We start from the raw sequence: 41,793 nt of genomic DNA on the forward strand, positions 1-41,793 counted from the left end.
TAGCGCGCTGCCCGACGCCGATACACCACGTCCCCGCCTCAGCGGTGCGTTCCGCCATGTGAGCCTCTGGTTTTTCCTGTTGGCGGGTTTGCTGGAACAGGCCAGTCATGGCGCTTATTACGCGTTTTATTCTATCTATGCGGAACAGCACGGTCTGGGGAGCGCCGCTGTCGGCATGCTGTGGGGATTTGCAGTGCTCTGCGAAGTCGCCTTTTTCTGGTGGGGTGATCGTTTTATCCGGCGCCGGGGCGTGCCGCTGGTATTCACCGGCGCCTTTATTCTGACCGCCATGCGCTGGGGGGTAATCGCCTGGTGGCCGGGGCTGATATGGATCATTCTGGTGCAAACCCTGCACGCGGCGAGCTATGGCGCCTTTCACCTGGCGGCCGTACATTGGTTGTCGGAGCGCTTTCCCGGTGTTCTGCGCGGACGCGGTATGGCTCTGTACGCGAGCATCGTTTATGGTTTGGGAGGAGGTCTGGGAGCGCTCGGAGCTGGCTGGACCTGGGCGCATTGGGGTGGACGAGGCACTTTTTCCGCAGCGGCGCTGCTGGCACTTTTAGGTGCATTTTTCCTGATATGGGCACTACAACCCGCACCGGCTCTTGAAAAAGAGGCCGAATGATCCCATTTTCTGAGCAGTGCCAATCTATGGGAGTCACTTCATGCGTACCGATAAACTGACCACCAAATTTCAACAGGCGTTCCAGGATGCCCAGAGTCTCGCTCTAGGCCAGGATCATCAGCAAATGGACCCCATCCATCTACTGATTGCTTTTCTTGACCAAGAAGGTGGCATCGCCCGGCCACTCCTGTCGAAAGCCGGCGTACGGGTCGATGCCCTGCGCAATCAGTTGAACCGCGTGCTGGAGTCCATGCCGAAGGTACAAGGGCATCCGGGAGAGGTGCAAGTAGGCCGCGATCTCACCAATATGCTCAACCTGGCCGACAAGATAGGGCAAAAACGCGGCGACACGTACATCTCCACCGAACACTTCCTACTGGCCTTGATGGATGACAAGGGTGAAGCTGGGCGCCTTCTGAAAGAGGCGGGCGCCACCATCAAAGATCTGGAACAGGCCGTCCACGACCTGCACGGCGGTGAAAAAATCAATGACGTTAATGCCGAAGAGCAACGTCAGGCGCTGGAGAAGTACACCATTGACTACACGGAGCGGGCCAGTCAGGGCAAACTGGATCCGGTCATTGGCCGTGACGACGAAATTCGCCGGACCATTCAGGTCTTGCTGCGCCGCAGCAAGAATAATCCGGTCTTGATCGGCGAGCCAGGAGTGGGCAAGACGGCTATCGTCGAAGGACTGGCCCTGCGCTTGATCAATGGCGAAGTGCCAGAATCCTTGCGTGATAAACGCCTATTGGGTTTGGATTTAGGGGCACTGATCGCGGGTGCCAAGTTCCGCGGCGAATTCGAGGAACGCCTGAAGTCCTTGCTCAACGACCTGGAGAAGAGTGAAGGCAAAATCATTCTCTTCATTGATGAGATTCATATGCTGGTTGGGGCAGGAAAAGCTGAGGGCTCCATGGATGCTGGCAACATGCTCAAGCCAGCGCTGGCGCGCGGTGAATTGCATTGCATCGGTGCCACCACCTTGGATGAGTACCGCAAATACATCGAAAAGGATGCGGCTCTGGAGCGCCGTTTTCAACGCGTGCTGGTGGACGAACCCAGCGTGGAAGACACCATCGCTATTTTGCGCGGCCTGAAAGAACGCTATGAAGCCCATCATGGCGTACGCATTACCGATCCGGCACTGGTCGCCGCAGCGCAACTTTCACATCGCTATATCACCGACCGTAACCTGCCCGACAAGGCCATAGATCTGATGGATGAAGCCGCCTCCCGCATTAAGATGGAGATCGATTCCAAACCTCAGGAACTGGATGAACTGGAGCGCCGCATCATTCAGTTGAATATTGAGCGGGTAGCGCTGGAGAAGGAAAAGGATGAAGCCAGCCGTAAGCGTCTTGGCATTCTACAAAATCAACTCAGTGAGTTAGAGCGCAAATATCAGGATCTGGAAGAAGTCTGGAAGGGCGAAAAGCTGGCGATCGAGGGTACTTCACAAATCCAAAAAGAACTGGATCGTAAGCGCGTCGAACTGGATACGGCACGCCGTGCCAACGACTTAGAACGTATGGCGGAACTGCAATACAGTTCCATTCCGGCATTAGAAGCGCAACTGCGCCATGCCGAAATCCATGCGGAATCTACTGGTTCAGGTGCTAAACCCACCCTGCTGCGCACGGAGGTCGGCGAAGAAGAAATCGCCGAAGTGGTTGCCCGCTGGACAGGTATCCCTGTCTCTAAAATGCTGGAAGGCGAGAAGGAAAAACTCTTGAAAATGGAGGAGCGTTTACAGACGCGAGTGGTGGGCCAGAGCGAAGCCGTCGCTGCGGTATCCAACGCCATTCGCCGCTCCCGGGCAGGACTGTCAGATCCCAGGCGTCCCAATGGTTCTTTCCTTTTCCTTGGCCCCACGGGTGTCGGTAAAACGGAGTTGAGCAAGGCCTTAGCCGAGTTCCTTTTCGACAGTGAAGACCATCTGGTGCGTGTCGACATGAGTGAGTTCATGGAGAAACATTCGGTGGCGCGCCTCATTGGGGCGCCTCCCGGATATGTGGGCTACGAAGAAGGCGGGTACCTTACCGAAGCGGTGCGGCGCAAACCGTATTCCGTCATCTTGCTGGATGAGGTGGAGAAGGCCCACCCGGACGTCTTCAATATCCTTCTGCAGGTGCTCGATGATGGCCGCCTTACCGATGGCCAGGGACGCACCGTGGATTTCCGCAACACGGTGATTGTCATGACCTCCAACCTGGGTTCCGACCGGATTCAGGAATTCGGTCGGAAGGGGGATTATGACGGCATGCGCGTTGCGGTAATGGATGTGGTGCAGGATCATTTCCGCCCGGAGTTTCTCAATCGCATTGATGAGTTGGTCATCTTCCATCCACTCACCGCAGTGCAGCTCCGCGAGATTACTGAGATTCAGATGGGTTTCCTGCGGGCACGACTGCGCGAACGGGATATGGGTCTGGTACTGAGTGATGGCGCACTGGATCGTTTGGCCGAAGTCGGCTATGACCCCGCCTATGGCGCGCGTCCCCTGAAAAGGGTGATTCAGCGGGAAATCGAAAATCCCCTCGCGCAGCAACTGCTGCGGGGTGATTTCGGACCCGGTGAGATTATTGAAGTGCTTCTTGAAGGAGACAGCTTTATCTTTGCCGGACGACGCCCACACTGAGTCTGGGTTACGAAACAAGGGCAGCCCGAGCGGTGATCTCGGCGTAGAACTGTGACAAGTTCTGGGCCATCCGGCCTTCCGACCATTCTGCGGCGAGTTGGCGGGCTTCTGCTGCTAATTGTGCTCGCTGGCCATTATCTCGCAGCAAGGTAATACAATGACCAGCAAAATCCATGGGGTCATTGCGGGCACTGCGAGTGCCCTTACCTAAGCCAAGCAGATCCACGCTGCCCAGCGCGGGTACACCCACCACCGGCAATCCCGCCGCCAACGCCTCAATCAAAACCATTCCCTGCGTTTCCGTCCGAGAAGGAAACACGAAAAGGTCAGCAGCTGCATAAGCGTCTTTCAAGGCCTCTTTTCGCTCCAGATAACCGAGAAAGCATATCGAACCCGCTAGACCTCGTGACTGTGCGAGGGTTTCCAACACTGACCGCGCCGGGCCATCACCGACCAGCATCAATAATACATCCGGTATTTGCTCCAGAATATGCGGCAGTGCATTGAACAGCAATGGAATATTTTTTTCTGGTGCAATTCGGCCGGCATAAAGCAGGATGGGACGTTGCTCGCTAATACTGTGCCGCTTGCGAAATTCCGCGCCTTTGCCCTCCGAAAAATGCTCGGGCCTCACCCCCGTCGGAATGACCCGCACGGGCTGATTGATACCGTAACTCCAGAGAATTTCCGCCATGGCGCGCGACGGCACGACAACGCCATCGACTCCATGGCATTGCTGCCACGATAAACGCCGGACTGAGTCGCGGCGCAGGCTGCGGGGAATTTTTGGATAATAATAATCCACATAGCCCTCAAAGTAAGTGTGATAAGAGAGCACAGCAGGTATGCGCCAGCGGCGCGCCAGACGCACCCCGTGATAATGGGCAACAAATGGGGTTTGAATATGGATCAGGTCGTAAGCGGTCTGGCTCAGGTTGCGGTGCACGGAGCGCAAGGCACGAAACTTCATGAAACGCTCTTCGGGATACAGGGGAATTCGCCAGGAAGGTATACGCCATAACGCCCGCTCATCGTTATCTGATGTATATTTTTTGCGACCGTCATAGGCAGGGAGCAGGATATCCACTTCATGCCCCTGATCAATCAATCCTGCACGAAAGCTTTCGATAGAACTGGCCACCCCGCTGATTCGGGGAAAATAGGTATCCGTAATCATCAGAATGCGCAAGATACGACTCCGGCAATGTAAAGGAGGTTCCCAGCCCGCATGCCGGAATCTCCCTTAGTCTGCCAGAGCAAGATGACAGTTTGATGACGCCGCCGTGATATGCGGTGCGGCGTAGGAGCCCTTATTTTTTAACGGTGGTCAGGTGCTGCAAGGTGCCCTCATCTTCCAATGTGCTGGTATCCTGGGTGATATCTTCGCCGCGAGCAAGAGAACGTAGCAGACGGCGCATAATTTTACCGGAACGGGTTTTCGGCAAGGCGTCAGTGAAGCGAATGTCGTCAGGACGGGCTATCGCCCCGATCAGTTCGGTCACCTGCGCCCGTAGTGCCGCACCCAGTTCATCACGATCAACGCCCTGATATTGATGTTTCACTATAACAAAAGCACAAATGGCCTCACCCTTGATTTCATGAGGAATGCCAACCACTGCCGCTTCCGCGACCGCAGGATGTGCCACCAGCGCCGATTCCACCTCCGCTGTGCCCAAACGATGCCCGGAGACATTGAGCACGTCATCAATGCGTCCCATCACCCAGAAATAACCGTCGGCATCGCAGCGCGCGCTGTCCCCGGCAATATAGTAGCGATTACCAAACTTGGCCCAGTAGCTCTCTACATAGCGCTCCGGATTACCCCAGACGCCCCGCAACATGCCTGGCCAGGGTCGATCGATGATCAGGTAGCCACCGGCATCAGGAGCGGTGATGGGGTCGCCATGATCGTTGACAATGCGCGCGCTGATACCGGGGAGGGGAAGGGCGCAAGAGCCCGGCTTGTTGACCGCCACACCGGGCAATGGCGCGATCATGTGCCCCCCGGTTTCTGTCTGCCACCAGGTATCGGCTATCGGGCAGCGCCCGCCACCGATCTGTTCGTGGTACCACATCCAGGCCTCCGGATTCATGGGTTCGCCCACCGAACCCAAGAGTCGCAGGCTGGAAAGATCATGGCGCTGCGGCCATTCGTCGCCCATTTTCATGAAGGCGCGCACTGCTGTCGGTGCCGTGTAGAAAATGCTGATGCCATGCCGCGCAATCATTTCCCAGAACCGGTCCGGCTGCGGATACATGGGTGCCCCTTCATAAAGGAAGATGGTGGCGCCATTCGCCAGCGGACCATAGACCACGTAGCTATGGCCGGTGATCCAGCCGATATCGGCGGTACACCAGTAGACATCAGCGGGTTTGACATCAAAAACCCAGCGAGTGGTGAGCATGGCCCAAAGCAAATAGCCTGCGCTACTGTGGAAAACCCCTTTAGGTCTACCGGTACTGCCCGAAGTATACAGAATGAAAAGCGGGTCCTCCGCTTGCATAGGTAAGGCAGGGCAATCGGCACTCATACCGCTGATGACATCCTCCCACCAGACATCGCGACCTTCCTGCATATCGATTTCGGCACCGGTACGACGTAGGACAATAACCCGCTGCACGGAATGTTCACGCTCCCGCAGCAGAGCCTGATCCGCATGGCGTTTGAGTGGCACAAGCTTGCCCGCACGCCAGGCGCCGTCGGCGGTGATCAGTATCTTGGCATCCGTATCCTCCAGACGGTCCTTGAGGGCTTCCGCAGAGAATCCGCTAAACACCACCGTGTGGATCGCCCCGATCCGCGCACAGGCGAGCATGGCGATGACCGCCTCTGGCACCATGGGCATGTAGATCGCGACCCGATCCCCCTTTTGTACCCCCTGATGTTTGAGAGCATTGGCAAAAAGGCACATTTCGCGGTGTAACTGCGCGTAGGTCAGGGTTTTGACGCTGCCATCCTCGCCTTCCCAAATCAAGGCCGCCTTGTGCCGGGTTGCTCCTTGCAGGTGGCGATCCACGCAGTTGTGCGCCACATTGAGCTGACCATCGCTGAACCAGCGATAGAAAGGGGCATGATCGGCCTCCAGCACCTGTTGAAACGGAAGATCCCAGTCTAGATATTCGCGCGCCAAATCTCCCCAGAAGCGATGGGGATCTTCGGTCGCCTGACGATTCAAACGAGCAAAGGTTTCCGCATTCATATTGGCCTGCCGGGCAAAATCAGCAGAGACGGCAAAGGAGCGGGTTTCGGCTAAGGTAGAGTCAATGGATGGTGGCATGGATTACTCGGCGAAGGTGTCATCATGAATGAACAGGCAGTTCCCAAACATAGCACTGCACAAACTTTGTGGCCACCCGTATGGTGACCGGTGGGCTCACGCTGTTGCCGCTTCCTGTATCATATTGCCTTCCAACACATAGGTCTCAGCTTTGGTGAGCGCCGCTGGTGTCCCGAACAACACCAGCACATCCCCGGGCTTGAGTACCGTATCAGGAGAAGGTTCGCGCCCGCGAATCCCATGACGGCGCACCGCTACGACCGCCACCCCGAAACTGGTCAGATTCAGTTCGCGCAGACTGAGGTGGATGGCAAAAGCCGTTTCGCCCAGAGCGATAGACGCCAGTCGCGCCGAATCCTGATCTTCGCCCGGCTCCGAACTCCCCCAGAAGGCCCCTCGAAAAAACTGGTAACGCTCCTGCCGGAAGCGCCGCACCCGACGTAGTACCGTACTGATCGGGAAGCCCATCAGCAACAAGGCCTGCGAGGCCAGCATCAGTGCACCCTCGGTCACTTCCGGCACCACTTCATCGGCTCCGGCGGCCTCCAACTTCTCCAGTTGACTGTCGTCATGGGCACGGACGACTACCGGCAGATCGGGTCGCAACTCCTTAATAATGGATAAAACGCGCTGGCTCGACGTGACATTCGCATAGGTGATCACTACAGCCCGAGCCGAAAAAATCCCTGCCGCTTGCAACACATCGCGGCGACTGGCATCCCCATAAAAGATCGACTCACCCGCAGACTGCGCCTGGCGTACGCGTACCGGGTCCAGGTCAAGGGCCACAAAGGGAATACCTTCCTCTTCCAAGACCCGCCCCACACTTTGTCCCACCCGGCCGTAGCCACAGAGCACGACATGGGCCTGCAAATTTGCCGAGCGGATGTCAGCCAGTTGCTGATCGCGGTGGCCGCGATAGCTGCCCACCAATTGGCGCGCCAACCAGCCATTGCGCTCCACCAGGATGGGCGCCAGCATCATCGACACGAGCATACCGCCGAGGACCGGTTGCAGCACGTGGGCGGGCAACAGTTGGTACTGATTGGCTAACGCCAGTAGCACAAAGCCAAACTCCCCTGCCTGCGCCAGCACGATGGCCGAGCGCAATGCCACGCCCGGCTCGTAGCCGAAAAGACGGGCCAGCCCCCAGACCAGCGCACCCTTCAACAGCAGAAGCATGGCCAGCACGGTTAAAACCCAGGCCAGATTCGCCCACCACGCGGGGAGATCCACGAGCATACCGATGGTGACGAAAAAGAGCCCCAACAAAATGTCGCGGAAAGGCGCGATGTCCGCTTCCACCTGATAACGGTAGGCCGTCTCGGAAATCAGCATCCCCGCCACAAAGGCCCCCAAAGCCAGCGACAATCCCGCCTGTTCGGTGATCCATGCCAAACCCAAGGTCACCAATAACACATTGAGCATAAACAGCTCTGTGGACTTACGGTTGGCCACAAACTGAAACCAGGGCCGCATCACCGGTCGCCCGATCACCAGCAAAACCAACAGCACCAGCACCGCCTTGAGTCCGGCCATAGCCAAATCATGGGGCAGATTAGTGGTCGAACCAGCAAGGGCAGGGATCAGGATCAGTAGCGGCACTACAGCCAGGTCCTGAAAAAGCAGCACGCTCACCGCGATACGTCCGTGCCGGGTCTGGATTTCCATTTTTTCGGCCAGCGCGCGCACGACCATGGCGGTGGACGACATGGCCAGAATTCCCCCGAGGATTACGCCGGTCTTCCAGGAAAGTGGGATGAGCAAAGCGATGCCGACGAAAATCAGACTGGTCAAGACCACCTGCGCCAGCCCCATTCCGAAGACCAGGCGACGCATGCTCAAAAACTGCGCCAGGCTGAACTCCAGCCCGATGCTAAACATCAGGAAAACCACACCGAAAGCGGCGAGTTGTCGGGTACTGGCAAGATCCGGCACTACAGCCAGGGCATGTGGACCGAGAATGATGCCGGTCAGCAGATAAGCAAACACCGCCGGTAGACGCAGGTAGCGCAGAAAACCGACCAGCAGCACCCCGGTAGCCAGGAGCAGGATAATCGTCAACAGACCGTGGTCTTGCATGTTCCTCCTCGGATATGGCGACACCCTCTCCGGAGCGCCATTTATTGTTTGCGGCAGGAAATAGAAAGGTCTGAGCCCGGACAAAGGGCAGAGCTATGGCGCCTTATAGGAAGACGTCGGCTTTCTGCTATGATAGCGGGAAAAGGAGGATCACGCATGTACATCGTTACTGGCGGTGCCGGTTTTATTGGTGCCAATCTCGTGCAAGCCCTCAATCAGCGGGGCATTACGGATATCCTCGTCGTGGACCACCTGACCCGCGCCGACAAGTTTCTCAATCTCACCGATCTGGAACTTACCGATTACATGGAGGCGGAAACTTTTCTCCGCCTGGTAGAAAATGGACACCTGAAGGGCATCGAGGCTATTTTTCACGAAGGGGCCTGCTCCGACACCATGGCCAGCGATGGCCGTTACGTCATGGAAAACAACTTCGCCTTCAGCAAAATTTTGCTACATTGGTGTCAGCGTCATAATGTTCCCTTTCTCTACGCCTCCAGCGCCTCTGTCTATGGTATGACCGGCGCCTTCGTCGAGGAGCGTGCCGCGGAATCCCCGCTCAACATCTACGGATTCAGCAAATTCCAGTTCGACCAGTATCTCCGACGGATGTGGGCAGACTTGCGGGCCCCGGTGCATGGCTTTCGCTATTTCAACGTCTACGGCCCACGCGAATTCCACAAAAATCGCATGGCCTCGGTAGCGTTGCATTTTTTCAACCAATATCGGCTGGATAATCATGTTCGCTTGTTTGCGGGTACGGATGGCTATGCCGATGGCGAGCAACGGCGTGATTTCATTCACATAGACGATGTGGTTGCCGTCAATATGCACTTTTTGGACCACCCGCACAGCGGAATCTACAATGTGGGTACCGGGCAGGCGCAGAGTTTCAACGAAGTGGCGGTCGCCGTGATCAATAGTCTGGAACGCCGCGCAGACCACCCGGCACAAAGCCTGTCTGCACTGCAGAAAGCGCAGACTATTCGCTACGTCAACATGCCCGAGGCACTGAACGGTAAATATCAGAGTTTCACCCAAGCGGAGGTGGGTAAGTTGCGTAGCGCGGGATATGCCAAACCTTTCCTGACGGTGGAGCAGGGGGTGGATCGCTACGTACGATGGCTGGCGGAGCGGCTGGCTTGATGGACGGGCGGGTGCTCGTTACCGGTGCTGCGGGATTCATCGGTTTTCATATGGCTCGTCGCTTACTCGCGGATGGCTGGATTGTCAGCGGCATAGACAATCTCAACGACTACTATGATCCCAGTTTGAAAAGGGATCGCCTGGCGCAACTGGAGGGGCATCCCGCTTTTCAGTTTCAGCCTCTGGATCTGGCCAATCGCGAGGCTATGCAGACGCTCTTTGCGGGCCCACACTTTGACGTCGTCATCAATCTGGCTGCCCAGGCGGGGGTACGGCATTCCCTGAAAGCGCCGCATAGCTATGTGGATAGCAATGTCGTGGGCTTTTTGAACGTGCTGGAGGGCTGCCGTGCGCAGGGAGTAAGTCACCTGCTCTTCGCTTCCTCTAGTTCTGTATACGGTGCCAACAATCGTCTGCCCTACAGCGTCCATGATCCGGTGGATCATCCGCTCAGCCTTTATGCGGCCACCAAGCGGGCCGGCGAGCTCGTGGCACACAGCTACGCCCACCTGTATGGCATCCCCAGTACGGGATTGCGCTTTTTTACCGTCTACGGGCCTTGGGGGCGTCCCGATATGGCGTATTTCAGCTTCACACAGAAGATTCTGGCCGGCCAACCCATCCCTGTATTCAACCACGGCCAAATGCGGCGCGACTTCACCTATATTGATGACATCATCGAAGGGGTGACGCGCCTCATTCCGCATGCACCGGAAGCGCAAAATATCTGGCCGGAAGACCCGGCAAGCAGTGCGGCACCATTCTGCATCCACAACATTGGCAACCACACGCCCATTGCACTCACGGACTTCATCCATACTCTGGAGGGATGCCTCGGTAAATCCGCACAGATTGAATGGCTCCCCATGCAGGATGGCGATGTGGTGGCTACCTATGCCGACGTTTCACCATTACAGCAAAGCATAGATTTTGCCCCAGACACCTCCTTGCACAAGGGACTGCAACACTTCGTGACTTGGTACCGCCAGTATTACGGCTGAGGGAAACTTTCTGAATTATGATGCGTACTCATCAACCGTTAACCCTTCGCAGCCGCACGGAATTCCTATGGCGCCAGTTGCGTTACACGGGGGCAGGCCTGGGTTTCATGCTGCTTTCCCTCGGCATGGGCGTGTTGGGTTATCATTTTCTGGCGCATATCGGCTGGATCGACAGCCTGCTGAATGCCAGCATGATTCTTAGTGGCATGGGGCCGGTTTCCGGCTTGCACGGCACAGTCGCCAAATTGTTTGCCAGTGTTTATGCACTTTACTCTGGTATTGTCTATCTGGCTGTTTCCGCCGTTCTTTTGTATCCACTGGTCGAGCGACTTCTGAAGATTTTGCATCTTCGGGCGCTCAACACGCCCCCTCCCGCACAGAGAAACCGGCACCCGGATCTCTCAGAAGACTGACACATTACTTACTCAGTGCGCCGTTTTGCCTGGATACACGGACGAGGCGGCGGATGCGGCGATGTCAGCGGCCTTTTCCTCAATCCAACTACGGCCGGAGCGGAAGCTCATCCAGCATTTCCCCTCATAATCATATAGTTTACACTCTTTGAATATACGTCGAACCTCAAAAAAGCTGAAGCGCGTTTCATGAATATACTGGCCGTATTCCGCGCGCAAATCTTCGTAGGCCCCCTTCAGATGGTAGAAAGGGATCCGGGGGTCCACGTGGTGCGGCGTGTGGAGCAAAATATTGTGGATCAGGTACTCGCTGATCTTTGAGCAACGCACAATAGTGCTGCAATACAGTTGGCCAATGCTCTGGCTCCACTCCTCTTTCTCTGCGAAGAAGGGTACTTTAGGATGCGTGTGATGGAGAAAGACAAATAAGGCGATGTAGTAGTTGAATAACAGAAAGGGCAGGATTACCGCCGCAATGACGCCCATCATGCCTGCCGCCCAATACGCCAGCGCGGAAAAGCTGAGAAAAAACACCAACGTCACTATTTTGCTATAGAAAAATACCTGCCGATCCTTGCTTTTGGCATCCGCTTTGAAACGCACCATGCCCGGCCACCAGATCCGCAACAAATAGTGCAGGGCGCAGGTGTAAGGACTGCGTTCCAAGCGGTAGATCATTTTCTGCCAAACCGGCTTGCTTCGATATTCTTGGGGTGTCCATGGACGCCATACCCAGTCGACAGTGGTCAGGCTGGTAAAGCCATGATGGACGCGGTTGTGCCCAAAGGCCCAGAGGCGATACATGTTCAACGAGGGCAGCATGAAAATTGTGCCCATGATTTCGGCAGTGCGTTTGCTCTGGAAAAGGGCGCCGTGCGCCGCATCGTGCGCCCAGACGAACATAAAAGCGACTGCCGACCCGGCAAGAAGCCCGAACAACAACTTAAGCCACCAGGCTTCGACGAGCAACGCACCGGCAATAGCCGACAGATAAAGAAGCGCATCGAAACCATACCAAGCTACGGCAATAGCCGCTGAACGCCGATAACGCTCCGGTCGGATAGCCTCGCGGATGGTTTGCAGCTTGATGGGGTGCAATGCCTTATAGTCAGCACCGGAGGAAGTAAGTGGCATGGCAAAACGTGCTCCCTAGCAAGTCCATTTCATGCCGTACAATATACCAACGTGTCCTATTATGCAATTGAAAAGCAAGGCAGGCACGAGGTAAAAGCGTTCCAAACAGATTGTCAGGCTCGTTAGATTACTGCATGTCCAAGCAGGTAGCCGATCAGCGTGGTGCTGACCATTGAGAGGGCTCCCCAGAAGAGAACGCGGAGAGCGCCCTTTATCATGGATGCACCCCCAGCCTTGGCAGCAACCGCGCCAAGGATCACCAGCAACAGAATGGTGGTCGTATACAGGGCTGGTAGCACCTCGCTGTGAAGCACGAAAGCGGCGATCAGCACCGGGAATAAAGCGCCACATACAAAAGATGCGGCTGAGGCTAAAGCAGCTTCGCCAGGCCGAGCCGTGGCCATTTCCGTCAGGCCTAGTTCATCGCGCGCATGCGCGGCGAGGGCGTCACGTTGCATAAGCTGCGCAGCGACTTGCTGGGCCAGCGCTTCGTCAAGGCCACGCGCCATATAAATATCGCGGAGCTCAAGAAGTTCTTTATCGGGACTCTTCTTCAGTTCCCGTCTTTCAATCTCAAGATCGGCCCGCTGGGTATCGGCCTGTGAACTCACGGATACATATTCACCAGCCGCCATAGCAAAGGCCCCAGCGACCAGCGCTGCGGCACCAGCAAGTAAAATTTGTTCATGGCTCGCTCGCCCGGCCGCCACACCAGTAAGCAGGCTCGCTGTCGAAAGCAGGCCATCGTTAGCACCGAGCACACTGGCCCGTAACCAGCCGATGTTCTTATGGCGATGGTCTTCTTGGTGGTGCCTGGAAAGAGATACGATTCGTGCCATTTTTTGCATCCTCCTTCCTGTCTAGTCTTCCGCAGCCGAATCTTTTTTGTCAGGGCTATTGTACCAGAGGCCCTTACAGATTTGGGCATTCATCCGAGTCCATGTTACGTCAACCCAATCAGGGGGCGAGCTTCGGTAAAAGCCGTTTGAGTTGAGCTTCGGAAATAGCCCCTGGGATACGGCCCAACTGACCAGATTTCGCGCGGAAAATGATTGCCGGCGTCCCCTGAAAGCCGAGCGAGCCCAGCAGTTTCATGTTCTCTCGCAGATCGGCCCGAGTATCTTCGGTCGGCGAGGCTTTCGGCAGGTCTTTCGTGCCGCCATTCCGGAAACTCGGCCCAATGATGTTCTCGAAATGCTGCAAAGCCTGTGTTGGTTGCGGCGCCTGCAGCCAAGCAGCGGCTTCCGGCAGGCTGTTGGGCGAGATAAAGGCCACCGGCACGTAGCGCACAGTCAACAGACCGGCGCGAATCAACGGTGCCTCCGCTTTATAGAGGACGTGGCAATAGGGACAGTTGGGATCCTGGAAATCGTAAATGATTGGCCCCTTGTCCCCATCCTGGATATAGGTGGCCTGCCGTGCAAGGACCTGATTCCAGACGAACTGCGCGGTCATTTTCTTGGGATAGGTGAGATGCACGGGAGGGGCGACGACGGCACCCGCCCAGGTCAAACCGGACGCCATTGTGGAAGCCAGTGTCAGCGTGTTAATCAAAACCGACTTGAATGAAATTTGCATGTAACAGATTCCTTGGAGGGAGAGCAAGACCGTATTCCGAGGTTGGGCAGTATAGCATTAGGCTGAGGGAGCTTCTCCATGTTTTTAATGAACAACGGTAAAATTGCCCTATGCGCTTATTCATATAAAAACATGTTATTGGATTTAAATTATAAACTGTCATATATATATGACCTTTAAAATTATGCTATTAGCATGGATTCGCATGTCATTCAATTTGCCATGCCAGATATATGACTTTACTATATTGCATTCCTCATTTATGGTAACCCGAACTGCCAGTAGGCGATGTTAATAATGCATCGGCAACGCAGTCCATTATTCCTGAACCACAAACCCTATAAGGAGTTAGTCATGAAGCAGAATTTTGTTTGGTCTGTCACGCTCGGTTCCGCATTCGCCGTCACTCTCGGTGCCTTACCTTTAACCGCTATAGCAGCGGATGCGGCAGCGCCGCAGATATTGATGACTGCGCAACCGGCGGCCATGCCTGTCTCTGCCAAAAGTGAAGGGCATTGCGTGAGTGCCGCAATGATCAAGGCCCATGATGGCAAATGCGGCAAGGCATATATGATGAACCATAAGAAGATGCCCATGTAACTGGCTTCCCGTTGTTTCTACCGACGAGTCCCCCAGCAGTCCAAAGAGGCCTGAACTGCTGGAGACCCTGATTCAAAATCGCCGGGGGCAGGTGCTCACTTACCAGCAGTACCTTGGTGAAGGAACAACGCGGTGATTACTGAAACCTTCACGCTGCAAGTCAGTGATCTGTCCGTGCAGGTGGTCAAGAAGCCGATCAAGAACCTGCACCTGGGGGTGTATCCGCCCACTGGTTGGGTGCGTGTGGCGGCCCCATTAAGGCTCAGCGAAGAGGCCATACGGGCAGCGGTACTCAGCCGCCTCAACTGGATTAGAAAGCAGCAGCAAAAGTTTCTCGGGCAGGAAAGAATCTCTCCCCGTGCGTATGTATCCGGGGAGAGTCACTATTACCTGGGCAAACGATATCGGCTGAGAATCCACTCCACCACCCAAGCCGGACACGTTGAACTCAGCCACGCTCGTTTTATTGACCTATATTGTCGGCAAGGCGCCAACAAAGACCATAAGGAAAGACTGCTTCAAACCTGGCACCGACAGAATCTACAGGAACGCATTCCTGAACTCATTGCCCGATACGAGCCCATTCTCAGGGTAAAAGTCGCGGAATGGGGCATCAAACGCATGAAAACCCGCTGGGGGACCTGCAATATTCAGGCACGAAGAATCTGGCTGAACCTGGATCTGGCACAATACCCCGAGCCCTGCCTGGAATATGTGGTGGTGCATGAAATGACGCACTTGCTGGAACGGCTACATAATGACCGCTTCAAAGGCATTCTGGACCGGGTGATGCCGCACTGGCGGCAAGTGAAGAGTAAGCTGAAGGAGGGGTTACCACTGGTATTGCCTGAATGCGAAAACAAAACCCCATGAACGGCACCGGCACCCCGTTTTTCCTCATGATGAAAAACAAAAGGCACCTAGAAAAACCATTTAAGTGCCTGCTCTATATGGTGGGTTGTGAGGGGATCGAACCCACGACCCGCTGATTAAGAGTCTCAGATTCTGGCATTTATTGCGTTTTATCTACCCCCATGCATCTTGACGCATCAATCACTTAGCCAGATACTTTCCCTGCCAACATTGATCATTTTACCGCTAACAGGTTGGATGGTCCAACCTGAATCAGTGGGTCTGATTGCGTCGCCCGTCCAACCTGTAAACTGTTGTTTTACAGTATGATAGACTGAATATGCGACCGAATGACTAAAAATCACTGGTCCCAAGCACTAAGATGAACCGGGAGGAAAGCCGGGATCGTCGCTTGCATCCCGACGAGATGCCGCGATTCTTTGAAGCGCTGGCCGCCGAGGAAAACCCGGACATGCGCGATTACGTCATGTTGTCCCTGCTGACTGGGGCGCGTCGCTCCAATGTGCTGGCGATGACCTGGGCAGAGGTAAATATGGAGCGTAGAACGTGGATCATCCCCGGATCCAAGGCGAAGGCGAAAGAGAATATTACCGTTGAAGAAATTGGTCGCGGATAGTGGAGCTGATTGAGCAGGTGGGTCTGGAACAGGTCCATGAGCCACATATCAAGCACCTGGAGGACAAGCTATGGGAAATACGCGCCAAGGCACCGGACGGGATTGCCAGAGCAATATACGTTACTGCAACAGGGAAACGGTTAATAATCCTTCATGTTTTCGTCAAGAAAGCGTAAGCGTTCAGCGCACCCACCCTTGCGGGTTGGCGCCAATCAGGGTAATGCGGTTTTTTTCCAGTTCCACGGCAGGAGTTCGTGGAGTTTTTTATTGGGCCATGTGGGGAGCTTTTCGAGCACATCGCAGAGGTAAGCGAAGGGCTCAATGCCGTTGAGCTTGCAGGTTTCGATAATGCTGTAGAAGGACGCGGCACGCTCGCCACCAGTATCATTGCCGACGAATAAAAAATTCTTGCGTCCAATGGCCACGCCCCGCAGCGCCCGTTCCACCGGGTTATTGTCGATGCTGAGCTGACCTTCTTCGAGGTAGAGGGTGAGTGCCTTCCAGCGGTTCAGGGTGTAACCGATGGCTTTGGCGATACCACTTTTAGGCGCCACTTGCATCTGGGTTTCGCTGAGCCAGGCGCGGAAGGATTCCAGCAGCGGGCCAGCTCGCTGCTGGCGGGCTTCGGCTTTCTGATCCGACGGGGAGGCTTTGATGTCGGCCTCGATGGCATAGAGTTTGGCGATCCAGGCCAATGCCTTCTGCGCCACCGGACTCGGACCCCGCTGCTCCACGTCATAGAAGTGTCGCCGCACATGCGCCCAGCATCCGGCTTCGATAACTTGTTCCTTGCGGTAGAGGGCATCATAGCCCCCATAGTCATCGGTCTGGAGTATCCCTTTCCAGTCGCCCAGGAAGTGTTGCGCGTGGATCCCCTTACGGTCCGGGGCATAATCAAAAACCACGACGGGATGCGGGGCATCCGCCTGACTGCGATACACCCAGAGGTAGGCCTTGTCCGTCTTGCCGCTACCGGGATGGAGCACCGGTAAGGGGGTTTCGTCGGCGTGCAGGATAGTGCCCTCCAGCAAAGCCATTTTGCAGGCTTCAGCGAGCATGCTGATCCAGTACTCCCCCTGGCCCAGCCAGCTGCAGAGGGTGGCGCTGGAGATCGGGACACCCGCCCGCAAGTACTGGGTTTCCTGCCGATATAAAGGCAGGTGATCCACATGTTTCGCCGTCATCACGTGGGCCACCAGACGCGCCGTGGGTAAGCCCTTGTCGATCACCTGTGCCGGTAATGCCGGACTTGCAATCGTGCCACAGGGACGGCAGGCCAGCTTGGGGCGGATATGGCGAATCACCTGGAAGCGTCCAGGGATATAATCCAGTTTTTCGCTAATCTCTTCCCCGACGGTTTCCAGGAGGCCGCCGCACTGCCCGCAGGTGCAGGTCAGAGGATCGTGATGCACTTCCACTCGGGGCAAGGTGTCGGGCAGCTGCATGCGGCCGGGGTGGCGGCGGGACGGGCGGCCGTGGACCCCGTTGCCGGCCCTGGAAAAATGCCTGCCTACCTTGCTATAAGTGACGGAAATTGCTTGTATAAATACCCATTTTTGGGTACTATTCTTCCATGAATCCAAGGACTTCCACCCCCATTCCTACAGAGCCAGAAGCGCTGCGCGATCTGGTGCTGAGCCTGCTGCAGACGCAACAGGAAAAGGAAGCGGAATGGGCAGAACGCGCCCGGTATATCGCCCAACAGGAACAGGCTATCGCCCTGCGTGATGAAACCATCGCCCGCCTGGAAAGCACCATCGCCAAACTGCAGCGCTGGCGATTCAGTCGCCGTTCGGAAAAACTCTCTCCCGACCAGATCAGCCTCTGGGAAGAAGCGTTGGATACCGAAATCGCCGCGATGGAAAGTATCCTCGAAAGCGTTCTGGAAGACAGTGCGGCGGTGACGGCTTCCCGCCCAGGAACCGAAGCACCAGTAGCGCCTGCACGCCCCTCCACCAACATCGCCCACTGTGCTGTGGAGAGTTCCACGGCGCCGGTATCGGCTCTGGGCCAGTGCAGTCGCCCCTGATCCAGACGGCGGTAGATGAGCCAGAAACCCAGACCGTCCCAGAGCAAGAGCTTCAGACGGTCGCCGCGGCGGTTGCGGAAGACGAAGGCGTGGCCGCAAAAGGGATCGGCAGCCAGCACCCCTTGAACCTTGGCCGCCAGACCATCAAAGCCCAGCCGCATATCCACGGGTGCTGCCGCTAGCCAGATGCGGCTGCCCGGACTCAACCACATGGGCTTTCGAGGACACGCACCAAGGTTTGCAACCAGCCGGTATCCATCGGTGCCGTCAGTTTCAGACTGCGGCCCGACAACAGCATAATCTCTACCAGCGAAACAGACGGCCGGACCGGTGCCAGAGTGACCGGCAAAAACCCTTCGGTCCTATGGACCATCGGCCGCGGTTCTACCGCATCGGCAAATCGCTTGCGCCAGTAATGCAGGGTGGCTACGGCGATCCCTTCCTGCGCACAGTAATTCTTGGCGGAAAGGCCGCTCGCCTGAAACCCGTCTACTTGTTGCCGCCAATAAGCGGTCTTCTCGTCTTTCGTCATAGCCATCCCTCCTCGCTGAACGCGGATCAGGATCGGTCAGGCCAGAAAATTTGGGAAGGTGGGGGTTGCTTAAGCGCTTACGATGTACGGGCGGGTAGCAGCGCAAGCGGACCTTCCTGTGTAGCTTAGGAACGAGTAGTATCGATCAACAGTTGTCGGTCGAGGTTGCCCGTTGAAGGGCCGGAACGGACGTATGCGTCCAACCGACCCAATGCATATTCTAGATAATCGTGGGCCCTTGCGGGTTGGCGCCAACCCGCAAGGGTGAGTCGGTTACAGCTGGATGCCGACAAACTTTCACCTCTGCTACGGTTACGCTATCACGCACTGGCTGATACATTTGAGGATCTGGGTGCGTCGGGAAAGATGCGAGAAGTGTTTAGTGGGTTTCAGCAGTATTTATATGATAGATAGCCTACTTTCAGGCATAGCATAACGGGATCATACAATGTACCTACAGAGCCTATATGTAGAAAATGTCGGGCCACTAGAGAAGCTTTCCTTGAATACCCAGTTTACCTCCGAAGGAAAACCAGCACCATTGATTTTTGTAGGGAAGAATGGTAGCGGTAAAACCAATTTGCTGTCTATGGTAGCTGATGCTTTTTTTGAGGCTGCGTCTGCACATTATAGAGACGTGGTTCCCAATATGGTTATGCAGCAGCGTGATTGGTTCAGGATTGTAGGTGGAGTAACTGTTATGTCTGGTAGGCAGTTTAACTGCACGCTCATGCGTTTTTCTGAGGGTGAAGATGACTACTTTTATATAGACAAGGCAGGCACTCTTAATATTGGTGATATATCTGAAAGAGTCCCAGCGGACCTAAGAAAATGTTTATCATGGAATCCTGATCAGATTGTTAAAAAATTCGACTTAAAATCTGAAATTAGTAAAAAGATATTCGAATCTGGGGTGTACGTATTTTTTCCATCAAACCGATCAGATCCACCCAGCTGGCTTAATAAAAATAGCCTGCCAAGTGACCTGTTCGACATTGGAGTCACTTATCAAGGAAGGCTAGATAAACCTATATATGCTCAGACTGGTCTAGATAAGATTAAACAATGGATTTTGTCTGTTATGCTTGACAGCAGGGCTGACTATGACATACACGAAGTAAAGCTGAACGAAGAAATGTCACATTTATCCTTCACAATTACTGGTGGACTTGACCATAGACAAAAGAAAGTCATGGACTCAATAAATCTCATATTGCAATTAATTCTTAATGATTTATCCGCCAAATTTGTATGGCAAAATAGGATATTACAACAAGGACTTGCCATATCAAAAGATCACCTTCGAACTCTCATACCTGTTGAATCGTTGTCGTCTGGTCAATCAACCCTACTTGTTATTTTTGCTACACTTTTAAAATATGCTGATAAAGCAACGGGGGGATTCCCTATGCCTGATACAATTAAAGGAATCTGCATTATAGATGAGATTGACGCTCACATTCACACCGATTTGCAATATGAAATTTTACCAAAATTATTTAAATTTTTTCCGAATGTACAATTTATTCTCTCTTCTCATTCACCATTATTTATTCTTGGCATGACTCATCTGTACGGTGAAAACGATATTGAGATAATTGAGTTACCAACTGGTGTGCCGATTGTTGCTGAGTCATATTCCGAGTTTTTACAGGCTTTTGAGGTTATGCAATTAACAAAGAAATATGAAAATTGTTTTATTGAGCATGTAAAACTTGGATCAAATCCTATTGTATTTACTGAAGGTGAAACTGATGTTATGTACCTAAAAACAGCTATCGAGCTACTAGGCGCTTCTGACCTGGTTGGAAAGGTTGAAATTCAATCTATAGGTGCGAGAGACGAAGTAAGCGGTCAGATTGTTAACTCTGGAAAGAATCCCTTGTCTGCGGTACAGAATCTCCTAATTGCAAAACCACAGATCACAAACAGGAAGGTAATATTATTTTATGATAATGATGTAAGAAACTGTTCTCATGGAGATTACGGAAATATCCATGTCAGAATAATGCCCAGCAACAATGCAAATACTGAAATACAGTATGGCATTGAAAATATTTTACCCGCTCATGTTTTTGAAGATAGATTTTATCAGGTAAAAGAATACAATAAAGGAAACGGTGACAAAGGCACAAGTAAGCATCTAAAAAAAATGGAATTATGTAAATTCTTATGCGAGCAAAAGAAGGACAAGGCAGATTTTATTGGATTTGAGCATGTCCTTTCTATTATAAGAGAAGTAATTGGCATAACTAGCTAACCTTGATTGGTATTTCATATAGGATTTTCTATAGGTTAAATTAAAAAGTTCACCTGCCAAGCCGTCACTTACATCAAGCATGTCATCCGCAATATTCCCTCAGGAGGAAACATCTCTATCAAGTCACTCCACAACGCATGCAAATGCGCAATTCACCTACCTTGGTGATTGGCAGTCCTAACTGCGACATCGTCTGGGAGCGTCATAATTTTGTGCCACACATTTTCGCTAATCAGATCAGTCTTGGCAAACTCTGGGCCGTAGTCACTGATGGCAAAATCTTCCAGCTCTAACACTCTCCTGGCTGAACGAAAAAAATAATCCAAATCAAGTTTCCGTGTCATTGGCTAATTACGCCTCTTTTTTCTGCATACCGAGGATTTGCAGCAGTCTAGTTATTAAGGACTATGCTGTGCGAAGTCAGTTCGATGACCGCTCAGGGTAGGATGATGCCATTTTCTTTCCGCTGCTGAATGCTGCAATCAGTCTTGACCTGCCCTTCGAACAAAATCTCCACATGAAGCCTTCGATGTCGAATGGTAGAGAAAATGGCTCCACAAACTGTGGTATACTCACATTCCCTGACAACAGTGTTCTACTACAGACGCTCCACATAAAATAGCCACCCAGCCAAAGCGTGAAGCGACCATAATCAGGCGGCCGCTCACCATTGAATCCGTGGGATCTCAGGCATTTTCGTATTACGCCTAAAGTACAACACCAAAAACACAAAGTATAGCCTATGGGCAGGCCACTCCTGGCTGCCCATACGCCCCCTTGTCCTTATCAAGGATAACCCGCGATCATATTACCAAGGTACTGATGAACTCTCACCACCTCCACCACCATCATTTCTCTGCGGCAGTTGGTTATTATGTCCCCTCCAGAGTGCAGCAGAATTCCGCAAAGCATCCAGCTGCGCTCTCGTCACAGCCTGTTGGGCTGCCTTTTCCCGATGAAAATCCCACTGCTCTACTTGGGAAATGATGTTCTTGCTTTTGCAGCGGAAGCAAAAGTGCCAGTGCTCATCCCGGAAGGGATGATCCTTTTTGTAATACAACGGCATCCGACAACCGCAATCATTACAATAATACACTTTTAATGCTCTAGACATTTTACACCTCATGATAAATAATAGACATGGATTCACAGATCCATATTATTATAGATACATATATGGCGAGATAGAGAATGATCTTATTTTTAATTGTTTTTGTGTTTAATTTCACCACGAAACACTAACCGCTGCTTATCGCTGCACTTATACGGCAGGAATTTATCGAGCTTTGTGATGTACCAGATCACGTAAGCCAAACATTGTCGCATTTCGGTATTCTCACGCTCGATCATCCCGATAGCTTTGCATCGATACTGGAGAAACTTTTCCTGGGTATTGAAATAGCGACCATGTCCATTCGTGAGCTTATGCCACTGTTCAACAATGCACGTTGCTAGGCCATAATAATTCCTGACGTGATCCCCATCGAAGAAAAAGAGGGCATGCAGGTGATGCCCCTTTTTGACCCCGTACTCGATCCTGGCTAGGTAACCCACCAAATGCTCAAATACACCCACTTTCCGCTGCATCAGATCTCTTAAGGATGAGACATGGCGGAGTAGAGGTTCTAACGGATCTCTCTCTTGCTTACTGGGATCATTCGAAAGATTAAAATCTAACCGAAGCACGACCATTCGCCGATGGTGATCAAAGAGTGCGTCCATATACTGAGTCGACTTTACGAAGGTTCGCGTAGCATTTTCTTCCCTGTGCCGGATCTTTTCCTTGAACGGCCGCGTCTGCATATTGGCGCGAAGTGTGGCAATGTAATTGTTAGCCATCGATGCGAGATCGTGTCGAGCGTATGCCGCCAATGGATAGTCTTGGCAACCAATACTTTCTGGGAAAGAGATCGTCGTCACAAAAAACAATTCAACATGCGGACTGTACCAGAAGGTAGGCCTAAAATCGTGCAACCAGGTGTCTATCCATCCCATTGATCCATTGATAAAGGGGTCACTGATTCGGATGGTTTTGCGGATCTCAAAGGGTAGTACATCCACCTTTTCGATGTGACGCATGAATCGCTCAATCTGCCACAGTCGAGCGTCATAGCTCGGTACAATGCCTGCTGTCGGCGGCTCTTCGTCTGTATCCATATTGATGCCATGGCGTAGGTTGAGGGCATGATAGATTTCTGGGAGGGAGAGGTTCTGGGACCGGAATTGGTCATAGAGGGTGTGGATCGTGGTCTTGGACATCGAAATACCTTTTTCTTTAGTAAAATGTCACCAAAAATGCAATGGAAGTAGACGAACTTCAAAATCGCGATGGGTATAAGAATAATGAAATAAATAATCTATATAATGGGGACTATATTTATTTATTTTTAGTTTATCTTTTTGTTTATATTTTGGTGATCATTGGGTTATGATTTGAGATTATTTTTAAGGGTCATATTGTGGGAATGGATGGGATGATTAAGATTAATATAATTAAATATATATCCACGACTTTTATTGATAAAAATGTATTATAGCGTAAGGTTATTATAGGATAAAAGTCGCTATGAAGCCCGGATGTGTCGCTTATGCGTGATTGTTGAAGTTGTGCGCGCACATTATTACAAAAATCTTCGTTATTGATTAATGAATTGGCGGTGTGTTGAAAGCCCTTGTAATGGACAAGTGAATTATAGCGAGGAGATTGTGACGTTGGTTAGTCAGGCCGATCTTGAAGGCGGACGTTTGCACATTGACGAGAATGGCCATCAGTGCCTGCGAAAACGCAGCGAATCGTGAGTTGAGTGAGGGAGCCATCACGATTCCAATCCACCGATTATTCTGGTACTAGGTAGAATGGGCTGAAATCCGGCTGCGTGCCCCCATGAACATCAGGTTGCTCCAAGTGAATGGAGCGCCAGGGCGCCAGGGGAGATAGGCTTGTCGGCATATCCACGTGCGGTATCTGCACAGCGGGCATCAGCTGTTGTCATTATGCTTGTATTCGTCTGCGCGATATTCAGGAGCCAACAAGCCAATATAACACGACCATTCTTCCTGATTCGAGATGAGATCACCGGATGCATCGGCTTCGCGTCCTCTACCTATAGGCTAGCGTCTCCCGGAAGTGCAACCAGGTGAGAGCGCTCGACAAAGCCGTCTATACCTGATGTTCGTGTCCGCCATGCCGGTTCGCCCAGAGACCCCGATGATTCGGGCCATGGAGTGGCTGTTGACCGGCGATGTCTTGGATGCCGAGTGGGGTATGTTTTCCGAATGTTACCCAAAATGTTACCCAAAATGGAAAACAGCCACTCGGGTGTAAACCTAAGTAGCTGTTTTATTTGGTGGGTTGTGAGGGGATCGAACCCACGACCCGCTGATTAAGAGTCAGCTGCTCTACCAACTGAGCTAACAACCCGGAGGACCCGTATTATAGGAATTTTCGCCAAGAAGGCAAGAGCGGACGCGGTAAGTTAGTGAGCCGTGCATCGTCGCAGCCGGATCACGACCTCGACTCTTTCCACCTCAGTCTCCAGCGGCAGGTCGGGGAGCTTGTTAATTTGCAGGGCAGATGCAGGAATATCCAGCAACTCTCCCGAATCTACATAATAGAAATGATGATGAAGAGAAACATTGGGGTCATAGAACACCTTGCCGGGCTCAACAATCACTTCGCGCACCAATGAATGATCGGCGAACAGGCCAAGAGTGTTATAGACCGTTGCCTTAGACACCACGGGATAATCTGCATTGACGCGCTGCATGATCTCTTCCGCGGAAAGATGCGCGCAAGAGGAGAAGAGTGCGTAGCCAATCTCTACCCTTTGGCTGGTGGGATTCACCCCCGCCTCGCGAAGCACTTCCAACACACGTTGTTTGTTCCAATCGTCATTTCCCACGGGCGGTCTCGCTTTAATTTTAAACTCGTTATAATTGTAGCGCCAATGCACAGCCAGGAAAAGGCCTTACTGTGCCGGCCTCGGTGTCAGAACTGCATAAGGGTTAATATCCAGCGGCGGTGGCGTCTTCATTAATAAGGATGCCAGAATGTCGGCAGTCGCGGGCGCATTGGTAAGTCCGTAACGGAAATGACCAGCGGCGACAAAAAGCCCCTCCCAGCCGGGAACAGGACCGATATAGGGAATACTATCCTGACTTCCTGGGCGCAATCCAGACCATTGCTTGAGGATTGGTAGCGACTCCAGATCCGGATAGACTTGAGTGGCGAAGTCCACAAGTTCGTTTCGTGCTTCGTCCGTGGTCGATTTATCAAACCCCGCAAGCTCGCTCGTGCTGCCCGCCAGAATCAGACCATCCCGTCGCGGTATCAGATAATGATTGTCGCGCATCAACATCGTATTGAGGGCTCCCGGTTTGCCCTGAAGCAGGAGCATTTGGCCGCGCACTGGAATGATGTCCAGGTGAATGCCTATTTCTCCGAGTATTTTTCCACTCCAGGCACCGGCGGTCACGATGGCCCGCTCTGCGGGGATAAAGCCGGTGATGGTTTCTATGCCTTGCAGCCGTTCGCCTTGCTTACGAAAGCCAGTGACTGCTGTATTTTCATACAAAACGATGCCCAGTTGGCGGCAGCGTGCGGCCATTGCCGCCAGCAAGCGGGGGTTCCGTACTTGTGCGACTTCCGGGCACCAGAGTGTTTGGGTTTCTCCTGCCAGCCCTGGGCGCCAATCCAGCCCCCACGCGGCGCCCCAAGCCGGCACATCATTTGGGATTTTCTCATGCTCACCCTCCAGAATAAGCAAGCCGGAAGGTATCCACTCAGGATCAATGCCAGTTTGCTCCAGCAACGTGGAAGTCAGGGAGAAATAGCGTTGCATACTATACAGCGCAAGACGCAATAGGGCAGGGGGGTAGTGCCACGGATACAATGGGCTCAGAATACCCCCACCAGCCCATGATGCTTCCTGACCGATATGACCTTGATCGAGCACTGTAACGCGTAGACCAGCCTCCGCAAGCTTAATCGCGCTGACTAAGCCGATCGCACCACCGCCAATCAGCAGAACATCCGTTTGCACAGGGGTTTCAGCGAGCATCTAAGGTCACCACTATCTTAAAAATCAATTCGGTAAAATATATTGGCGCCATTCTGGGTGCCGCTCTCCGTCTGTAGTTCGATGTGGCGGGAAATTCGGTAACGCAAGCGTGCCACGGTACCACTACCCAGCACGGATTGCCCGACACTGAGATAAAGATCGGGGGTAAGATAATGGCCCAGGGTGACCATAGCACCCGCCAAGCCCGAATTACCATTGGAACTTACGCCAACATTAATGCCGCTGCTACTCAGGTTATCGCCGAAGACTGCGGCGCGGCTGGCAGAAAAGAGCGTACCGGCGGCAGCGGAAAGCAATGCATCCTGACTGGCGAGACCGCTACTCGGAGTACCCAGCACGAGATAGGAGAGGATATCTGTCTGCGACATGGCTGGCTTGGAATAGAGCGCCACCTGGGGCACTTGCAGTGTACCGGTGACTTGTACGCCAGCCTCCACGGAGGTGTTGTCCACGGCGAAGCTAGAGGAGCTTTTGATGGTGCGTACCGCCAGCACGTCCAGGTTGGCTTGGTTCGCGGCACCGCGGAAAAGGATGGAACCACGCCGGAAGGTGAGCGTGTGCCCATAAATCGCATAATGACCATCCACCATGCGCAGCGTGCCATCGACTTGCGGACTTTGGCCATTGCGTATTTTTACTGCGAGACCACCTACCAGCCGGGCACGCAGCCCGCCGATGACGACTCTCGCATCGTCCCCGAGGGTTACGTGTACATTAACACCCAGGGCAGGGCCGCTGTTTTTGTGCTCATTTTTCACAAAAACGACGTCGCCTGAGGGCTTGGGTCCGCTGAAATTCGTACCCAGTATCCGCAGGTGATCGGTATGTACGTTTCCTTGCACGTCGATTTTCTTCAGAGTCCCGGAAATGCTCAGGTCGGGGCTGACCGCAGCCTGCACCTGCGGCAAATTGAGCGTCGTGAAGTTCTTCCCGGTGACGTGGAGCGTAAAGTCATTCGCCTGCTGAAGTTGGACGATGCCTGTCCCGGATATCTGGCCCGAGCCAGAGATGGCCTGCAGTTGATCGATCTTAATCTCTTTTCCATCTCCCACGAGTTGTGCGCCCACGTCACGAACATCCAAACCTGCCTGCGGGACGAAAAAGCCCAGACCCTGTAGTTGTGCTGTACCAGTCCATTGCGGATGCGCCCAGGTACCCAGAACCTGTGCGTCTATAGTCCCTTGACCTTGCGGTCGAATCCGCAAGCTCCCGACCGGGAGGGCGGCAAAAAGTGGTGCACCTACATGCGCCTTTATAATCCCTTGTAGTGGGGCATTGGCATCCCAGTGCCAGGGCAGGGCGAGTGTCGCGGGGCTGTGGACGGTCACCTGGGCATTACCCCAGTCATCGGCAAGACGAAGGTCGGCAGCAAGCGAGAGGTCTTTTGGCAACCAATGGAGTTGACCGGTAAACCGCTGCAAAGAGAGCGTATGCGACGTACCCGCCTGCCGCCACTGCAATTGGGTTTTCTGAAAATCCCAATATCCCTCCGCTTGGCAAACTCCGTGACACTGCGCTTGCAGATGCGCATTCAAAAACCCATGGAGCGATGCATCCTCCGCCTGTGCGAAAAAATCCAGCGGTAGAGATTGCAAATCGAGTCCCAAATCGGCCTGGTTGGTGGCGGGATTATAGTGACCTTGCGCGGTAATCCGGGCAGCATGCGCATCGGCGAAAGCCATTTTTCCGAGCGAAGCAGCACCGTTGGCCCATTGCAGGGTGGCTGGGTGGAGTAACTGCCAGTTTCCCAGAGGGATGCTGGTCAATGTGCTCTTCTCCAATTGCAGTCCCCACGCATCGGCCTGATGAGACGCCAGCCCGGTGATGGACAGACGGCTTTGTGGCCATTGCGCGTCCAGTCCCAGCGTAAAACGTGTTAATGTTCCGTGCGCATGGGCCTGCAGATCAATGCGGTGGCCAGCGTATGCCAGTCCCTTTACATTGATCATGGCCTGCAAGGCGTTCGCGGCGCGAAGTTCGGCCTGTGTTTTCAGTGTATTGATCTTTACGCCACGATAGGCAAGCCCCTGTCCGGTGCCCTCGATTTCTCCGGTCCACTGCGTCTGAGGCCGCGCTACCCAACCCTGAATCAGACTCTTACCCTGGGCACCGGGAAGTAAACCCTGCCACTGCGCCACGTTGAGGACGAAATGCAGACGTTGTTGTAAATCACCTTGGGCGCTCAGGCTTACCCTCGGACCAAAAAACTGGGCCTTTTGCAGATCCCACGCACTTCCTGCGAAGTGCACCAACGCCCCACCCTGCAAGGTTTGACGGTAAAGCTGGCTAGGCAGCAATTGCAGCCGCACATCACCCGTGATCACTTTAGAAATTTGAGTGGCGTTGACGGTCAGGTCCCCGGAAAAAGTGCCCGGCACCTGGGCCATAATACGCTGTGTTTGCAGGCCCCTGACTCGAACGTGTCCGGTGACGGTAAGTTGCGGCCGCCACCGGATGGCCAACACCGAAGGCAGCAAATCTGCGCCCAGCAGCTTGCCTGCATAGTGGTATTGCAGGTTTTGGCGATTGCCGTTTACGTTGCCCTGAATACCGCCGAGTTTGGGATCACCGCGCAGTGCCAGTTGTCCTTGATAACGCTGAGTGTTCCCCCGCAAATTCAAACTGAAGGCTACCGCACCCACCGGTAATGTGCTGGGCAGCGCTTTTGCCAGAATCTGCTCGAAGCCGCCACTGATCTGGTAACTCCCTGCAGTATTGCGGGGCAAATCAAGGCGCCAATGCCCCTGTGCGGGTTTCTGGAGCGCAGGATTACTGAGCCGTAGCGACTCGAGCAAAACCTGCTGTGGGGAGATCTGCGTCCTACCGCTCAAAGTCGTCAGTTGCTTGTTTTCTTGTACCTGAATATTCAAGGGACCGCCAAATGTCTGGGCCGAAATGCCGTGCCAGTGTGTTTTCCAACTTACGGTCAACGGGTTGGTGGCACTGCCTTGTTTCCATACACCCAGACTTTGCAGCCCGCGCTCTCCCATTTGCAGGTCTGCCGTAAGCTGGAGTCTGCCCTGGGGCATCTCCGCCGACAGGTGTTTGATGTGCAGATTGCCACGCCGCCAGGCCAACTCGGAAAATATCGCCAGAGAGAGGACGAAGGGCTTCTGCGTTCCTTGCCATATGCGCAGGACCGTACAAGTAACCGGGCTCAATTTCAGGTCGATGAGACGGGTCCACAGAGGCAATGCAGGCCAGCGCAAATGAATAGGACTGGGTTTATCAGAGGGCGTCGGCAGGTGCAGATCGGCCTGGTGAAGCTGGAAATCGGTAAAGTCGACTTCTCCCCAGAGCAAATGGGCAGGATGCAAGTGCCACTGCAAAGATTGCGCACGAAAGCGCATGTCCGCACTATGCCAGGAAATGCCGGAAAGCCGCATCTTGCCGGTAAGCGAGCCTTTTACCTGTTTGATCTGTAAGTTTGGGACCTGCGCTAACGCCCACTGTGCACCGTGGCTGGTAGTGAGCAGCCAGACCAGGACGGTGGCCAGCGTGATCAGGACCAGCAGCACACCGGCAATAAAACCGTGGCGGATGCGTATCACAGGCTGAAACCTACCGAGAAGGCGATGCGGACTGCGGGCGCTTGCGGGGCAACCAAGGGATGCGCCAAGTCAAAGCGTATGGGTCCGACAGGGGAATACCAGCGCACGCCCAGCCCAACATCTTGAAGGGCATGGAAACTGGACCAACTGTTGAAAGCATTACCCACATCATAAAATGCGACGACAGCCCAGTCTTTAGTGACAAAGCGCTGAATATCGAAGCCACCAACGGCGAGGAGACGCCCACCTTCCACCGCACCATCCACAGCGAATGGTCCCTGCGATTGATAAGCATAACCGGGCAGGCTATTTTGACCACCCGCGAAAAATCGCAGATTGGGTGGTAGTTCGCTAATGGGTCCGGTTAACCACATTGCCCCCAGCTTGGCACGGGTGCCAAGAACCCAGTTCCGACTCAAGCGCTTGCGCCATTCTCCCTGAGCACTAAAACGGACGAAATTCGCATCGCTACCCCATACCTTGCTGGCACCCTCAACCCGGGCCGTCAGTATGTAGCCGGCTATGGGGCGCAAAATATCGCGAAAATCTTGCATGCTGTATTGTACGGAAGGATAAATATAAAAGCTGTTATTAAATTGCCCAGCCACATTGTAGTTGGCTTTCTCAGAATTAATTAATGCCTCTATGGTTGCACTGTTACTAAGACTGTTTTCGTTGCGCAATGACCACTGTCGACCAGCACTGGCGAGAATTTCGTTACTGTTATAGGCGGTCAGATTTTGGTTCTGATAACTGGCTTGGGCAATATATTCAGATCTCAGATGCGCACCAACCGGCCAGCTGTAGGTGACGCTGGCATTGCGATTCAGTTGCGCCGCCAAAATGGAAACGCGGACATGCTGCGCTTGATCAAAAGCATTATAATTATCGTAGATAACTGCTGCATTTGGCCCAATATTAGTGCTGTAACCTGCACCTATTTTCAGATGCTGTGCCGACATGCTTTTCAAATCGACGGTAACGGGTATGGCGTCGTTTTTTGCTTTATCCAGATCGCTAGTTACTGAGATATCGGAGAATCGGTCGGCGTTGCGCAAATTACTCTGGGTGAGTGCCAGGGCTTTGGGCGAATACCAGTCCCCGGTCTTGAAAGAGAGATACCGCTGAATGAACCAACGCGGATAGTGTTCCGCACCGGTGATTTTAATATCCCCAAAGTGGAAGCGGGGGCCGGTATTGAGCCACAGGTAAATATCAGCCCAGAATTGATCGCGATCCATACGGATTTCATGACGCGAATAATCGGCATGGGCGTAGCCGCGCGCGTTGAGGAACGATAGAACTTTGCCCTTCCATTCCTCATAGGTAATCTGATCAAGAATATCTTCTTTGTGTAGTGGAAATTGGGTAAATAGCTTTTGTAAGGCAGGGAGATTATGACCTGCGCCCGCTGATTTCAGGTCGATTTTGCGAACCAGGATGGGCCGACCGAGAGTTACGGAAAAGATGATGAGATATTTCCCATGTGCGCCCTTTTCACGGCGCTCCGTCCAATGCGCGCTATAGTAGCCGTAGGCTTCGAGCGCATCCTTGAGGCGCAAACTCGCTGACATCTCCGTCTCTTCCAAACGGTCCGCCTGCGACCCGATGACCACGAAGGGGAGGGCATGAGCGAGCTTCTCCGCCAAAGGCCCAGAAACCCCATCCACCAAAAAATGTACATCGTCGGCGTCAGCCACTCCGCAGTACAGCAGCGAAGCGCCCAACCCTGCAAGCAATAAGCCACAGCGCAGGTTGCTCAGGCGATGTCGCCTCGCCTTATTATCCCGCCTGACTGTGCCCAGAAGACCTCCTGCCCTTAGCTGTCATCCATTTTTGGATATCACGCCACAAAGAAAGCGTCGGAGCAAGGTAAACAGTGCCGCTCACAGCGTGATGATTTGCTGAGTTTAGCACGATTCATGGAGGTGACAGGTGCAGGTTGAGGGGTGCGCAACAGCACCTTAATTCCTTGACGGGATCAGGCAGTGTTGGCAAACGCTTGTAGGAAGGCGGTCATCGACGGATGTTATCAAAAGGCGGACGCGGATGATGAATCTCCCGATAGTCGGTGACCACGATGTCCGTATGTATCCCTTTGCGCATTTTCCGCCGTTGCCACCAGAGGAAAAGCATCCCGCCAGCCCCGAGTATGGCAACGGCGACGACCACAAAAATAGCGAAAAAGAACAGACCGACCAGCAGGACCATGCTCATCATCACCGCGAGCAGGCGCACCCACCACGGACTCCGACTACTGAACGATTGGTAGTAACTCATTACGCTCCCTTGAAATTTTTACAGTGTAAAGTATACGTTCAGACCTTGATCCAAGGTCTGAAGTTCATTTAGATCTGAACTTAGATTGTTCCCCGGTTGCGGTCACGAAATCTAATTTAACATAATAAGTATTATGCGAATATTAGACATTGACTCTTTCTGCTGGGACTACATGTCCGCGGAACCTAGTGCCGGTATGGATTTCTGATGATCTTTAAACAGGGCTATAGGCATACGCAGCGCTAGCCACAAACTGGGTAGTGCCGCAACAAATGCCAGTAGAAAGAATTCCACAAATCCTACCCGTGCTGCAAGAAAGCCGCTAAACCCACCGACGACAGTGGCTGCCACGGACATCAGGGCGGAGCCAATAGCGAAGTGCGTCGCCTGATAGCTGCCCTGGCAGCGCTGCATGAGAAAGACCATCAAAACGGCGGTGCCGAGACCCGCCGCCAACTGCTCAAAGGCCACAGTAACGCCGACCCACCAAACAGAAGGCGTTGCCCAAGCTAGCCACGCATAGGCGGGGATCGCCAAAGACTGTATAAAAGTCAGCGGAAATAGTGCACTGCGCAACCCCCTGCGAGATATAATGAAGCCCCCCAGCAATGCGCCCCCAATACCCGTCACGGTGCCTACCGTACCGGTAAGAATGCCGCGCGTCACCAAACCATAGCCCAGGTGGTTAAGGAATGGTGCCACCATCGCAAACATCATGGCGTCACCAGCACGAAAAAGCAGGATGAAGGCCAAGGCCCACACTATTCCCGGTTGCTGTATGTATGTCGAAAAGGCTTCACGTACCGCACGCCATCGTTGCCCTTGATGACTCGTGGCTACGGGTGGTGGTGGAAGTATGTGCTTATGAAAAGCCGCCAGCCCCCACATCATCGCCGCTGCCGCTAAAAAACAAGCCGTCCAAGACACCCATCCAGCAAGGATAACGAGGGCACCATTCCCCACCAACATGGCCACCCGATAGGCGGCGACCCGTATTCCCGAAAATGCTGCCTGATCAGACGGATTAAGTATCTGAATATAATAGCCATCTACAGACATGTCATGAGTGGCGGACATGAAGGCCATTAACACAAAGATTTTAGTGGCGAGATCCAGATTCAGGTGCTGCGCGGGCCAAACCAGCAAGGCTGTTACAGCACCCAGAATAATTTCCATCATTATCAGCCAACGCTTTTTATTGGCAAAAAGGTCGATTAATGGGCTCCAGAATAATTTGAGGTTCCAAGGCAGACCGAAAAAAGAGAGCAGTCCAATGATCTGCAAACTGGCTCCGGCATAAGTAAAAAACTGCACAGATACCTGCTGCACCAGCGAATAAGGTAGCCCTTCTGCGTAATAGGTGCTAGCAATCCAATTGAATGTTTTAAACTTTTTTCGCAAGGGTCATCCGAATCGACGTATGATACGGGCATTGTAGCATGCGTCGCTGCCCACCACCCGGCATGCGAACCCGCTAGAACTTATTAATCATACCTGCAGGAATGTGTCCATGCTGCCCATAGCACAAGAGCTATAAAAGCCCCCCGCATGCGGGGGGCTTTTATACGGCTCAAAAACCCGTTAAGGTAGCGCGGTTCACGTAGCCGCCCAAGCAAGGCAGGACGAACCACTTTGGCAATAACTTAGGGCAGGCAGAACAGCCCTTGAACTCTGCCAGGGACTTCGCTTTGGCCATCTTTGACGGCGAGGCGGTAGCCCCCATGCTGTCATCACACTCTGGGTATATCCAGAACCCTAGTCATCCTCATAGTCGAACCATCACTCGGCGCGGCTTATTAGCCCGCAGAAGAAGTATCACTGCTGGTGGCACTTGCGTCAGGTGCCGCAGATTCCATCGGCATAGTAGCATCGCTGCTGCTGGTCGTGGTGGTGGTCGCCGGGGCAGCGGATTCGGTGGTGGTAGTGTCACTACTGCCAGAAGCAGCAGTGGTATTTTCCTTTTTAGCACACGCCGAAGCAAGCGCGATGGCACTGGCGACAAGGATGATCCGGGCAACAGGCTTAATCTTAGCAATATCCAACATGTTTTAAACTCTCCTTACGTAGGTTACACGAGATGACAGCGTCAGTAGCTAAATGGTATAGCGCAAATGACATCAGCATGGTAGCACTAATTTCTCCTGTGCCAAATACCACCGATCGCAGCGCAAGCAAACGCTCACAGACCAAACGTGCTACAATCGCCACATGATCAGTGGCGTGAACCCATCTGATACCCGAAGAGCAGTTTGACCGTGGTGTCGATACCAGTCCTTGTGCGTTCAGCGATATCACGAATAAACCGAGGGTTATGCCGTTTTGCATGACCTGTTCGCGCAGATTACTGGCGATTATAGAATGACAGATAGGCCGTCAGTCCCCCTAGCGTTAGACCTGCCAGCACATCCACCGCCACATGCTGACGTAAGGCCAGGGTGGAATATGCGATACCAACACACCATATCCAATTGAAGAGGAGTACCCACAGCGGTGCGCTAAAGCGGCGTAGCAAGTGATGTAACCAGATACCCGAAAAAACGGCGGTGGCGACATGCAGCGAAGGGCAGGCATTGCCAGAAGCATCCATGCTTTTAAGGAAATCCACGTCGGGATAATGAGCCCAGTCGATATGGCTTGCGGGTACCACTGTGGGCCAGAAGTAGAAGATGATCAGTCCTACAAGGCATGTCCCGGCAATGGCCACGCCGTAGTCATACAGCTCGCGCCGCGTTGCTAGCAATGCCGGGGGAAGGGAGACATAGACCCACAGTGACAGATATATGGGCAACGCCAGGGGTTGAAAGCCGATCAGATGATCCAGCAAGGTCCTTGGCATCACCGTTGGCGGATAGGCAGGGTCTTTGAGCAAATAGAAGTAGGCACCGAAAAATAGGCTAATGAAAAGCGTCGTTCCGATACTTTTGAGATACACATGCCTGGGTATTACCACTACGACTTGACGGTACCAGGGCGCCTGCTGACTATTTTCGTTCAAGTCTTGATCTCCAGAGCCGGTTAAGCGCTAGTGTAAGTGTATCGCGGTAAGGATACCCATTACTGGACACCCCCGCACAGATCCCGACGGGTACAATTCACGCGCCGGGATCCCACCTTGGGTGCTTTGACGGCAAGCCTCTGATTTGGCCAACAACACTGGGGCCGGCGCGTGCGCAGCCTTGTTCGTCGCTACGTCGCAAACGCCGCCTGAATATCACGCGTTGTTGCGCCGCTTGCGATGAGCGCACGCACGATGCCAGCGGTTTATGCTACTTACCCGGGCCAAAGAATATAGTCAGTATCGACATAAACACAAGAGGCATTTGCAAGGTGACCGGCGCCGGGGCATGCGCCTGAAACCCGGCCAGAACCTGCCCGTCTTAGCTCAATATAAAGCACTTTCGCCGGTAAAAGGGCGATAAAAAACCCGGCGAAGCCGGGCTGATCGTCTAAATTAGAGATTTGTAGTATAGAAAATTCGGAATAGGCAGACCCGCGAACGCGGTTTTATTTTACAACGATCTTGCCAAACATGCCCGTTGCCGCATGACCAGGGATCTGGCACACGTAGTAGTATGTGCCCGCTGCCGGGCGCCAGGTGAAGTCCGTGTATCCGAACCCCCCACTCTTGGGAACCGGACTAAATCCCGTACCTGCGATAATGGGGTCGATGACCGGCATAACTGCATAAGGCGGTCCCTTCTTGGTAATGTCTAAACTATGACCAAATCCCTTGTTGGTGTTGATGAAGGTGATATCCACGGTGGCACCTGCGGGGATATCCAAGGTCGGATTTTTGACGTCATGAATTTCAAAGCTGGGGAATGGAAACCCCGGAAGGACGGCTGCCGCGACCACATGCACGGTTTTGCCGCTATAGGTTACCGTTTTGCCACTGACTTTCCCGCTATCCTTGGCCAACAAAGCTTTCACTTGCGGCAATGTAGCCATTTTCCAGGAGGTATCCAAAGGGGCTGCCATTGCGGTACTGATACCCAGAGCCGCGGCGAGAATGGTGGAAAGTCCTGCGGCGACATGCCGACCCTTGTGCATCGTGGGTTTAATCTGTGTGTTCATGACCTTGTTCTCCTCAATCCTTCTTGTTAAGCAGTCACTATTTTGTTGATGGCACAATACGGTGACCACACCATTGCCAAATTTGCTCACACCATGCTGACGCTAAAGCGACGCCACCCTGATGCGTCTTTTGACAAGCATTTACCGAGCATAAGTTGTGCCACACTACGAACCGGCCAGCTAAGGCACCGTTCAATGGCTTTGGCATAGTTTGGGTTTGTCGCTGCTTGTCGCTCGCCGGTGACAGGGAATCGCCAAGCGGCGGTTATACCTGCTGTGCGTATGTCGCTACAATGACAATTATCATGTACCCGACCGCTGCGAGATTGACGTTGACTATCATCGAGAAAGTGAAATCGAGCGGCCTGAGTTAATCACCCTGATAGATGCTGCGCCCACCGCCGGACGACTTCTTCAGCACGCCCAGTTCCAGCAACTGCGTGATGTCGCTCAGCGCGCGTTCGAGCACGTCGTAGTAATTCTTGCGCTCACGCTGGATCTGTGCCGACAGGCTGTAGAAGCGCTGCGGCCTACCATCGGCGCGCGCCAGAAAAAATTAAGCCCCTGAATATCAGGGGCTTAATTACGGTCATTGGTGGAGGCGGCGGGAATTGAACCCGCGTCCGCAGTACCTAGACCACCGGATCTACATGCGTAGTTTGTCTATTGGCTTTAACCGCACCGCCCTCCGACAGACAGGATGACGACATGGCGATTCTGCTTTAATTTAGCACGCATCCCACAGACTAGAATACGCACGATTCCGTGTTTCATGACCCTCCGCGCGCCTTTCGGCTCCGGATCCACAGACAAATCCGGGCAGAGGGCTCACTGCTTAAGCAGCGAGGGCGTAATTGCTGTCGTTGGCAATTATGAATCTGCGACCAGTTTTAAGAGCGAACCGCAGCTCTGCATGCACCGAAGGCTTCGCGACCTGCGTCGAAGCCGGTCGCCCCCTATTCACTCTGTTGGACAAGAATACGGCCCAAAAGTTGCGCAAGCCAAACCTCTCATCCACCGCCCAATACTACAGGAGAACCATCCGCCTGACTATGCCACAAACCGCTAGTGCAGCGGTTTGCCCGCCGCAAACAGCAATGCGATATCCGTATCCGCAAAACGATAGACCTCATGGCAGTATTCACAGGTGACGATGACCGCGCCTTCTGTGGCCAACGTCTCTTCCGCTTCCGCTTGCCCCAGTGATACCAGCATCCGCTCTACCCGCTTACGGGAACAGGAACAGGAAAAGGTCAAAGGCTGCTCGGTATGCAAACGCACCGCCTCCTCCGGGAATATCTCCGGAAGAAACTGCTCAGGCTGCGCCTTCAGCAAAGACTGGTCCGATCCGATGGCGATAAACTGGGTAGCCACCCGCCAATCCTCGGCACGGAGTACGCCGGGTAGCCGTTGCAAGAAATAACCCCCGGCCTGCTGCGCCGCCACGTCTACCGCCAATCGGAAATAGGCGGGCGACTGCACCGACTCTGTAAAATAGGCATTCAGGGATGCCGTCAGCGTTTCCCGTAATACCACCAAACCCTGATAGCGATCTCGATCCATCCCCATGTCCACAGTGATGGCGAACAGCGCATCGGGCAGGTTCGAGAAATCCACCGTAGCGCCCTCCTCCCAGCGACCGTAAGCCCGCATGCCACCCGCCGCCGTCATCTCCGCCACCAGCAGTTTCAACGGCCCCTTGCTCTGCATCTGCATGATCAAGCGCTCATAGTTTTTCTGAGTGGTAGCCAATAGCGCTAGGCCCACCAGTACCTCGCCCAGAAGTTTAGCCATGTCCTCCGGTCCAGAAAAATCCTGCAGCACCCGCGCGTAGATGCCGTCCAGGCGACAGCGTGCGCCCCGCAAGGGCAGCGTTTCCCAATAAAAATTCTGTGAAAAATCAGTCATGTGTTTCCTCAAATTCCAAACTTTCCAAACCCTGCCCCATCAGCGGCAACAAAGCACGCTGGAGCTGTTTAAACAGACGGGGATCGTATGCTTCCTGCGTGGCAAGGAGTTCTTTCATATGCTGACGCTCCGTCGGTTTGCCGAAACAGGCCGGACAATTTTCATGAATCACCGGCAAGGCTTGCTCCGAGGCAAACTGGCGCGTTTGCCTTTCCCGGCAATACACCAGGGGGCGAATCACCCGTAAATCGCCTTCCCGCACCCGATAATGCGCTTTCATGGTACGCAACTCGCCGTTGTAAAACATGGACATGAAGAAGCTTTCGGCGAAATCATCCAGATGCTGACCAAGCGCCAGGACCTGATAACCTTCGCGCCGCGCGCAGCGATACAAGACACCCCGCCGCATCCGCGCACAAAAACTGCAATAAGAGGGCCGTAGCAGGTGCTTTTGTGCCCGCTCGTAAATATTCTGTCGCTCCAGAAAATACGGAATACCCAGCGCCCGCAGATAAGGTACCAGCGGCTGTGGGTCATAATCCGGGCTCATGGGGTCGACGGTGGCCACACCCAACTCAAAAGGCACAGGGGATTGCCGCTGCATGGCCCGCAGCAGATGCAGCAAGGTCAGCGAGTCCTTTCCACCGGACAGGCCGAGCAGGATGCGATCCCCCGGCTGGATCATGCGGAAATCGGCAACCGCCCGGCCGATCCGGCGCTGTAAAAGCTTCGGTACGGGCAGTCGCGGCAGAGTCGTCACCATCTCAGCCTTCACGCATGGATTCCATCGCGGCCAACTCTTCCACCGTCACGACGGCCGCCCCCAGCTTGCCGACGACGATACCTGCTGCGCGGTTGGCCAGCTCCACTGCACGATCCATCGCCCAGCCCGCCGCGAGGGCCGTCGCCAGGGTTGCGATGACCGTGTCTCCGGCACCGGTCACATCAAAGACTTCCCGGGCCTGAGCCGGATGGTGATAAATGGTATCCTGCATAAAAAGGGTCATCCCTTCTTCGCCGCGCGTTACCAGCAGCGCCTCCAGTTGCAGAGATTCCCGCCACTGCTCGCCAAGTACGCGGAACTGCGCCTCATTCGCCCAGGTGCCCGCCACTGCCTGAAACTCGCTGAGATTGGGGGTGATGATGGTCGCACCCTGGTAAGGGCGATAATCCCTGCCCTTGGGATCGATCAGCACTGGAATACCCAGACTGCGCCCCAATGCCACCAGATGTTCCACTTCCCGCAAGGCGCCCTTGCCGTAATCGGACAGCAGCAGTGCCTTGGCCTTGTTCAACAAGGCCGGCGCCTGCTGACGCAAGGCCTCGCTGTGGGCCTGGCTGGGCTGCGCTTCAAAATCCATGCGCAGGAGCTGCTGCTGGTGACCGATGACGCGCAATTTCACCGTCGTTGGACAGGCCTTATCAGGGATCAACACCGTCTTGACTCCGGCTTCCGTCAGCAGCATACCCAAACGCTCACCCGCTCCGTCATCTCCGACCGGGGCCAGCAAAAACGCATGCGCACCCAAGGCCAGCACATTCAGGGCGACGTTGGCGGCACCGCCGGGACGCTCCTCTTCCCGCCGCACCTGCACCACCGGCACCGGCGCTTCCGGGGATATACGTTCGACTTTGCCAAACCAGTAACGATCAAGCATCACATCGCCGACAATAGCCACCTGCGCCTGCGCCAGACTGTGCAAATCCCCGGCCATATCAGGGACGTCCGATGGCATGGTAAGTAAAACCTTCGGCACGCACAGACGCCGGATCGTAAATATTGCGCCCATCGACGATGAAAGGCTGGCGGAGGAGGCTGCGCATCCGTGCAAAATCGGGGCTGCGGAATTGCTGCCACTCGGTACAGATCACCAACGCATCCGCGCCTTCACAGGCCGCATAGGGGTCCAGACAAAGCCGCAACGCGCACTGCTCACCATAAAGTCGCCGTGCCTCATCCATGGCCACCGGATCAAAAGCCTGCACATACGCACCGCGTCGCCACAATGCTTCCATGAGGATCCGGCTGGGAGCCTCGCGCATGTCATCGGTATTGGGTTTGAAAGCCAGGCCCCAAACGGCAATGGTCTTGCCCGTAAGATCCTCGCTCAAAGCCCGCACCACTTTCTGCTCCAGGAGCTGCTTCTGACGATTATTCACCTTCTCCACTGCGGCCAAGAGGGGCACATCAAAGCCATGTTGCCGTGCACCATACTCCAGTGCCCGCACATCCTTCGGAAAACAAGATCCGCCATAGCCGCAACCCGGATATATGAAGGCGTGGCCGATGCGGGGATCGGCACCGATGCCGCGCCGTACCTGCTCGATATCCGCCCCCATCCGCTCCGCCAAACCCGCCAGTTCATTCATCAGCGAAATCCTGGTGGCGAGCATGACATTGGCCGCATATTTGGTGAGTTCCGCTGATGCCGGGTCCATGACGATCAGGCGATCATGATTGCGGTTGAAGGGCGCATAGAGGACGCGCATCCGCTCCGCTGCCGCCCCGTTATCCGTGCCGATGATAATCCGGTCCGGCTTCATAAAGTCCGCCACCGCCGCGCCTTCTTTCAGGAACTCGGGATTGGCGACTACATCAAAAGCAGTATCCGCCGCCCGCTCCTGCAAAACAGCGGCAATCCGGGTGCGGACTTTTTGCGCCGTGCCTACCGGTACCGTGGATTTATTGATAACCGTGACCGGCCGTTGCAAATGTCGGCCAATGTCGCCGGCCACCGCCAACACATGACGCAAGTCGGCAGAACCGTCTTCATCGGGCGGCGTCCCCACGGCAATGAAGAGAAAATCCCCATGGGTGACGCCCTCAGCAATATCTGTAGTGAAGCACAAGCGCCCGCTGACAATACCTTCCTGCACGATGGCGGGCAAATCAGGCTCGTGGATGGGCACCTCACCGGCCCGCAGTCGCGCGACCTTGTCGGCATCCACATCCACACACAGCACCTGGTTACCCACCTGCGCCAGACAGGCACCCGTGACCAGCCCCACGTATCCGGTCCCCACCACGGTCACTTTCATCGCCTACCGCTCCCTTTGTTCCAGCACCACGACCGCCAGGGCATAGCGGCGTTCATCACTGATGGACAGCCAACTGCGTACGCCATCGCCAAGCCCCCGTAAGAGCTGCTGCGCGCGGCCACCCAGGATCAGTTGCGGACGCCCGGCCGGGTCGTGGTCCACCTGCACATCCATCCAGCGCATTCCACCACTCATACCGCTGCCCAAGGCTTTAAACGTCGCTTCCTTAGCCGCGAAGCGCCGCGCCAGGAAAGCAGCGCCGGCGGCAGCCTCCCTCGGCATTTCCGCGGCCTCCAAAGGTCCCAGCAGACGCTCGGCCAAACGTTCCCCAAAGCGGCAATGGAGACGAGCCATCCGCTCTACAGCGACAATATCGGTCCCCATACCCACAATCATCCCCGCGCCTCAAGCATAAGCCGTTTCATATCCGCCACCGCCAGCGCCATACCGACAAACAGTGCGTGGGCGATAATAGCATGGCCAATATTCAATTCCCGGACATTGGGAATCGCTGCTATCGCCTGCACATTATGGTAATCCAGACCATGTCCAGCATTCACCTGTAGACCGAGGCTATCGGCAAAGCTTACCGCACTGATGATCAGGCCCAGCTCTTCTGCACGGGACGCCGCATCGGCGGCATTGGCATAGCGGCCCGTATGCAGTTCGACCACGGGCGCTCCAGTTTCCATCGCCGCCTCTAGCTGAAAGGGATCGGGGTCAATGAACAACGATACCCTGATCTTGGCAGCGGCCAGACGCTGACAGGCCTCTTTGATACGCGGCAACTGTCCGGCAACGTCCAGTCCACCTTCGGTGGTCAGCTCCGCCCGGCGTTCCGGCACCAGACAACAATCACTGGGGGCCAGGCGCTCTGCCACGCGCAGAACACCTTCTTCTACCGCCATTTCCAGGTTGAGGCGGGTACGCAGTGTCTGACTGAGAATTTCCACATCTCGTTCCAGAATATGCCGACGATCCTCACGCAGGTGCGTGGTAATGGCGTCCGCTCCGGCACGTTCCGCGACAAAAGCCGCCTCCACCGGATCTGG

The 41,793-nt window shown here is 54.2% G+C and carries 33 protein-coding genes, 1 tRNA gene, 1 other RNA gene and 3 pseudogenes; 11 read left to right on the forward strand and 27 right to left on the reverse strand.

All coding sequences use genetic code 11. The features are described from left to right. A partial coding sequence (locus HF921_RS09770) for an MFS transporter (RefSeq protein ID WP_215893739.1) occupies window positions 1-625 on the forward strand: 625 nt, incomplete at its 5' end. A 40-nt stretch (window positions 626-665) separates the two neighbouring features. Then, complete coding sequence (gene clpB / locus HF921_RS09775; protein ID WP_064217986.1) at window positions 666-3,266, forward strand: ATP-dependent chaperone ClpB; 2,601 nt, start codon at window positions 666-668, stop codon at window positions 3,264-3,266. A 7-nt stretch (window positions 3,267-3,273) separates the two neighbouring features. Here clpB and HF921_RS09780 read toward each other — a convergent pair whose 3' ends face one another. The 3 genes from HF921_RS09780 to HF921_RS09790 all read right to left on the reverse strand — a co-directional run bounded on the left by HF921_RS09780 (window position 3,274) and on the right by HF921_RS09790 (window position 8,626). Next, window positions 3,274-4,455, reverse strand: coding sequence for a glycosyltransferase (locus tag HF921_RS09780; protein WP_064217987.1), 1,182 nt, complete (start codon window positions 4,453-4,455; stop codon window positions 3,274-3,276). Window positions 4,456-4,576: 121 nt separating this feature from the next. Continuing rightward, window positions 4,577-6,544, reverse strand: coding sequence for an acetate--CoA ligase (gene acs, locus HF921_RS09785; RefSeq protein WP_215892173.1), 1,968 nt, complete (start codon window positions 6,542-6,544; stop codon window positions 4,577-4,579). 96 nt (window positions 6,545-6,640) lie between these two features. Then, window positions 6,641-8,626 (reverse strand): monovalent cation:proton antiporter family protein, encoded by a 1,986-nt coding sequence (locus HF921_RS09790; protein WP_215849957.1) that lies wholly within the window; start codon window positions 8,624-8,626, stop codon window positions 6,641-6,643. 156 nt (window positions 8,627-8,782) lie between these two features. Between HF921_RS09790 and rfaD the strand changes: the two genes are divergently transcribed. The 3 genes from rfaD to HF921_RS09805 are packed head-to-tail and all read left to right on the forward strand — an operon-like array spanning window position 8,783 to window position 11,186. Beyond that, window positions 8,783-9,772 (forward strand): ADP-glyceromanno-heptose 6-epimerase, encoded by a 990-nt coding sequence (gene rfaD / locus HF921_RS09795; protein ID WP_215891932.1) that lies wholly within the window; start codon window positions 8,783-8,785, stop codon window positions 9,770-9,772. Beyond that, window positions 9,772-10,773, forward strand: coding sequence for an NAD-dependent epimerase (locus HF921_RS09800; RefSeq protein WP_064218011.1), 1,002 nt, complete (start codon window positions 9,772-9,774; stop codon window positions 10,771-10,773). The genes rfaD and HF921_RS09800 overlap by 1 nt, the downstream gene beginning before the upstream one ends. A gap of 17 nt (window positions 10,774-10,790) precedes the next feature. Continuing rightward, window positions 10,791-11,186, forward strand: coding sequence for a hypothetical protein (locus HF921_RS09805; protein WP_064217991.1), 396 nt, complete (start codon window positions 10,791-10,793; stop codon window positions 11,184-11,186). Window positions 11,187-11,198: 12 nt separating this feature from the next. Here HF921_RS09805 and HF921_RS09810 read toward each other — a convergent pair whose 3' ends face one another. The 3 genes from HF921_RS09810 to HF921_RS09820 form a co-directional block, all read right to left on the reverse strand. Beyond that, window positions 11,199-12,320, reverse strand: a complete 1,122-nt coding sequence (locus HF921_RS09810; RefSeq protein WP_064217992.1) for a fatty acid desaturase — start codon at window positions 12,318-12,320, stop codon at window positions 11,199-11,201. A gap of 122 nt (window positions 12,321-12,442) precedes the next feature. Next, on the reverse strand, window positions 12,443-13,159 hold the full coding sequence (locus HF921_RS09815) for a VIT1/CCC1 transporter family protein (protein ID WP_064218012.1): 717 nt from the start codon (window positions 13,157-13,159) through the stop codon (window positions 12,443-12,445). Between the two features lie 118 nt (window positions 13,160-13,277). After that, the gene (locus tag HF921_RS09820) at window positions 13,278-13,898 is read right to left on the reverse strand and encodes a thioredoxin fold domain-containing protein (protein ID WP_064217993.1); all 621 of its coding nucleotides are present in this window, start codon (window positions 13,896-13,898) and stop codon (window positions 13,278-13,280) included. A gap of 354 nt (window positions 13,899-14,252) precedes the next feature. Here HF921_RS09820 and HF921_RS09825 point away from each other — a divergent pair, with 354 nt between their 5' ends. The 4 genes from HF921_RS09825 (at window position 14,253) to HF921_RS13690 (ending at window position 16,163) form a co-directional block, all read left to right on the forward strand. Next, a complete protein-coding gene (locus HF921_RS09825) occupies window positions 14,253-14,498 on the forward strand; it encodes a hypothetical protein (RefSeq protein ID WP_064217994.1) in 246 nt (81 codons plus the stop codon). A 132-nt stretch (window positions 14,499-14,630) separates the two neighbouring features. Then, on the forward strand, window positions 14,631-15,371 hold the full coding sequence (locus HF921_RS09830; protein WP_064217995.1) for a M48 family metallopeptidase: 741 nt from the start codon (window positions 14,631-14,633) through the stop codon (window positions 15,369-15,371). Window positions 15,372-15,732: 361 nt separating this feature from the next. After that, on the forward strand, window positions 15,733-15,987 hold the full coding sequence (locus tag HF921_RS09835; RefSeq protein WP_215891933.1) for a tyrosine-type recombinase/integrase: 255 nt from the start codon (window positions 15,733-15,735) through the stop codon (window positions 15,985-15,987). A 17-nt stretch (window positions 15,988-16,004) separates the two neighbouring features. Then, complete coding sequence (locus HF921_RS13690; protein ID WP_372444512.1) at window positions 16,005-16,163, forward strand: type II toxin-antitoxin system RelE/ParE family toxin; 159 nt, start codon at window positions 16,005-16,007, stop codon at window positions 16,161-16,163. 36 nt (window positions 16,164-16,199) lie between these two features. Here the strand turns inward: HF921_RS13690 and tnpC are convergent. Continuing rightward, window positions 16,200-17,468: pseudogene (gene tnpC / locus HF921_RS09845) on the reverse strand (IS66 family transposase); the annotation flags it as partial. Window positions 17,469-17,560: 92 nt separating this feature from the next. Between tnpC and HF921_RS09850 the strand changes: the two are divergent. After that, a pseudogene (locus HF921_RS09850) lies at window positions 17,561-17,938 on the forward strand (transposase domain-containing protein); the annotation flags it as partial. A 56-nt stretch (window positions 17,939-17,994) separates the two neighbouring features. On the opposite strand, the pseudogene tnpB reads toward HF921_RS09850, so the two are convergent. Then, window positions 17,995-18,228: pseudogene (gene tnpB, locus HF921_RS09855) on the reverse strand (IS66 family insertion sequence element accessory protein TnpB); the annotation flags it as partial. Continuing rightward, a complete protein-coding gene (gene tnpA / locus HF921_RS09860; RefSeq protein WP_215891935.1) occupies window positions 18,219-18,548 on the reverse strand; it encodes an IS66 family insertion sequence element accessory protein TnpA in 330 nt (109 codons plus the stop codon). The pseudogene tnpB and the gene tnpA, both read right to left, overlap by 10 nt. A 502-nt stretch (window positions 18,549-19,050) precedes the next feature. Here tnpA and HF921_RS09865 point away from each other — a divergent pair. Beyond that, window positions 19,051-20,808 carry an AAA family ATPase gene (locus HF921_RS09865; protein WP_215891936.1) on the forward strand — a complete coding sequence of 586 codons (1,758 nt, stop codon included), beginning with the start codon at window positions 19,051-19,053 and terminating at the stop codon, window positions 20,806-20,808. 1,203 nt (window positions 20,809-22,011) lie between these two features. On the opposite strand, the gene HF921_RS09870 is transcribed toward HF921_RS09865, so the two are convergent. The 18 genes from HF921_RS09870 to pdxJ all read right to left on the reverse strand — a co-directional run. Next, a complete protein-coding gene (locus HF921_RS09870; protein WP_215891938.1) occupies window positions 22,012-23,067 on the reverse strand; it encodes a YagK/YfjJ domain-containing protein in 1,056 nt (351 codons plus the stop codon). Between the two features lie 1,086 nt (window positions 23,068-24,153). After that, a tRNA-Lys gene (locus tag HF921_RS09875) sits at window positions 24,154-24,229 on the reverse strand. Between the two features lie 55 nt (window positions 24,230-24,284). Further along, window positions 24,285-24,710, reverse strand: a complete 426-nt coding sequence (locus HF921_RS09880; RefSeq protein WP_215891939.1) for a Fur family transcriptional regulator — start codon at window positions 24,708-24,710, stop codon at window positions 24,285-24,287. Between the two features lie 66 nt (window positions 24,711-24,776). Continuing rightward, on the reverse strand, window positions 24,777-25,868 hold the full coding sequence (locus HF921_RS09885; RefSeq protein ID WP_215891940.1) for an NAD(P)/FAD-dependent oxidoreductase: 1,092 nt from the start codon (window positions 25,866-25,868) through the stop codon (window positions 24,777-24,779). 17 nt (window positions 25,869-25,885) lie between these two features. Beyond that, entirely contained in the window at window positions 25,886-29,440 is a 3,555-nt protein-coding gene (locus tag HF921_RS09890) for a translocation/assembly module TamB domain-containing protein (RefSeq protein WP_215891941.1), read from the reverse strand. Beyond that, window positions 29,437-31,140, reverse strand: a complete 1,704-nt coding sequence (locus HF921_RS09895; RefSeq protein WP_231104533.1) for an autotransporter assembly complex protein TamA — start codon at window positions 31,138-31,140, stop codon at window positions 29,437-29,439. The genes HF921_RS09890 and HF921_RS09895 overlap by 4 nt, the downstream gene beginning before the upstream one ends. A gap of 316 nt (window positions 31,141-31,456) precedes the next feature. Further along, complete coding sequence (locus HF921_RS09900) at window positions 31,457-31,720, reverse strand: hypothetical protein (RefSeq protein WP_064219776.1); 264 nt, start codon at window positions 31,718-31,720, stop codon at window positions 31,457-31,459. Window positions 31,721-31,888: 168 nt separating this feature from the next. Next, a complete protein-coding gene (locus HF921_RS09905) occupies window positions 31,889-33,121 on the reverse strand; it encodes an MFS transporter (RefSeq protein ID WP_215893740.1) in 1,233 nt (410 codons plus the stop codon). A 395-nt stretch (window positions 33,122-33,516) separates the two neighbouring features. Then, window positions 33,517-33,765, reverse strand: a complete 249-nt coding sequence (locus HF921_RS09910; protein ID WP_215893741.1) for a hypothetical protein — start codon at window positions 33,763-33,765, stop codon at window positions 33,517-33,519. 296 nt (window positions 33,766-34,061) lie between these two features. Continuing rightward, window positions 34,062-34,715, reverse strand: a complete 654-nt coding sequence (locus HF921_RS09915; RefSeq protein WP_215892698.1) for a phosphatase PAP2 family protein — start codon at window positions 34,713-34,715, stop codon at window positions 34,062-34,064. 509 nt (window positions 34,716-35,224) lie between these two features. Next, window positions 35,225-35,794: a rusticyanin gene (locus HF921_RS09920; RefSeq protein ID WP_064219772.1), complete on the reverse strand. Its 570-nt coding sequence runs from the start codon at window positions 35,792-35,794 to the stop codon at window positions 35,225-35,227. A 593-nt stretch (window positions 35,795-36,387) separates the two neighbouring features. Further along, window positions 36,388-36,751, reverse strand: a transfer-messenger RNA (tmRNA) gene (gene ssrA / locus HF921_RS09925). A 108-nt stretch (window positions 36,752-36,859) separates the two neighbouring features. Next, complete coding sequence (gene hslO, locus HF921_RS09930) at window positions 36,860-37,702, reverse strand: Hsp33 family molecular chaperone HslO (protein ID WP_215893742.1); 843 nt, start codon at window positions 37,700-37,702, stop codon at window positions 36,860-36,862. Next, on the reverse strand, window positions 37,695-38,477 hold the full coding sequence (locus tag HF921_RS09935) for a tRNA 2-thiocytidine biosynthesis TtcA family protein (RefSeq protein ID WP_231104531.1): 783 nt from the start codon (window positions 38,475-38,477) through the stop codon (window positions 37,695-37,697). Before HF921_RS09935 ends, hslO begins: the two co-directional genes overlap by 8 nt. Continuing rightward, a complete protein-coding gene (rfaE1, locus tag HF921_RS09940) occupies window positions 38,467-39,438 on the reverse strand; it encodes a D-glycero-beta-D-manno-heptose-7-phosphate kinase (RefSeq protein WP_226834437.1) in 972 nt (323 codons plus the stop codon). Before rfaE1 ends, HF921_RS09935 begins: the two co-directional genes overlap by 11 nt. Further along, on the reverse strand, window positions 39,419-40,741 hold the full coding sequence (locus tag HF921_RS09945; protein ID WP_215892697.1) for a UDP-glucose dehydrogenase family protein: 1,323 nt from the start codon (window positions 40,739-40,741) through the stop codon (window positions 39,419-39,421). The genes rfaE1 and HF921_RS09945 overlap by 20 nt, the downstream gene beginning before the upstream one ends. A 3-nt stretch (window positions 40,742-40,744) precedes the next feature. Then, a complete protein-coding gene (gene acpS, locus HF921_RS09950; RefSeq protein ID WP_064220132.1) occupies window positions 40,745-41,137 on the reverse strand; it encodes a holo-ACP synthase in 393 nt (130 codons plus the stop codon). Further along, window positions 41,134-41,793: pyridoxine 5'-phosphate synthase (pdxJ, locus tag HF921_RS09955; RefSeq protein WP_215893743.1), on the reverse strand; the 660-nt coding region annotated here is incomplete at its 5' end. The genes acpS and pdxJ, both read right to left, overlap by 4 nt.

Source organism: Acidithiobacillus ferriphilus, assembly GCF_018854775.1.
GTDB lineage: Bacteria > Pseudomonadota > Gammaproteobacteria > Acidithiobacillales > Acidithiobacillaceae > Acidithiobacillus > Acidithiobacillus ferriphilus.

What these genes read in the sequence shown, in the direction of transcription:
- HF921_RS09945 (WP_215892697.1), bottom strand. Translation starts at nt 40,741, where the DNA reads ATGAAAGTGACCGTGGTGGGGACCGGATACGTGGGGCTGGTCACGGGT.
- HF921_RS09800 (WP_064218011.1), top strand. Translation starts at nt 9,772, where the DNA reads ATGGACGGGCGGGTGCTCGTTACCGGTGCTGCGGGATTCATCGGTTTT.
- HF921_RS09790 (WP_215849957.1), bottom strand. Translation starts at nt 8,626, where the DNA reads ATGCAAGACCACGGTCTGTTGACGATTATCCTGCTCCTGGCTACCGGG.
- HF921_RS09815 (WP_064218012.1), bottom strand. Translation starts at nt 13,159, where the DNA reads ATGGCACGAATCGTATCTCTTTCCAGGCACCACCAAGAAGACCATCGC.
- hslO (WP_215893742.1), bottom strand. Translation starts at nt 37,702, where the DNA reads ATGACTGATTTTTCACAGAATTTTTATTGGGAAACGCTGCCCTTGCGG.
- HF921_RS09910 (WP_215893741.1), bottom strand. Translation starts at nt 33,765, where the DNA reads ATGTTGGATATTGCTAAGATTAAGCCTGTTGCCCGGATCATCCTTGTC.
- tnpA (WP_215891935.1), bottom strand. Translation starts at nt 18,548, where the DNA reads ATGACGAAAGACGAGAAGACCGCTTATTGGCGGCAACAAGTAGACGGG.
- rfaD (WP_215891932.1), top strand. Translation starts at nt 8,783, where the DNA reads ATGTACATCGTTACTGGCGGTGCCGGTTTTATTGGTGCCAATCTCGTG.
- HF921_RS09810 (WP_064217992.1), bottom strand. Translation starts at nt 12,320, where the DNA reads ATGCCACTTACTTCCTCCGGTGCTGACTATAAGGCATTGCACCCCATC.
- HF921_RS09825 (WP_064217994.1), top strand. Translation starts at nt 14,253, where the DNA reads ATGAAGCAGAATTTTGTTTGGTCTGTCACGCTCGGTTCCGCATTCGCC.
- acpS (WP_064220132.1), bottom strand. Translation starts at nt 41,137, where the DNA reads ATGATTGTGGGTATGGGGACCGATATTGTCGCTGTAGAGCGGATGGCT.
- HF921_RS09920 (WP_064219772.1), bottom strand. Translation starts at nt 35,794, where the DNA reads ATGAACACACAGATTAAACCCACGATGCACAAGGGTCGGCATGTCGCC.
- HF921_RS09870 (WP_215891938.1), bottom strand. Translation starts at nt 23,067, where the DNA reads ATGTCCAAGACCACGATCCACACCCTCTATGACCAATTCCGGTCCCAG.
- rfaE1 (WP_226834437.1), bottom strand. Translation starts at nt 39,438, where the DNA reads ATGCCATCGGACGTCCCTGATATGGCCGGGGATTTGCACAGTCTGGCG.
- HF921_RS09900 (WP_064219776.1), bottom strand. Translation starts at nt 31,720, where the DNA reads ATGAGTTACTACCAATCGTTCAGTAGTCGGAGTCCGTGGTGGGTGCGC.
- acs (WP_215892173.1), bottom strand. Translation starts at nt 6,544, where the DNA reads ATGCCACCATCCATTGACTCTACCTTAGCCGAAACCCGCTCCTTTGCC.
- HF921_RS09805 (WP_064217991.1), top strand. Translation starts at nt 10,791, where the DNA reads ATGATGCGTACTCATCAACCGTTAACCCTTCGCAGCCGCACGGAATTC.
- HF921_RS09820 (WP_064217993.1), bottom strand. Translation starts at nt 13,898, where the DNA reads ATGCAAATTTCATTCAAGTCGGTTTTGATTAACACGCTGACACTGGCT.
- HF921_RS09885 (WP_215891940.1), bottom strand. Translation starts at nt 25,868, where the DNA reads ATGCTCGCTGAAACCCCTGTGCAAACGGATGTTCTGCTGATTGGCGGT.
- HF921_RS09835 (WP_215891933.1), top strand. Translation starts at nt 15,733, where the DNA reads ATGAACCGGGAGGAAAGCCGGGATCGTCGCTTGCATCCCGACGAGATG.
- clpB (WP_064217986.1), top strand. Translation starts at nt 666, where the DNA reads ATGCGTACCGATAAACTGACCACCAAATTTCAACAGGCGTTCCAGGAT.